This is a genomic window from Caulobacter sp. DMC95 (genome assembly GCF_056313785.1).
The window spans coordinates 166321-221780 of the sequence record NZ_JBQUZP010000006.1 but is presented as its reverse complement, the minus strand read 5'-3'; the positions used below and the strand labels follow the sequence as shown (position 1 = coordinate 221780).

The following is a 55460-nucleotide window of genomic DNA, read 5'->3' as shown; positions in this document are numbered from 1 at the left end:
GGGCATTTTGGAAGATTCAGCTCAAGCGTTACCGGGAATTAGCCGTGCTTGCTCATGCGAGTTTAATTCTAAGCGCGCAAAAGCCCCGCTCAATTCAGTGCGCTTGCTCCTCCCAAAAAACGGCCCTCCCCGGCCACTCCCTCGATCATTCAAAGGATGACCATGAAGACGTTCGCCGCTCTCGCCGCCCTCGCCATCGCCGCCGCCGTCGCCGCCCCGGCCAGCGCCAAGACCAACGAAGTCCGCGTTTCGATCGCTGGTAAGAACTCGGTTGAAATCCAGAACGAAATCAAGGCCGCCGCCGCCACCGTTTGCACCGCTAACGGCAAGCTGGTCGCCCAGGACTGCGTCGAAAGCGCCGTCACCAGCGCCAACCGCCAGCTGGCCATGATCGTCCGCGCCCGCGAAACCGGTAAGGCTCTGGCGACTGAAAGCGTCTCGGTCGTCCGCATCGCTCTGAAGGGCAAGAGCCGCGACCAGATCCACTCGGAAATCCGCGTGGCCGCCCAGACTGTCTGCAAGGCCCAGCCGCGCTTCAGCGTCTCGAGCTACCAGTCGTGCGTCGCCGACACCGTCCGCGCCGCCAAGGCGCAGCTGCAGGCCCGCGTCGGCGCGGCCGCCTAAAAGCCACCCTCGAAAACACCTTGCTCTTACGGAGCAAAAAAGGGGCTCCGCGACAGGATCGCGGAGCCCTTTCTTTTACAAAGCGACGAGGTCCGTCCCGGCTTTCTCGTCTTCTTCCCTGCGACGGCGCTCGATGAGCCAGACGCACCAGATCGAGATTTCGTAGAGCAGGCAGAGCGGGACCGCCAAGGTGATCTGGCTGATCGGATCCGGCGGCGTGACGATCGCCGCAACCACGAACACCGCGACGATCGCATAGCGCCGCCCCGTCCGCAGCATCTGAGAGGTCACCAGCCCGGCCAGACCGCCCAGCGACAGCACGACCGGCAGTTGGAAGCTGAGGCCGAACGCCAGCAGCAGCGTGGTCACCAGGGTCAGATACTCCGACACCCGGGTTTGTAGCACCACCTTCACGCCGTCTCCGACCATCTGCTGACTCAACGAGAACCAGAGAACAAACGGCAGCATGACGTAGTAGACCAGCGAGGCGCCCATCAGAAACAGCACGGGCGAGGCGATCAGGAACGGCAGGAACGCGTTGCGCTCCTTCCGGTAGAGGCCCGGCGCCACGAAGCGATAAAGCTGCCAGGCGATGATCGGGAAGGCTAGAATGATGCCCCCGAACGCCGCCAGCTTGATGTTGGTGAAGAACTGCTCCAGCGGCGCGGTGGCCTGCAGCGTGACGCTGGCCAGGGCGCCGGCCGCGACTTTCTTGACGCCGACCAGGGCCAGCAGCAGATCGAAGGCGCCGTGTTGGCCGCCGCCGTCCTGCATCGCCTTCAGCCCCTCAGCGACCGTGAACGGGCGGACCAGAAACAGGAAAATCGGCTTCACAAAGGCGAAGCAGACCCCAAAGGCGATGGCGATGGCCGCGACACAGATGATGAGCCGCGTGCGCAGCTCAATCAGGTGATCCAGAAGCGGCGCGCGGGAGGCCTCGATCTCCTCATCGGGGTCATGTCCGATAGCTGTACTCACGAGACGATGTCCGAAGCTGTGGAGCCCCCAGCCTTGCTCGCACGCTTTCGCGGCGTGCGGACGGCCGTAGGCGCTTCCACTGTGATGTCTTGCTTGGCCTTGGCGCGCTTGCGCGGCGCAGTGACGGGCTCCACCAGAGCAGGCTCGGCGACGACCTTCTTGCGCGACGCACGCTTGGGCTTGGCCTCGACGATCTCCGCCGACGGCTCGGCCTTGGGGAGGATCGAGTTGTGCGCCTCGCCCGCCGCATAGGGATGGGCTTGCATCGCGCCGCTGGACAGCGAAGCGTCAATGTCGGCGAAGACCTGATCGACCTGAACATCGCGCGCGGCGTCGGCGGCGTCCTTGATGGGATTGGTGAATTGACCCGAGCGCATGGCCTGAACCTCGCGCCGCAGCTCGTCGAGCTCCGACTGGCGGGCCATCTCATCGAAGCTGGCGCGGAACTCCGACGCCATGCCGCGCATGCGACCGACAAACTGGCCGAGCTTGCGCAACAGAAGGGGCAGATCCTTGGGACCCACCACAATCAGGGCGACGGCGGCGATGATGAGAAGTTCTGTGCCGCCGATATCAGGAAGCATGGACGCGCCTTAGAGCAGAGGAGCCGCAAAGCTCCCCGCGAGATTGGACCATCGCGCGAGGTGACGCCCCGCGCGCTCGATCTTACGACTTGCGAAGCTCTTCGGCTTCGGCCTCGGTGCGCGGCAGGGTGCCCTTGGCCTTGTTGTCGGCGACTTCGCTGCTGGTGTCGTCCTTGAGACCATCCTTGAACGCCCGGATGCCCTTGGCGGCGTCACCCATGACGCTGGAGAGCTTGCCGCGACCGCCAAACAACAGGGCGACGATCCCGATGACGATCACCCAGTGAATCCAACTCATGCTACCCATAGCGTCGGTGCTCCTTGCGACAGCGGCGCTTTAGACCGTGAGCCGCGTCGTTACAATCTCTGACTCTATATAGGCGCTCGCATGGCGCAGAGCCAAGCGGGACCAGACCTTAGAAGCGTCGGCGCCTCGCGGGTCAGGCTTTTTCGGGCTCGCCCAGGAAATCCTGCGCGAATTCAGGCGCGTCGCCATCGTCGAGATCGAGCGGATCTTCCTCCTCGCCGGGTCGCAGGCCCAGCGGATCGGGCACCATGAAGCCCGGCGGCAGGTTCATTTCCAGGAGGCCGGCAGCCTTCATCTCGGCGATTCCGGGCAGGTCCGCCAAGGTCGCCAGGCCGTAGTGCTCCAGGAAGGCGTCAGTCGTGCCAAAGGTCACAGGCCGCCCCGGCGTGCGTCGGCGGCCACGCATGCGGATCAAGCCTAGCTCCAGCAGCACGTCGATAGTGCCGCGGCTGGCCTGGACCCCGCGCACGGCCTCGATTTCGGCCCGCGTCACCGGCTGGTGATAGGCCACGATCGCCAGCGTTTCCTGCGCGGCTTTGGATAACCGGCGCGGCTCTTCACGTTCCTCGGTCATTAGGAACGACAGGTCGGCGGCCGTCTGGAATCGCCAGCGGCCAGCGACGCAAGCCAGCTCGATCCCTCGCCCTTCGTAGCGCGCTCGCAGGGCCGCAATTCCCGCAGCGATGTCCGCCCCTTCGGGTAGACGCTTGGCCAGATCGAGATCGCTCAGCGGCTCAGCGGCGGCGAACAGCAGAGCCTCGATGCAGCGCTCGACGAAGAGTGGGTCCAGTTCGGTGGTCATGGCGTCAGGTTTAGCGCGGTAAAACACCGTGTCATCCCGGAAGCCTCGCAGAGGCTATCCTGGACCCAGGGGGTGACCAAACGCCGTGCGCGCCGCCACTGGGCCCCGGCTCTACGCTGCGCTTCGGCCGGGATGGCACGGCGATTGGTGTGCATTCAGTCAACCACATCGAGCGGCTCAGCCCGCGTCCGCAAGTAGATGTCCTGGAAGTGCTCAAGCTGGCGCGCTTCCAGCACCCCTTCCTTCACCAGTTCCAGAGAAGCCGAAAGCGTCGACGCCAGATAGGACGCCGCCGAGGGACCGTCGCCCTCCTCGAGCGCCCGATCAATGGGCGCCACCGCAGTCAGCACAGTCCAGTCCTCCATCTTCGGTAGAAGTCCCCGCAGACGGTCACGAGCGTCTTCCAGCGGATAGGCTGTCGGCGGACGCGGCGCATAGTGACGGCTGTGCTCGCGCTTGCGCTGGGTGATGTAGGCGCTCATCAGGCCGTAGAGATCGCCCTCCAGCCGGGTCGACGAGACGATCTTTACCGCGTCCGGGTCGCCGCGCATGAAAACGTCGCGCTTGAGGATCGGACGCTCCTTCAAGGCCTCGACGGCCTTACGCATCACGTCGAGCTTAGCCAGGCGGAAGGCGAGTTGAGCGGCCATTTCCTCGGCGGGCGGCTCTTCGGCCTTGGCGCGCTCGGGCTTGGGCAGCAGCAGGCGCGACTTCAGGTAGGCTAGCCAGGCGGCCATGACCAGATAGTCCGCCGCCAGGGCGAAGCGCACGCGGCGGGCCTGCTGGACGAAGGCCAAGTATTGCTCGGCGAGGCGCGTAATCGACAGCTGGAGAAGGTCGACCTTCTGACTGCGCGCCAGGGCCAGCAGCACGTGAAGCGGGCCTTCGTAGCCGTCGATGTCGATGACGAGCGCCGCGCCGTCCTCGGCCGCCTCGTTGGCGGCCTCAAAGTCAAATGTGGGCTGAAAGCCCGTGCTCAAGCGTACTTTCCATTGAAGGCCGCATCGAAGCGCGCGCGCGCCTCGGCCACGTCGAACGGTTCGGGGACCTTGACCAGGCGGCCCATGACCGCCTGCGCGCGGCGACGGGCTTCCTTGCCCATGCGCCCGACGCCGGACATCACGGCCTTCATCTCGGCCATGTCGCCGTTGCAGTGCAGGACGACGTCGCAGCCGGCCGAAAGGCTATCCTTGGCGCGCTGCTTGAAGTCGCCCGACAGCGCCTTCATCGACAGGTCGTCGCTCATCAGAAGTCCGTCGAAGCCGATGGACTCGCGGATGATTTTCTTGATCGCCTTTTTCGAGGTCGTGGCCGGGTTCTTCCGGTCAATGGCGGTGTAGACCACGTGCGCGGTCATCGCCATCGGCATGTCCGACAGCACCCGGAACGGCGCGAAATCGCGCGCGTCCAGCTCGGCCAGCTTGGCGTTCACCACAGGCAGCTCGAGGTGGCTGTCGGTCATGGCGCGGCCGTGACCCGGGATATGCTTGATGATCGGCAGAACCCCGCCGGCCAGCAGGCCTTCAGCCGCCGCGCGGCCCAGGGTCGCGACCTGCTCGGGCGTGTCGCCATAGGCGCGGTCGCCGATGATCTCATGACCCTTGGGGTCGGGCACATCGAGCACCGGGACGCAGTCGACATTGATCCCCAGCGCGTGAAGGTCGTGGGCGATCAGACGCGCGCCAAGCCGCGTGATCTCGCGCGCGACCAGCGGATCGTTCGCGACCAGCTCGCCATAGGCGCGGCCCGGAGGATAGGTGCGCCAGTGCGGCGGTTGCAGGCGCGCGACACGGCCGCCCTCCTGGTCGATCAGGATCGGCGCATCGGCGCGACCGACCGTCTCGCGCAGGGCGGCCGTCAGCGCCCTGACCTGGTTAGGGTCGGCGATATTGCGCTTGAACAGGATGAAGCCCCAGGGCTTCACGTCCTTGAAGAAGGCGACCTCTTCGGCCGTCAAAGTCGTCCCGGCGCAGCCGAGAATAGCGGCGGAAGGCGCGCCCATCAGAAGGCTCACTTTACGAAGCAGGATTTGCCCGAGGCGGCGATCGCCTCGCAGAAGGCCTTGGCGGCCTCACGCGTCGCGAAACCGGTCACCGAGGTGCGATAGAGCGTCGTGCCGTTCTTATCGACCGTCTCGACCTTCTTGCCCTTGCCGGCCGCGAGGCCCGGCGCCAGGCGCACAGCCTCGGTCCAGGCCTTGTCGGCCAGCGCCGGCGATGACAGGGCGCCGATCTGCACTGAGGCCGGCCCGGTCGCCGTCGAAGCAGGCTTGGGCGCGCTGGCGGTCGTGACCGGCGCCGCCGAGACGGGCTTGGGCGAGGCCTGCGCCACCTGAACGGGCCGGGGCGCCGGCTTTTGAGTCGCCGCAGCTGTGGCCAGCGACTCGATGGTCGGAGCCGGCGCGGCCGGCTTGGCCGTCGGCAGGCTGGCGGTCTCGACAGGCGTCGTCGCGGTCGGCGCGACAGGACGGGCCTGAGGCGTTTCCGGCGGCGCGGCGAAGGTGGCCGACGGCTGCGGGTCCTCGTTGTGATAGATCTGGAGTCCCGAGGCCGGATCCTTGGGCTGGCTGCTCTCGGCCGGCGGCGTCTTCATCTGCGCCACTTCGGTCCCGACCGCCTGCGGCGCGTCGTTGGGGCCGCGAACGCCCCCGCGGTAGATCATCACCACCGCTACGACGAGGGTCACCAGCACCACCGCACTGATAATCAGCGTCATCGGCAGCGGACGCGCGCCCCGCACAGGCTGACGCGCGTCGAACGACAAAGGCGCGTCGGTAGGCGGCGTATAGGCCCCGCGGTGCGGATCGGACATCTCAGCTAGGCTCCAAAACTCGGCGCGCCGACAGGCGGCGCACGGAACGACGCATCGAATCAGACGCGCGCGACGCCAGGTTACCCAAGGCCGGCCCGTCCCAGAAGCGCCCGCCCCGTTCCGGTGGCGGACGAACAGCCGCTCGCCTCCCCGGTCCGGGTCCCGATCTTTTAAGAGATCAGTTCCAGACGTCGAGATGGAACAGCTTGCGATGTTCTTCTATCGCGAAGCGATCGGTCATGCCCGCGATATAGTCGCAGACCACACGGGCTCGGCCGGCTTCGTCGCGGTTCTGCGACTTGGCGAACCAGACGGTGGGCAACACCTCAGGCTCACGCAAGAAAAGCGAGAACATTTCGCCCAGAATACGGCGAGCCTGGCTACGGGTGCGATTGACGCGCCAATGACGGTACATGCGCTCGTATAGGAAGCCGCGCAGCCGTGCCAGATCCTCAGCCATGTCCGACGAGAACGCGACCAGGGCATGATCCAGGGCCCGGACCTCGTCAGCCGACTGGACGCCGCTGGCTGCGGCGCGATGCAGAGTCTCGCCCATCACGTCGTCGACCATGGCCCCGATCATGCGGCGCACCGCTTCGAGGTGGGTCAGGCGCGCGTCAAGGTCGGGTCGCTCGCTCTTCACCGCCGCCAGGATCGGGCCAATCAGCGGCACGTCCATCAGCTCATCCAGCGTGAAGATGCCCGCCGTCACGCCGTCGTCGACGTCATGGTTGTTGTAGGCGATGTCGTCCGCCAGGGCGGCGACCTGCGCCTCGGCCGACGCCCAGGTCCCCAGGCCCAGCTCGTACTCGTTGTCATACTTGGAGATCGCCTTCCAGGACGGCTTGCCCAGCTTGTTGGTCACCGGACCGTTGTGCTTGATCACGCCCTCAAGCGTTTCCCAGGTCAGGTTCAGACCGACGAAATCGGGATAGCGGTGCTCAAGCTCGGTCACGACCCGGAACGTCTGGACGTTGTGGTCGAAGCCGCCGTACTCGCGCATCTGGATCTCAAGCTCGTCCTCGCCGGCGTGGCCGAATGGCGGGTGACCCAGGTCGTGCGCCAAGGCGATGGTCTCGGCGAGGTCGGCGTCCAGGCCCAGAGCGGTCGCCAGCGAGCGCGCCACCTGCGCGACCTCCAGCGTGTGCGTCAGGCGCGTGCGGAAGTTGTCGCCCTCGTGGGCCACGAAGACCTGGGTCTTCTCCTTCAGGCGCCGAAAGGCCGAGGTGTGGATGATGCGATCGCGATCGCGCGCGAACGGGGTGCGCGTGCGGCTCTCGTCCTCCTTGAACCGACGCCCCTTCGACTTGGAGGGATCCTCGGCATAGGGCGCGCGGGGAACGAAGTACGGAGTCTGAGACATAGACCGCCTTTATCGCATTGGACGATTTGGCCCCTTCCGAAGAGGCCGCTACACCCTCATATAGGCCGAAGGTGATTTTTCCACAGCCATGACCCAGATCGACTTAACGCTTTCCGAAAACGCCGCCCGCCGGATCAAGGCCATCGCCGAGACCGAGGGCCGTCCGTTGATGCTGCGCGTCGCCGTCGACGGCGGCGGTTGCTCGGGCTTTCAGTACCGTTTCGATCTGGTCGATACCGTCGAGGACGACGACCTGAAGGTCGAGCGCGACGGCGCGGCGGCGCTGGTCGACGTGGTGTCGCTGGCCCTGCTGAAGGGCTCGGAGATCGACTTCGTCGACGAACTGGCCGGCGCGGAGTTTCGGGTGCGCAATCCCAACGCCAAGTCCAGCTGCGGCTGCGGCGTCAGCTTCTCGATCTGAGCCTTCAGACCGGCACGAACTGTAGCAGCGTCATCGTGGCCGCGCCCCACGCCAAGGGCGTCACCATGGCGGCCCACGCCAGCTGTGTCGCCCCTTTGCGCCAGAGGATCCATCCCGCCAGAGGACCCAGCAGACAGACCACCCAGAACAGGGCGGCGAACAGGAAGCTAAGCCACGCGATCGGATTGAGGACGTTGCCGGCGCGGTCAAAGACCAGCGGCGTAAAGATCGCCAGGATCGCGCCCACCACAGCCAGCAAGCCGCAAACGCCCGTCGCCAGCGTCATCAACGCCAGTTGCGTGCGATCGATGGACTTCTTCCCCGACTTGAGCGCGGCCTTCATGCGCCCTAGCCTCTCGCCGCACCTTGGAGCCGTCAATGCGTATCGCCACCTGGAACGTCAATTCGATCAACGCTCGCCTGGAAGGCGTGTTGGCGTGGTTCGAGCAAGAGGCGCCCGACGTGGCCGTGCTGCAGGAGATTAAGTGCGTCGACGAAAAGTTTCCGACCGAAGCCTTTGAACGACTTGGCTATAACGTCGCCGTCCACGGCCAGAAAACTTACAACGGGGTGGCGCTGCTTTCGAAGCATCCGATTGAAGATATTCGCAAGGGCTTGCCCTTCCTGTCGGAAGACGAGGTCGATGAGCAGGCCCGTTACATCGAGGCGGTGATCGCCGCGCCGACCCCGTTCCGGGTGGTGGGCATCTATCTGCCGAACGGCAACCCGATCGGGACCGAGAAATTCGCCTACAAGCTCTCCTGGATGCGCCGCCTGCACGCCCACGCCCAAGGCTTGCTGACGTTCGAAGAACCGCTGGTGATCGCCGGCGATTACAATGTCATCCCCGAGGCCGAAGACGTGGCCAACCCGCAGGCCTGGCTGGGCGACGCGCTGTTCCAGCCTGAGAGCCGCGCCGCCTTCCGCGCCCTGAAGAACCTGGGCTTCGCCGACGCCTACATGCAGGCCGACGGCGCGCCGGGCGGATACACGTTCTGGGACTATCAAGCCGGCGCTTGGCAGCGGAACCTCGGCATACGCATCGATCACCTGTTGCTTTCGCCGCAGGCGGCCGATCGCCTGACCGGCCTCGTCATTCACCGCGACGAGCGCGACAAGGAAAAGCCCTCCGACCACGTACCCGTGGTGGGTCATTTCCGAGACTAGGCGCTGATCGCGCCGCCCCTGTGACGGAATCGGGACTCTCGCTAGCTTGGCGGCACTATGAGCGAACTCGCGCGTCTTTTGCTGTTCGTGGCCATCGCCGGCTCGGCGGTGACGTTCCTGGGCAGCCTGGCCATCTGGTACGGCGATGAGGACCGGCGGATCCGCCGCGCCCTGCGCAATGTGCTGAAAAGCGAGCCGGAAGGCGTCGTGGTCGCGCGCGGGCGTGGACGCGGCGCGGGCTTTTCCTTCTCCACCAACCTGTTGGCGGTCGCCTGGGATCGCGGCGCGTGGTGCCTGATCTACCGCCTGGAGGAGCTGGTCGGCGCAGAGCTGCTGGTCGACGGCCAGGTCATGGGACGCGTGTTCAGAGGCGAAGGTCGGCGGGCGATCGACCATGTCGCGCCCCATGCCCAGACGGTGACCCTGCGCCTGATCTTCGATGACCCCCGAAATCCCGACTTTGCGCTGGATCTCTGGGCGCCGGGCGACGAGACCCGTCGCGAGAGCAAATCGCCCGCCGAGTTGATGCAGGAAGCTAATCGCTGGCTGGCCCGCTGCGAGGCGATTGTGCGCCGACCCCTGCCGCCGCGTCCTGTGGCGCCGGAAACGCCGGAGACCGTGGTCGCGACGCCCCCGCGCCAAGCCGCGCCACCCGTCGCCTTGGCCGCCGAACTGGACGAGGAAGAAGACGACGACTTCCACGCCCCGCCGCCGCCTCTGCCGGACACGCCCCCGCCACTGGCACGTCGCTCCTCGTTCGACGATGCGAGACGGTCCACCGCTTCGCGTCCGGGGTCACGACCTGCGCCACCACCCGCCCCGTCGCGCGAGCCGGATATGTTTGATGATCCGCCTTGGGACGATGATGAACCTGCCCCTCCGGCGAAACCTGCGCCGGTCTACCAACCGGTCTCCAAGGCGCGACGAGAAACCGCCAGCGACCAGGACGAGTTGCCGTTCGACCTCGACGACGACTAGCCGGCGTCAGCGGCCCGTTTCGACGGCGATCCAGGCGGCGGTGGCGGCCAACGCCAGGGCGAACAGGCGGCGGCTGACGGGACTGGAGCCCGTGGCGATCACGCGACGCGCCAAGCCATCCGATGACAGGACGATGGCGCCGTGGACCACGATGCTGACCGCGATATGGACCCCGCCGAGGATCAGAGCTTGCACGGTCGGCGACGCGTGACCGGTCTGGATGAAGCCCGGCAGAAGTGTCACGTAGAACAGCGCGGCCTTGGGATTGAGCAAGTTCGCCAGCAGCCCGCGGCGAAAATGAACCCAGGCCCGGCCGTCCTCGCCCCGCCAGTCGGTCGGCTTCTCGCCGCGCCAGGCGTCGAACGCCAGCCAGAGGATATAGACCACCCCCGCCCAGCGCAGCGCCTCATAGAGCGGACGATTCAGACGGAGAATCTCGGTGAGTCCGGCCACCGAAGCGAGCATGTAGGCGAGCAGGCCAGCGGTGATGCCGGCGATCGTCACCAGCCCGGCGCGACGCCCCTCGACCGCTGACAGGCCAGCCAGATAGCCCATGTTCGGGCCCGGCGTGAGTTCGATCAGCACGATCGCCGCCAGAAATGGGGCGATCGCGCCAGGATCGACAGGCCAAGCGGCGTGGGACAAAGAACTCTCCTCCAGAGTACCGGTCATCGAAACCAGCTATCGCTCACCGATCGTCCGGGCTCTGGCGAGGCGGCGGCGAATGGGCTTACCGTGAAGGTCCAACTGGGGATACACGACAAGATGGATAGACGGCAGTTTCTGTTCGGCGCGGCGGCCTCGGCTCCGCTGTGGAGCGCGGGTTCGGCCTTTGCGGCCCAGCCCGGCGCGCGCGACGCTGAACTCCGCGCCCTGCTCGACACCTTCTGGAACGCCGAACTCGACGCCGCGCCGGAAATGACCACGTCGCTCGGCCTTGATGTAGGGGTGCGGGCGGCCCAGCGGGGCAAGCTCAACGACGTCTCCCGCGCCGGCCGTAACGACTGGATCGCCTCGCGCAGGGCCCGGCTGTCGGATCTTTCGAAGATCCCCACGGATCAGCTTTCGCCCGCCGCCCGTATTGATCTGGAAGTGACGGCCTACACCTACCGCCGCTCGGTCGAGGGCGGCTTGAAGTACGACTTCGGCGAAGGCCGGGCGGGGTTCGGCTACGCTCCCTACTCGCCTTATGTGCTGAGCCAACTCACCGGCGCCTATCAAGCGACCCCCGACTTCCTGGATTCGCGACACCCGATCCGGACGCAGGACGACGCCGAGGCCTACCTCTCGCGCCTGCAGGCTTATGCGGTCTCTCTGGACGGCAACACCGAAGCTCTGGGGATGGACGTGGCCAAGGGCGTCCTTGCTCCGGACTTCGCGCTGGACGCCGGCCTGGCGCAGCTGCGGCGACAGCGGGCCGTCGCAGCGGCCGACGCCAGTGTCACGCGATCCCTCGCCACGCGCGCCACCAAGGCTGGCCTCGCAGGCGACTGGGCGGCCCGCGCGGCGGAGATCGTCAGCGCCAGCGTCAATCCAGCCCTTGATCGGCAGATCGCCGCCTTGGAAACAGCCCGCGCCAAGGCCACCGGCGACGCCGGCGCCTGGAAGCTGCCCGACGGCGACGCCTTCTACGCCGACGCTCTGGCCTTCCAGACCACCACGCGCCGTACGCCCGACGAGGTGCACCGGCTGGGCCTGCAACAGGTGGCTGAACTGGAAGCCCAGATCGATGCGCGCCTGCGTCGCCTGGGACTGACTGCAGGAACCGTCGCCCAGCGCCTTTCGGCGCTCTCGGCTCGCCCGGACCAGCAATACGCCAACACCGACGCGGGCCGCGCCCAACTCCTGGCGGACCTCAACGGCCAGACCGCAGCGATCCGCGCCCGCATGGGCACGGTGTTCAAGACCCTTCCGGCCGCGCCAGTCGAGATCGTTCGCGTGCCGTCCGAGATCCAGGATGGCGCGCCGAACGGTTACGCTCAGCCGCCAGCGCTGGATGGCTCGCGTCCGGGTCGCTTCTACATCAACCTCAAGGACACGGCCGAGTGGCCGAAGTATAATCTGCCGACCCTGACCTATCACGAGGCCCTGCCCGGGCACGTCTGGCATGGATCGATGCTGCTGGGCTCCCAGGAGATCCCAATGCTGCGCCGCGCCGGCATGGGGTTCTCAGCCTATGGCGAGGGCTGGGCGCTTTACGCCGAGCAGCTGGCGGCGGAGATGGGCGTCTACGACGGCGATCCGCTGGGCGAAATCGGCTACCTGCAGTCGCTGCAGTTCCGCGCGGTGCGCCTCGTGGTCGATACCGGCCTGCACTTCAAGCGCTGGAGTCGCGCCCAGGCCGTCGACTACATGGTCAATCAGACGGGCATGCCCCGCGCCCGCGTCCAGCGCGAGATCGACCGCTACTGCATCTGGCCGGGTCAGGCCTGCAGCTACAAGATCGGCCATGTCGAGTGGGTGCGACTGCGCGAAGACGCCAAGAAGCGCGCCGGCGCACGCTTCGATCTGAAGGCCTTCCATGACGTGCTGCTGCAGGGCCCCATGCCGCTGGTCGTCTTGGAACAGACCCTCGCGACGATGTTTCCAGCCTGATTTCGGGCGTGCGGTCGGGGGCGCTTAGCCTTCGACCGCCTGCTCGACCGCCAGCGCCAGATCGAGCGCGCGCGCGGCTTCCTCGCCGGTCACGACCGGTCGGGGAGCCTCGCCGCGAACGGCCGCCAGGAAGCCCGCCACCGAAAGGCCCAAGGGGTCCTTCCCGGCCGGGGTCTCGGTGAAGTTCTCGATCAGCGGATAGGGTGTGGTGTTGCGGAAGGTGCGCTGCAGGAAGTCGATCTCGACCTCGCCCGAAGGATAGACGACCTTCATGGTCCGCTCGCGAGCCTCGGCCACCCGTGAGCTGTCGAACACGGCCGTAAAGCCGTTGTCGAAGGTCGCCTCGGCCTTCACCCAGTCCAGCGAGGTCGAGCGCGTGATCGCCCCCTCGCCTTCCACCGCGATCGGCGCGCCGTCGCAAAGTGCGAGGGCCAGGTCTATGTCGTGGATCATCAGGTCCAGCACGACCGATACGTCGAGATTGCGATCCGACGGCGTGCCGCGCCGCACGGCTTCCAGCCGCAGGGGCTGTTCAGGGATATCCAGCAGGCCCATGGCCTGGAACACCACGCGCTCCTGATGCCCGCAGGCCAGCGGCACGCCGGCTTTCGCGGCGGCGGCGACCATCTTGTCGGCGTCGTCCGGCGACACCGCGATCGGCTTTTCCGAATAGACCGGCTTGCCTGCCTTCAGCGCGGCTAGGGCGGGCGCAGCATGATGGACGGCGGGCGCAGCGACCGTGACCACATCCACAGCGGCCAGGAAGGCGTCCATGTCGTCGAAGCCTTGCGCGCCCAGCGGCTCGGCCAGCGCCTTGGCGCGGGCCAGATCGATGTCGAACACGCCGACCAGCGTCACACCGTCAAGTTCCGCGTACTTCTTGGCGTGGTAGCCGCCGAACACACCAGCGCCGACGACGCCCGCTTTCAGAGTCTGGGTCATGGGCCGCTGTCTACCGCGCTTCGCGATCGCTTAGAAGCACTGGTGACTTGCGTAAGGGCGCGCTAAACAGTCGTTTAAATCTACAACCCTTGGCCATGACCAAGGCAGGGAGGACACCTATGACCACCTCGCGCGAGATCCGTCTGAAAGCTCGTCCCGTCGGGATGCCCAAGGCGTCGGACTTCGACCTGGCGACCGTCGAGCTGCCCACGCCGGGCGATGGCGAAATCCAGGTCAAGAACCTGTGGATGTCTGTTGACCCCTATATGCGAGGCCGCATGTACGACCGCCCCAGCTACGTCCCGCCGTTCCAGTTGGGCGAGGCCCTGCAGGGCGGCGCGATCGGCGAGGTGATCGCCTCCAACGACCCCGACTTCAAGCCGGGCGACATGGTCAGCTCGATGTTCGGCTGGCGCGAAGCTTACAACGCCCATCCCAAGTCGCTGGCCGCCGCCGGCATGGGCGCGATCACCAAGATCGAGACCCACGGCATCCCGCCGCAGGCCTTCCTGGGCGTGGTCGGCATGCCCGGCATGACCGCCTATGCCGGTCTCCTGCGCGTCGCAGCCCTCAAGGACGGCGATGTGGTGTTCGTCTCGGCCGCCGCCGGCGCGGTGGGTTCGATCGTCTGCCAGATCGCCAAGCTGAAAGGCCATACGGTGATCGGCTCGGCGGGCGGTCCCGAAAAGGTGGCGTTCTTGAAGTCGATCGGCGTCGACCATGTGATCGACTATAAAGCGACGCCCGACGTGGTCGCCGAACTGGCTAAGGTCGCCCCCAAGGGCATCGACGTCTATTTCGAGAACGTCGGCGGCGTGCACCTGGAAGCGGCTATCAACTCGGCCCGGCCGTTCGCCCGCTTCGCGCTTTGCGGCATGATCTCGCAGTACAACGAGACCGGAAAGCCGGAAGGCCCGCCGAACATCATCCTGGCCGTCGGCAAGAGCCTGCGCCTGGAGGGCTTCATCGTCTCAAACCACTTCGATCTCTACCCGCAGTTCGCCAAGGACATGTCCGAGTGGATCAAGGCCGGGAAGATCACCTGGAAGGAAACGGTCGAGGAAGGCGTCGAACGCGCCCCGGACGCGTTCCTAAAGCTCTTCACCGGCGAGAACCTCGGCAAAATGCTGGTGAAGCTGGCTTAGGCGAGATCAGCGGCCCCGAGCAAAGAGTCTCGAGGGGCGCGATATCGAGATGGCAGGCGGCTGGGAAACCAGCCGCCTGTCTGCGTTCAGGGCCGCGCGCGAAGCGAGGCGATCTCCAGGCCTTGCGGCGCCTTCTTGAAGGCGAAGCTGACACGCGCCCCCGGTGTGATCGGCGCTTCAGCAAGGACGTCAGCGTAGACCGTGAACTGATCGCGCCCCGGCTTCAGGCCCGCAGTGCTCGCGCCGTCGTGATCGAGCGTGAGAATTTGCCCCTCAAGACTGGCGATGACGCCCTGCGAGTCGTAGCTCGGCAGCCCCTCGGTGGACGCAACAGCCGCTACGAGGGGCTTCTCTTCACGCGGGGCAGGCGAATCCTTCCCGCACGCCGCGAGCACGAAAACACTGAGGGCGAGCACAATTGCGTTTAATTTCATAACCTTAAATCGCTCCCCGAAAGCGGCCGGTGCTCCCCAGCGCCCACCACGTCACGAATTCTTCTCGCAACTGCGAAATCGGCGTGATTTCTGGTAGCGAATTTGTGATCGAAGTTTTACTGTAGGGACACCGGCGGGTCTCCACGCCGGTGTCCTCCGCCGCGCAGCGCCCACGACGCCCCGCCCCGTTCCCTAGCGAACCCACGGGCAGGCGAAAAGAGCCTCCGACGGAAGAAGCGCGCGGAGAAAGCCCGGCACGCCGGAAAAGTCCGAGATCTGACGATATGAGCGATCGCTCCGCCCTATTCGACGTACGCTCCTCCACGAGCGTGAGCCTCGATCAGGTCGTTCGCCGTGACACGGTCGAAATCCCGGCCGAAGCGCCGCTGGCCATGCCCGTTCAGCCGCTGAGCTTCTGGCAGGGCGGCGCGCGGCGCGCCACGGCGCTGATCCAGAACATGACCCTGCGCCGCTGGATGCTGGGCTTGATGACGGTCGCCATGGGCGTTGCGGGCTGGAAGGCCTCGTTCGACACGATCGCCCTGGGCGGCGTAACGCGCCTGGAGGCCGTGGTGGTCACGCTTTTGGCGCCGCTGTTCCTGGCCCTGTCGCTTTGGTTCTGCACCGCCTTCATTGGCTTCCTGGTTCTGATGGGCAAGCCGAAGGACCCGCTGGGCATCGACGGCGAAACGCCTATGCCCAAGCTGCACACGCGCACCGCCATCTTGATGCCGGTCTACAACGAAGACGCGACCGCGGTGTTCGCGCGGCTGCGCGCCATGGACGCCTCGATCGCCGAAGCCGGCGCGGCCCGTAACTTCGACATCTTCGTGATCAGCGACACCCGCGACGCGCAGGTGGCGCTCGCCGAGCAGGCCTGCTTCGCCCGGTTCCGCCGCGAGGCCAGCTGCAACGTCTACTACCGCATCCGCAAGGAAAACACCGGGCGCAAGGCCGGCAACGTCGCTGACTGGGTCAGCCGCTGGGGCAGCGCCTACGAGCACATGCTGGTGCTGGACGCCGACAGCCTGATGACCGGCGAGGCCATGGTGCGCCTCGCCGATGCGATGGAGCGTCACCCCGGCGCGGGTCTGATCCAGACCATGCCGATGATCATCAACGGCCAGACCATCTTCGCCCGCACCCTGCAGTTCGCCACGCGCCTGTACGGCCGCGTCGCCTGGACGGGCCTGGCCTGGTGGTCGGGCTCGGAGAGCTCGTTCTGGGGTCACAACGCCATCGTGCGCACCCGCGCCTTCGCCGAGACCTGCGGCCTGCCGCACCTGCCGGGCCCCAAGCCCTTCGGCGGCGAAGTGATGAGCCACGACGCCCTCGAAAGCGCCCTGCTCCGCCGTGGCGGCTGGAGCGTGCACCTGGCTCCCTACCTGGACGGCTCCTACGAAGAGAGCCCCTCGAACCTGCTGGACTTCGCCACGCGCGACCGTCGTTGGTGCCGAGGCAACATTCAGCATGTGCCGCTGATCGCCCTGCCCGGTCTGCATTGGATGAGCCGGATGCACCTGGTGATCGGCGTGCTGAGCTACGCGCTGTCGCCGCTGTGGTTCTTCTGCCTGTCGGCCGGCCTGATCTCGCGCGCCCTGATGCCCGAGCTCAAGAAGGCCGCCTTCACCATGGCCGACCTGAAGGCCGCGGCGCACGCGCTGATCGACTGGCGCGAGATCCAGGCCACCGCTTGGGCGATGATCATCACCTTCGTCCTGCTGTTCGGCCCCAAGATCCTGGGCGCCATCCTGGTTCTGGCGCGCAAGGGCGAGGTGAAGGGCTTTGGCGGCAAGCGTCGCATGGCCGCCGGCCTGGCCGTCGAAATGCTGTTCTCGGCCCTGGTCGCGCCGATGCTGATGTTCACCCAGACGCGCGCCATCGTCGAAATCCTGGCCGGCAAGGTCGGCGGCTGGGCCGCTCAGCGCCGCGACGCCGACAAGGTCGACTTCAAGGAGGCCTGGGCCGCCATGGGCTGGATCAGCCTGTCGGGCCTGATCCTGGCCGGCTCGTTCTGGTTCACGCCGGACCTGCTGACCGCGACCGCGCCCATTCTGGCCGGCCTGGTCCTGGCCGTGCCGCTGACCATGCTGGGCGCTCACAAGGTGGCCGGCCTGAAGCTGAAGACCAACGGCCTGTTCATGACGCCGGAAGAGCGCCGCCCGCCGGCCATCGTCCGCGCCGCCGTGGGTAGCGCCTGCGAACCGCCCATCCGCTGGTTCGCGCGCCAAGGCCGCCCGATCGGTCCGACCACCAAGATTCGCGACGCCGCCTGAGCACCGGTAACGCCGAACCGGGCTGGCCCTGACGCCCCCGGAGCGGTAGAAGCGCGGCTTCGTTTCCTTCCAAGGAGCCGCGTACCGTGTCGCGTCTGTTCAGCGCCTATGTCATCGTCGATTGGAGCGCGGCCGCCAAGCCGACCACGGGCGCGGACTCCATCTGGATCGGCGTACTCAAGCGCGACGTGCGCTTCCGTCTGAGCTTTGAGAGCTACAACCCGGCGACGCGCGGCGAGGCCGAGACGAAGCTAGCCGCCATTCTCGATGACCTGAAGAAGCGCGGCGAGCGCGCCCTTGTGGGTTTCGACTTCCCGCTCGGCTTCCCGCGCGGCCTAGCGCAAGCCCTGGCCCTGCCCGGCGAAACGCCGTGGCGCGCGGTCTGGGACCAGCTGGCGAAGATGGTCAAGGACAAGGCCGACAACACCAACAACCGCTTCGGCGTGGGCTCGGAGATCAACCGCCGTCTGACCGGCGGGCCGTTCCCCTTCTGGGGCTGCCCGCCCAAGGACGCCCTGACCACGCTGCAGCCCAAGCGCCCGCGTGAACACGGTCCCGACGACCTGCCCGAGTTCCGCTACGCCGATCAGGCCGCCAAGGGCGCGCATTCGATCTGGAAGCTCTACTACAACGGCTCGGTCGGCGGTCAGGCGATCATGGGCATCCCGGCCGTGCGCCGCCTGAAGGACGCGCGCGGTGAGGCCGTTCGGGTCTGGCCGTTCGAGACGGGCTTCAAGGCCCTGACGGACGCCGATCTGGAAGGCGTCGAGGTGGTGGTGGCTGAGGTCTATCCCTCGCTGCTCAAGCCCACGCCGGCGCCGGGCGAGGTCAAGGACCTGGCTCAGGTCCGCAGTCTGGCCGAACACTTCGCCAAGCTGGACGAAGCCGGCAAGCTGGGCGCGTCGTTCGATGCGCCCAAGGGCTTGACCGAGGACGCGCTAGTCTCGGCTCAGACCGAGGAAGGCTGGATTATCGGGGCTTAGGTCGCCTCCAGCGCCGCCTTGCGGTCGCGCCAGTCCAGCATCCGGAACCGCATCAGCAGGAAGCCGGCGGCCAGGAAACTGGTGACGATGATTGAGACGAGCACGCCGTTCAGGCCCATGCCCTTGGGGATCGCCAGCCACCAGGCCAGCGGCCCCATGACCAGCGCATAGCTGATCAGGTGCGTGATCGTCGGGACCCAGACCTCGCCCCGCGCCCGCAGCGCCTGGGCCGCAACCACCTGCACCGCATCGGGCGCGAAGAAAAGGCACGCCAGCACCAGGGCCGGCAGGATCAGCGCTAGGGCCGCAGGGTCGGTCGTGTAGGCCAGGGCCACCCAGTGCTTGGTCGGATACAGCAACAGGCCAAACAGCACGCCGATCACCGCGATCACCGCAAAGGCGATCCAGCCGGCGCGGGTCATGCCCGCCGGATCGCGCGCGCCATAGGCTCGCCCCACCAGGACGGCGGTGGCCGAAGCCACGCCCAGCGGCACCATGAAGATGATCGCCGAGACGTTCAGCACCACTGTGTAGGCCGCCACGGCCAAGGCGCTGATCCAGCCGCAGATCAGGTTCATGCCGGCGAAGGCCGAAACTTCGAAGAAATTGGACGCGCCGGCGCCATAGCCGATGCGGCGTTGCTCGATCTCGGCGGGCCGATCGCGGGCGGGCTTGTCGAATACGCCGAGTTCGCGGGCGTCCTTCATGCGGATGACGAAGATCGCCAGGGCCAGCGCCAGCGCCGATCGCGCGATGAAGGTCGCCCAGGCGCCGCCCACCGCCCCAAGCGCGGGCAGACCCAGCACGCCCGGCACCAGCAAGAGGTTAGCCCCCAGGTTCACGACATTGGCCAACCACATCATCGCCGCGCCGGGTCCCGGCTTGGAGAGCCCCTCCAGCCAGAAGGTCAGAACCACCGAGATCGCATAGACCGGCAGGGACAGCGAAAAGACGATCAGCGGCAGGGTCGCCCCCTCGGCCAGACCGTCCTTCAGTCCCATGGCCTGCAGGAACATCGGCCCCAAGAGCGCCAGCAAAGCCATCGAGCCAAAGCCCAGCCAGATGGCGTAGACGAGACCGCGCCGCAGCACCGCGCCGGTCTCATGCGGATTGCCCGCCCCCATCGCCCGCGCGGTCATCACCTGAACGCCGACCAGAAGGCCGACCGTCGCCGTGACAAACACCGAGGACGGCGCCCAGGCCATGGCGTGATAGCCAAGCTGCTGCGCCGAGAAATGGCCGACCACGATCGCGTCGGTCAGCCCCATCACCATGATGCCAAGACGCGACAGCACGACCGGCCCCGCCAGGCGGAGCAGTTCGATCAGATCGGTCATGATGGGGCCGTGCGGCCGCTCGGGAGAGCGCGCCGTTCCGGCCGCGTCGCGCGGCATGGTCGTCACCACTGTCAAAGAAGGGGCGCAAGCTGGCCCATGCCCGTTTTTCGAGCACCCCGCATTTAGCGGCGCTTGGCGCAAGACGCCAGCCTTCTGCGAGCGCCGCTAGGACCGCGGCCTTGGGTGAGGATCCGCGACGCTACGTCCCTGTACCCAACGGCTAGTGCGGCCAGACCTCGCTCAGCACCTTGGCCTGACCGTCCTTGAAGCTGACCTCCATGGACGGATCCTTGGACTTACCGGCGGCGAACAGCTCGTAGATGACCATGCCGTCGTTCTGCCTGCTCTCGATAACCCGCACCGGCGTGATGGCTTTCCCCGACGCCGCAGCGGCGTCTCGCACAAGCTTGGGGGCGTCGGACCAGGCGATGTCGCGCTGGATTTCGACGATGGCCCAGACGCCGTCCTTTTCGAGCAGGTCGAACTCGATTTCCGAGCCGTCCGGCATCACGCCTTCCACGTCGAAGTAGCGGCGGTTCTCGCGCTCCTTGAGCTCCGCTTCCTTGATCGTCATCGCCGGAGCGGCGGCCTTGACGGCCGAGACCACGGCCGCCGGCAGGTCCTTTGCGGCCACGGGCGTGATCTTGGTCTCGACGGCGGGCGCGAGGACGAAAGCAAGAGCCGAGATCAGATGCGGGATCATGGGGGCCTCTTCTTGAAACAGAGGGCTAGACCATATCCGCCTTCCGGCCGAGAAACGATGCAAAGGCGGTATCGCAGACGCGTGCTATCAGTTCGCCGTCATCTGGAGTCGCAAGAATGGCCCGCCGCGTCGCCCTCGTTTCCCTGTTGGTCGCCGACTATGACGAGGCGATCGCCTTCTATGTCGGCAAACTTGGCTTCACGCTCGTCGAAGACACCGACATGGGCCATGGCAAGCGCTGGGTCGTCGTCTCGCCAGGGAGCGACGGGACGAACTTCCTTCTCGCCCGCGCCGTGGGCGAACAGGCCGAGGCGATCGGTCGTCAGGGCGGCGGCCGCGTCTGGCTGTTTCTGCATACGGACGACTTCTCTGGCGACTACGCGCGCATGAACGAGGCAGGCGTGCGGTTCCTTGAGGAACCCCGTCACGAAGCCTACGGTACGGTGGCGGTCTTCGAAGACCTGTCCGGCAATCGCTGGGACCTGATGCAGCCCAAGGCCTGAGAACGCCATGACCCGCCTTTTGACCCTGGTCGCGTTGGTGACCGCCCTCGCCTGCTCAGGCGCGCAGGCCGATCCGAAGATCCGCGTGCTCTATCTCGACCAGTCGGTTGGTTGGCTGCATGCGCCGGTCGCCCGCCCCAAGAACAGCAACGGTCCGACACTGTCCGAAGTGGCCCTCGCCGAGATCGGCGGTCAGAGCGGCGCGTTCAGCGTAGAGTCCACGCAGGACGCTCGCGAGATCACACCCGAGAAGCTCAAAACCATCGACGTCCTCGTCTTCTACACCACGGGCGAACTACCGATTTCCGCCGCCAACTGGCAGGCCATCCAGCGCTGGGTGGAGAGCGGCCAAGGCGGCTTCGTGGGCCTGCACAGCGCCACCGACACCCACTGGCCCTATTCCGGCCCCGGCCAGACCTACACCGCCTTCATCAACGGCAAGTTCGCCGGGCATCCCTGGACCCAGGGCACGCCGGTGACCATCCAGGCGCTTGGGGGCTCAAACCCGGTCAACAAGGCCTGGCCGCCGCGCTTCGCCTACGCCGAGGAGATCTATCAGTATTCGGACTATGACCCCGCCAAGGTCCGGGTGCTGCAGGCCCTGGACTTCACCGAGACGCCTCTGAAACGCCCCTGGTTCGTGCCCGTCACCTGGACGCGCCAGATCGGCAAAGGCCGCCTGTTCCAGACCAATCTTGGTCACACGCCGAGCACCTGGGCTGATCCGCGCTATCGGGCCCAGTTGCTGGACGCGATCCGCTGGACCGCGCACCGCCTGCCCGGCTCGGCGACGCCCAATCCCGAAGAGCAGGCGCTGTGGGCCTTGCGGTCTCTGCTGGCCTACTCGGGCGTCCCAAAGGCGGACGTCGAGGCGCGAGTCGCCCGGCTGGCCAAGGCGGACAAGGTCTGGCTGCTGGACGCCGCTGTTCGAACGGCCGCACTGCGCCCCCTGTGGCCGGCGAAGGCCGGGGACGACAAGACTGCGTTCGACAAAGCCTATCAGGCCGTTCTCAGCGACGTGCTGGCCCGCTCCGCGCGCTAAGCGCCCTCTTCTGCGCCGAAGGCTTCGGCGGCGTAGGTTCTGAGCTGGGCGGCGATGTCGCTGGGCCAAGCCTCGATCAGCGCCTCGAACCCTGCGTCATCGCCGGCGAACAGGCAGCGCATGGCTTCCTCAAACCCCGCGAGGTCTCCGGCCATAGCCGAAGCGAACCGATAGGCCGCATCCCGCGAGGACCGGATCCGGTCAGGTCCTTCCGCCGCGCGCCGGGCGGTCTCGACCAGCTTGCGCAGCGCCACCGAAGCGCCGCCGGGTTGAGCGGCCAGCCAGTCCCAGTGACGCGGCAGCAGGGTCACCTCGCGCGCCACGACGCCCAGCTTGGGTCGTCCCCGGCCTCGGGGCGCAGCCGCCTCAGGCTGCAGCCGGGCCCGGACCACATCGGGGCCGCCGCTGAGGTCGAAATCGACTGACCGCCCCTGCGGATCGAAGATCAACACCCCGGCTTCACGCGACAGGGCCTCCGCCGCCAGCGCCGCCTCGAGCCTAGAACCCGCAGCGACCCGCCGCTGACCGTGGAACACCGCAAAGCGCTCATCCATCAGTTCAGCCCCCGGGCGCCTGCCGCGCCGATCCAGTGGTCCCGGCGATCCCGTAAACGCGAGGCGCGACAAAAGGCGTCCAGTCCCTCGACATCGATCGTCTCGACCGCCTCGAAGGCGAAGGTGTCCGCGCCGTGAGCGTTCCAGGCCGCCTGCAGGCTCGGCTCTCGGTGCGAGCCGAGGCGTAGCGAGAACCAGATTCCGCTCTGTCGGGTGGAGAGGTCGGGCGTCGCGCCGATCCAGACCTCACCACTCGCCGCACAGCGAACAGCGTACACGCCGGCCTCGACCTTGCGTTCCTTGTATGCGCGCAAAAGCGCCTTGCGTCCGGACATGGCGAACCTCCTGGAGCGCCTTTTACCCGGATGAAATTTTAAGTCAATATTGCCCGGGTAATTATCCCGCGATCGGCCTGTACGCGATGTAGCCTCGCTCCACCATCCGGCGGGTGGCTTCGTAGACGGCGGTCAGCTCTTCGTAGGTCAGACGCAGGTGCGCGAGCCGGGCCAGCTGACCTTCAGAAAGCGTCGACCCGCCTTCGGCCATCATCGCCGCTTCGCTGACCCACTTGGCCCGCGCAGTCGCCGCCGCCACGGCCAGCCGCTGGAACTGGGCGCCCTCCACCTTCGGAAAGGTCGCGCCCAACACCGCCTTGTTGGAGGCGTAGGCGGTGTAGTCGATCTGTTCGAGATAGCCGCGCAACCGTCGCTGGACCTGTGGGTCCACGTCCGTGGGTTCGAAATGGTCGCCGGTGCGGCGCGTGTTGGAAGTCATGGTCGCCATGACGGCCTCCGATCCAGCCGAAAACCGGCCGCTCAGAACTCCAGTCTGCGCCTCAGTACTTAAGGACGGGTTGAGAGCGCGCAGGCGCTCCCGCCCGGCTGGATCCCCTAAAGCTGCTTGCGGAAGCCAATTCGAACAGTGCGGCCCAGCGGGTCCAAATAGTCGCGCTGGTAGGCCTGCGGGGTGGCGCCGTTCTGATCTCGCACCGTCTGCTTGGCGTCGAACACGTTCTCGATGTTCAGCGAGACCTGAGCGCCCTTCAGGATCGGATACTTGTCGACCAAAGGTTTGCGCGCGGGTGCGTTGAAACTGGCGAAGAGACTGACGCCCAGGGTGGCGAGATCCGAGAAATACAGCGTCTGGCCGCCGGTGGCGCCGCCGTTCACCCAGGTTGAGTCCTTCCAGGTTCCGTTGAAGCGTACGCCAAGGCCGTCCTTGAAGTAGCCGCCCTGCACCTGAACCTCGTGACGCGCCTGACCGGTGCGCGAGCTGATCGCCGCGCCGTCCAGCTGGTCCAGCACGGGCAGGCCCTTGCGGGTGGTCAGCTCGTCCGTCAGTCGCCAGGTGTGGTAGATGGACATCTGCAGCATGCCCTGGCCGGGCCGCATCATGCCGCCTGGACCGCCAGGGCCCATGCCGCCGCCGCCGGGACCACCGAAGCGCATCATGCCGCCCATGCCGCCGCCCGGACCACCACCAAAGCGTCCCCCGCCCATGCCGCCGGGCGCGCCGGGGCCTGCCGCGGCGCCGGGCGTCGGCTTCCCGACCGGCTTGAACAGGTTGAAGCCCCAGCGGATGTCTTCCCGCTCGGCGCTGGCGAAGTTCACCGGACGAGCGTCGATGGCCAGCAGGCGGCCGGTGGCGTCCCGCGTGAACCTTTCCGGGAACGCCCGCTCCAGGTCCGGGGTGATCGCTGGGAAGCTTGAGATCACATTGCTGGTCTCGGCGCGGGTGTAGGTGGCGTTGAAGGTCAGCTCGACCTTCTCCAGCGGCTTGTAGTTGACCTGGAGCTTCGAGACCTTGCGGTTGTCGTTGCGCAGGTTCGGATTGCCGCCGTCGGTGCGGGTGACCAGCACCGTCTGGCCCGTCGTGAAGTCGAACACCGAGACGTTCGGCGTCACCACCAGCGGATCATTGACCTGGTTGGTCGAGGGCGCTCCCTCCTCGTCGGTGAAACTGGCGATCAGGCTGAGCGGCTTGATCGGCGTCCAATTCACGCCCGCGCCCAGGGTCGTCAGGCCGCCGAGATCCGAAAGGTTCTCGTAGCCCGCGTTGAAGTTGGCCGAGAGGTCGCCGACCTTCGCCAGCACATCGTTCCGCGTGCTGGTCAGCGGCAGGGTGAAGCTGGTCTGCAGGTTCTCGCGGTCGCGCGTAACCTTGCGCTGGGTACTCACACCCGAACGCACGGTCTTGGCGTCGAGGCCCCGCGTGTCCGCGCCGATCTTGAAGGTGGTCTGGACGCCGCCCGCCGGCAGCTGGAACAGGTTGCCGTTCAGCACGAGCTCCGCACTGGCCGAGGTCGACACCGAGTGCGCCGTGTCAGGCGCCACGGCCGTGTAGAGGTTGGATGCGATCGTTCCGAACGGATTGACGCTGGGATCTCCCGCCGCCACCGCCGCCTGGAAGGCCGAGGCGTCCAGACCACGACCGGTCGTGGTGTCGGTGGCGGTGCGGTCGAAGTCGCCGGTCAGGGTCCAGCGCCAGTCCTTCACCCGGCCGTTGGCGGCCATGCTGACCTGGGTGCGCAGGACGTCTGTGTCGCGCGCCAGGGCTCCCGGCGCATCAATGAAGCGATAGCCCGTGACGGGGTTGGAGAACGGCGAGAAGGGGCTGCCCGTCGGCAGGGTGAAGGTCACGCCGGGCAGGCCTAGCAGGGCCTGGCTGCTGGTGTCTTCCAGGTTGCCGCTGATTGTCAGTTGTGTGGTCTTGTTCAGGTCGCGACTGATCGATCCGCGCAGCGTCGCGCGTTCGGACTTGGAGATCAGCGACCGGCTGGCGGTCAGGTCATCAGTGTTATAGCGCCCCGCCAGCGGTGAGAAGGCCGAAAGCCCGACCCTGCCCGCTTGGGCTGCGTCTGGAACACCGGCGATGGTCACAAGGCCGCCGGCCGCAGCGGACAGGGCCGGATCGATCTCACCGCCGTTCACACCGCTCACATTGCCGACCAGGTCGAAGGGTTGGCCGTTCGGCGCGCGGACGATGTCGCGGTCCGTTTCCAGGAGATAGGGATCGCGTTGCAGCTGGAGATCCAGGTTCCAGCGCTTGTCGCCGTCGATCTTCACCCGGTTGCCGCCGCCGTTCAGCGTCGTACGGCCGCCATCCGTGGCGACCGTGCCCGCCGCCTGGATCGTGGTGGCGGTGTAGTTCTTCTTGAGGATGATGTTCACGACCCGCTGATCGGCCTTGTAGCCGTAGCTCAGCGCCACCTCTTCGGGGAGAACCTGAAAGCGTTCGATCGCCTCAGGGGGCACGCCCTGGATTTCCTGGAAGCCCGAGATCCGCCGACCGTTGATCAGCAACACCGGCCCGCCGCCACCACCGTCGCGGCCGCGCGTGCTGGCGGTCTGGGGAGTCAGAAGGGTGAGAAGCTCACCAATGCTATTGGCCCCGAAACTCTTGATCTCTTCTTCGTTGAGCTCGATCTCGGGTTGGATGGCGCCCTCGACCTTGCCACGCGGGTCAGCCTGGATGACGAGCCCCTCGACCTCGTTGGGTCCCTCATCCTTCGCCCGCTGCGACGCCTGGATGTCCTCGGCGACCACGGCGGCCGTCGTGGCGGGAGCCGCCGCGGCAACAGGGTCGAGCGAGACGGCGGCCAGCCCGTAGAGCAGCACGGTCGAAAGGGTCATTCAGGCCCACAAAAGCATGAGTTGCGAGGAACGCCGACGCGATCGGCGCCAACGCTGGGTTGCCGCTCCTTACGGCTGGGCGGAGACCACCGCAACAACCATCCGGAACAAGCTCAGCTATTGCAGCAGAATGCACACAGTGGTGTGTCCCAATCCGCGTCAAATGCGGCCTAGGCTTTGAAAAATAGACATATTTGACGCATGCGAATGAGCAACACGACATGATGTTTCAGCGAGGAAACAAAATCGGCAGCGCCCCCGTGTTCGCAGCGACGAATCTCCACCGACCGGGCGAGACTTCGATCCGCGCGCGCCTTGCAACAATCTATGCGCGCATGGATTCGGTAAAGGTCTCGAACCCGCCCAGGATCATGCGCTGGGTGTTGAATGGCGGCCCCGCCATCTCGTTCTGGAACCGCGGATCGGCCATCACCTTGGCCATCACAGCGTCACGAGCCGCTCGATCCTGGTAGGTGATCCAGGACAGCACGACCACCTCGTCGTCTTCCAACTGGACCGCCCTGGGAAAAGAGGTCCGTTCCCCGTACGGCGCGTCCTCAGCGAGGCACTCGACATAGGAGAGCGCCCCATGCTCCAGCCATATCGCGGCGGCCTTTCGGGCTAGTGCGCGGTACGCCTCGAACTCGGCCTTGCGGACCGGAACCACAAATCCGTCGACATAGGTCATGATGCGGCGCCTTGCAGGTTGCTGACCCCGCAAGGACGTTCAGCGCACGGCCTTCCCGACAGCGCCCTCGCGAATTTTCGCGATGAGGTCCGAGATAACTCCGGCGTGCCCGCCAGAGAGGTCCGCAGCCGGGAAGACGTCCAGCGGGATCTCGGGGGCCAGGCCGCGACCTTCCAGGTCCTGGCCGTCCGCCGAGCGGTAAAGTTCGGCGGGTAGAGCCAGAGTCCAGCCGTTCGGCAGCGGCTTGGGCAGTTGATCGGAAAAGGCGCCGCGCGTCATTGCGCCGACCTGGGTGACGTTCGGCAGCGCCTTCATCATCAGGGTGAAGGTCTCGCCTGCGCTGACCGTGATATCGCTCGTGACCAGATAGACCGGCCCGGTAAAACCGACCGCGCCGGAGGGTTCGACCTTGATGGTCTGCGGCGGCGCTTTCGCGCCGACCGGAACCTTGGCGTAGGCGATGCGGGGCTGGGCCGTGAAGCGCGCGGCGATGCGCCGGCTTATGGTGTCGTAGCCGCCTCGGTTGTTGCTGACGTCGACCACCACCGCCTTGGCGCCGGCGAAGGCGGCGAAGGCTTCGTCCAGAACGGCGTCCAGCGGGCGCGGATCATCCGGCGCGGCGTTGCGCGCGAAGGCGCCCATGGTCAAGATGTTGAGGTAGCCCACATCGTCGACCCGCCCCCAGAAGATGCGATTGTTGGCGGCCTGACGCCCCTTGCCTTGCAGCAGGCCCGTCAGAATCCCTTCGCGATAGGCTTGTAGCCAGGCCTTTTCCTCGCCGGCGGGGTCGGTCGCACGCACGCGCAGAAGGGTCGGCGCCTCGCCAGGTTCGAGATCGCGCCGCGCGCCCTGCGCCATCCCGTGCAGCTCGACGTGGGGATCATCCAGTCCGGCCAGGAGGTCGGCCAGCGCCAACCAGAGCTGATCTTCAGAGGCCGAAGGCCCCAACTGCGCCAACGCCTTGGCCTTGCGCGCGGGCCAATCCAGTTTGCGTTCAGCGGAGCGCGGATAGAGCTCGGCGAAGGTGTCGGCGGCGAAGGCGACGATCCGATCCGGGGTCCAGCCTTCGGCCGAGATGCAATCCGTCGGCAAGTTCGGAAGGCGATCGAACGTGTAGCGCGTGCCCTCAGGATCGCCCGTCAGGCTGACAACGCCCGGTCCTTCGGCGCGCCAAAGGGTCAAGACCCCGTCGGGATCCGGCTCGCGGCGCGGATCGGGATAGCAGGCGCCGCCCGCTGTGTGGAACAGCTGAGCGCCGTCGGGCCCGAACTGGACGATCCAGCCATAGCCCCGCGACTTCCAGGCGCCGCGCAGCTCTGCGGCCACCGGGCCATTCTTAGGCTGCACCGGCCAGAACGGGCTTTCGGCCCAAGCGGGTGCGGCCAGGGACAACGCGGCGGCGACGGCGAGAAGACTCAGGCGTTTCATGGCGCGACGGTGGAGGCGTCTCCGCCGTCGCGCCAGTGAAAACGGCGTCACTCGGTCTTCAGATAGATCTCCGAGCCCTGCTCGCGGAATTTCTCGCTCATCTGCGCCATGCCCAGTTCGGCGTCGTTCGGGGCCTTGGCGGCCGCGAAGTCGCGGACCTCCTGGCTGATCTTCATCGAGCAGAACTTGGGACCGCACATCGAGCAGAAGTGGGCGGTCTTGTGCGCCTCCTTCGGCAGGGTCTCATCGTGGAACTTGCGGGCGGTTTCCGGATCAAGGCCCAGGTTGAACTGGTCCTCCCAACGGAACTCGAACCGCGCGCGGCTGATCGCGTCGTCCCACATGGCCGCGCCAGGGTGACCCTTAGCGAGGTCGGCGGCGTGGGCGGCCAGCTTGTAGGTGATGACGCCGGTCTTCACGTCATCGCGATCCGGCAGGCCCAGGTGCTCCTTGGGCGTGACGTAGCAGAGCATCGCCGTGCCGAACCAGCCGATCATCGCCGCGCCGATCGCCGAGGTGATGTGGTCGTAGCCAGGCGCGATATCCGTGGTCAACGGGCCGAGGGTGTAGAACGGGGCCTCGTGGCAGTGCTTCAGCTGCTCGTCCATATTGGCCTTGATCTTGTGCATGGCCACGTGGCCCGGCCCTTCGATCATCACCTGGACGCCGTGGTTCCAGGCCACCTTGGTCAGCTCGCCCAGGGTGCGCAGCTCCGAGAACTGGGCCTCATCGTTGGCGTCGGCGGTCGAGCCAGGGCGCAAACCATCGCCCAGCGAGAACGACACGTCATAGGCGCGCATGATCTCGCAGATCTCGTCGAAGCGCTCGTAGAGGAAGTTCTCCTTGTGGTGCGCCAGGCACCACTTGGCCATGATCGAGCCGCCGCGCGACACGATGCCGGTGACCCGCTTGGCCGTCATCGGGATGAACGGTAGGCGCACGCCCGCATGGATGGTGAAGTAGTCGACGCCCTGCTCGCACTGCTCGATCAGGGTGTCGCGGAAGACCTCCCAGTTCAGGTCCTCGGCCACGCCGTTGACCTTCTCAAGCGCCTGGTAGATCGGCACCGTGCCGATCGGAACGCTCGAGTTGCGGATGATCCAGTCGCGGATGTTGTGGATGTTGCGGCCGGTCGACAGGTCCATGACCGTATCGGCGCCCCAGCGCGTGGCCCAGACCAGCTTGTCGACCTCGTCGGCGACGGTGGAGAGCACGGCCGAGTTGCCGATGTTGGCGTTGATCTTGACCAGGAAGTTGCGGCCGATCGCCATCGGCTCCAGTTCGCCGTGGTTGATGTTGGCCGGGATGATGGCGCGGCCCCGGGCGACTTCCTGGCGCACGAATTCAGGCGTGACGAAGTCCGGGATGCTGGCGCCAAAATCCTCGCCGTCGCGGACGCACGGGCGCGTCTGTTCGCGACGCAAATTCTCGCGGATCGCCACATATTCCATCTCGGCCGTGATGATCCCGGCGCGGGCGTATTCCAGCTGGGTGACCAGCTTGCCCGGCTTGGCGCGATAGATCTTGCGGCCGGTGTCCGGGAATTCTGGGGCCAGATGCTTGCCCTGGGCGAAGCCGTTGTCTTCCGGCTTCACCTGGCGAGGGTCGGTGACCTCTTCGACATCGTCGCGCGCCACAACGAAGGCCTCGCGGGTGCGCGGCAGGCCCTTTTCGATGTCGATCTGGATGGTCGGATCGCTGTAGGGGCCCGAGGGGTCGTAGATGGTGACCGGCGGCTCGTTGGCCGACGGGTGGACCGCCACCTCGCGGAACGGCACGCGCAGCTCGGGGAACAGCTCGCCCGCCTGATAGACCTTGCGCGAGCCGGGGATCGGACCGGTCGAGATCGTCTCGGCCACGGCCTTGATGGTGCTCTGGATATTCATTTCGGGCGCTCCTCAAGCTTCCAAGGAGACCCGGACGTGCGTGCTTGAGTCGGTCTTACGGACGAGACTAACGCTCCCGCCCGCGTTCCCTCCCTTCGCCGGCATGACCCGGATCAGGTTCTACGGGTCAGGGCCAAGGCCCAATCTCAGCCGCGCAAGCGGCCCCCCGGTGAACAGAGGGCGGAGACTAGGCCTGCTGACGCGCAGGTCAAGGCGCAATGCCCGCGCCGCGTTACGGTAAATTCACTTGCTGATCCTGATCCGTAAAGACGATCACAGATCAACGTTCTGCGGGAGCTTCGCCGTGATCCATCGTTGCCTGGCGCCGGTCCTCTGCGCCCTCATCGCCACGTCGACCTTGGCGCAGACGACCTATCCCAAGTCGATCCCCGCGCCCGGCGGCGAGGTGATCATCCCATCCGAACCGCATCAAAGATCCTACGACGAGATCAAGTACGCGCCCGCCCGGCGCGTGGGGGACACCCTGTATGTTTCCGGGGTGATCGTCGGTCGGGGCAAGGATGAGGGAACCGACCCGGAGTCGTTCAAGCGCCAGGTCAGGCGAGCGTTCGTCAGCCTGGACCAGATCCTAAAGGCCTCGGGGAGCGACTTTGAGCACGTGGTGATGATCAATAGCTTCCACGTCTGGGAAGGACCTGATCAACCGGCGCCGCGCTGGGAGCAGATCAACCTGATCAACGCGGTGAAGAGCGAGTTCATCAAGGGCGCCAACCCGGCCTGGACGGCGGTCGGCACAACGGGCCTGCTGGCGCCGGGCGGGATCCTCGAGATTCAGGTGATCGCCCACGTTCCCCGGCGCTGAAGGTCGGCGGCGCGGCGTTATCCGCAGCCGAGACTCTACGGCTTCGGCTCGCTGGCGGCGCGTATTGCGCGCATACGCGCGTTACTGAGCGCCAAGGCCTCTTGGGTGAGCCGCTCGAGGCGCGCCATGGAGGCGCTGAAATCAGCGTCCGATCGTGGAGGCTCGTCGACAGGGACGGGCGCCGCCGACTCCCTAAGGACAACAGGCCCTGTCACGAGGCCGGCGTTCAAATCGCGCAGGATAACCTGAGTGCGCGCGCGTTCCTGGGCGTTGGAGGAGTCGATCTGGCTCTGCAGGATGTCGCGACGCGCGTCTTCAAGCGCGTGCGCGGCCGCGTTGCGCGCCTGGATATCCCTCAAGTCTTGCGCCTGCGCCGCCCCGCAAAAGGCCAGCAAGCTCGCAACCGCCCCCGTCACAGACCTCAGCCACGCCATGGAATAGCTCCGTTCGCAGCGCGCCAGATCATCCAGGCGTTAGGGCCGCTTGACCGTAAAACGCGTGAGCTCAGTCTTCGGCGCCGCCCAATCCGGCTTCAAGGCCGCCGCGCGCGAATAGTCGCGATAGGCGGCGTTCAGATCGCCCAGGCCTTCGTTGGCCAGCCCGCGATTGAACCAGGCGCGCTCGGGGTCCTTGACCCCCAGGGCCAAGCCCCTGTCGATCTGATCGACCCCCTCACGATAGCGCTTCTCGCCCACATAGGCCGCGCCCCGATTGACCCAGGCCTCTCCCAGGTTCGGATCAAGCTTCGACGCGGTGTCGAAGTCGGCCCGAGCGCGGGTGAAATCCCGCTGCCGCATCTGCAGAACGCCCCGATTGACGAAGGTCCGTGCGCGGTCTCGGAAGTTGAGGTTCTCGGTCTCCAGGGCGGTCGTGCAGGTCAGCACCGAAGCCTTGTCCGAACGGCCGTCGAGCGCGGCCTCGGAACATTCCTTGGCCAGACCGCCACCGATGACAAGGGTCGAGGCGTTGGCGCTCGAAGATGCGGCCCATAGCGTCGCCGCAAGCACCGCCACGCCCAGAAGGCCACGCTGGCTCATGACTTCCTCCCATGTTCGCGGTCCGCCCGGAGCGCTTTGAGACCCGGGGCGGCCGACTTCTTGTGACGATGCAAGACTAGCACGGTTCGGGCCCTCCAAGAACCGAGCGCGCCGCCGAAAGCATCAGCAAGGCGCTCACCTTCGAACAAGCCGCGCGAACAACCGGCTGGGCGAGCTCGAAAAACTCAGCCATAGATGACCGCTCACCCGCAGGTTGCCGCTATGCTTGTCTTCGCACTGTTTCTTGCTCTCTCGGGCCAGGCCACCCAGGACAGCGCTGTGGATGCGGTGACGGTGGAGGCCTCGCGCAAGGTGATCCAGAGGACCCTGCCGGATCAGCAGATCATCGAACAGCTGAACGCGCTCCATAAGGCCGAGCCTGACCGTGTGGTCTGTGTGAAAAAGACCATGGGCGGCACGATCATCCCAAAGACGGTCTGCAGCACGCTTCGCCAGTGGTACGATCAGGAGAAGGCCAGGGACACGGCGAATGTCCTTGCTGAGATCAAGCAAGAGCCATTCCGGTCCCCACCGACCACTGATCCGCCCTACGAACTGGTTCAGATGATCAAGAAACAGCTCAAGGACCCCGAGGCGCGCGCGCTGGCGGCTGAGCGCGCCCGGCGCCGCATTGAAGCCAAGGCTGCGGCGCAACAACCCTGAAGTCGTGCGGCGACCACCGCATCGGACGTGATAACAAGGGCGCGACTCGATCAGGAACCGCGCCCATGCACCTCGCTCGCTTTCCTCGCGCCCGCTTCGCGCACCTGCCCACGCCTCTGGAGCCCCTCCCCCGCCTCGGCGCCGAATTGGGCGTGGACCTTTGGGTCAAGCGCGACGACTGCACGGGCCTGGCCGGCGGCGGCAACAAGACCCGCAAGCTGGAGTTCCTGCTTGGTGAGGCCCTGGCTCAGGGAGCCGACACCCTGGTCACCCAAGGCGCGGTCCAGTCCAACCACGTCCGCCAGACCATCGCAGCTGGGGCGCGCTTTGGCCTGAAGACCGAAGTGATCCTGGAGGAGCGCACCGGCTCCAAGGCCAGCGACTACATGGGCAACGGCAATGTCCTGCTCGACAAGCTGATGGGCGCATCGCTGCGCTATGTGCCGGGCGGGACGGACATGGTCGCCGAGCTTGAGGTCACCGCCCAGAGCGTGCGCCAGCGCGGTGGAAAGCCCTATGTGATCCCCGGCGGCGGCTCGAACACGGTCGGAGCGCTCGGCTATGTCGACTGCGCGCGTGAGCTGGTGGTTCAGGCCGATCAAATGGATCTCAAGATCGACCGCCTCGTCACGGCGACAGGCAGCGCCGGCACCCATGCAGGCCTTGTGGCCGGCTTCGCCGCGCTGTCGGTCGACATCCCGATCCTGGGCTTTGGCGTGCGCGCGCCCAAGGCCAAGCAGGAAGAGAATGTCTACAACCTCGCCGTCGCCACGGCGGAGACCATCGGCGCAGCGGGCCGGGTTCGGCGCGAGGCCGTTGTCGCCGACTGCGACTATGTAGGCGAAGGCTACGGCCTCGTGGACCAGGGCGTGATCGACGCCCTGGCGCTGGCCGCTCGCACGGAGGGTCTGCTGCTGGATCCGGTCTACTCGGGCAAGGCGATGAAGGGGCTTATCGATCAGGCGCGCAAGAGCGCCTTCAAGGGCGAGCGCATCGTGTTCCTGCATACCGGCGGCGCACAGGGGCTGTTCGGCTATCAGACCGTGCTCGAACCCGCCCTCGGCTAGGAGCGCCTGCGATGAGCAAGGTTCTGGGCGTTCTGGGCGGCATGGGTCCGGCCGCCACGCTCGACTTCCTGGCCAAGCTGCAGGCCGCGACGCCCGTCAGCCGCGAGCAGGACCATCTTCGGGTTCTGGTTGACATCAATCCGAAGGTTCCCGACCGCAACGTGGAGGGCTCGGATCCCGGTCCGGTGCTGGCGGCGATGGCGGCGGGCCTGCGCGGCTCCGGCGCGCAAGTTCTGGCGATCGCGTGCAACACAGCCCACGCCTACGCGGCAGAGGTCCGCGCCTCGGGCTTGCCGTTGATCGACATGCTGGAAACCGCCGGCCTCGCCGCCCGGAGCCAAGGCGCGACCGTCGTCGGCGTTCTGGGCACCAGCCTCGCGCTTGGCCTCTATCGCGACCGCTTCTCGCAGCTCGACCTGGAAGTCGTGACGCTGGACGACCATGAACAGGTCGAGTTCATGGCTCTGCTCTACCGGATCAAGCGAGGCGATGTGGGGCAAGAGTCGCGGGACGCTATGGCCGCCCTCGCCCACCGCCTGATCGGCAAGGGCGCGCAGGCTGTGGTCGCGGGCTGCACCGAAGTGCCCCTGGTGCTGGCCCAGACAGATCTTTCGGCGCCGTTTCTGGACGCCACCCAAACCCTGGCGGTTCGCTGTGTCGAGGTCTGCCTGGCGGAGTGAGGCCCTAGCTGCGGACGATCGGCAGCGCTTCGTCGTAGCTGGCCTCAAACAGACCCACCAGCGCAGCCGCGCCGCGCGAGGCTTGCGCCATACGCAGCAGAGCCGCACGGGCGTGCGCGTTGTCGGCGATCTCGGCTTGTCGCTCGAGCCGCTCGGCTTCGGTCAGGTGGTCGTGTCGCGTCCCCATGGCCGAAAGGTTTACAAGATATGAACGCAGATCCGCCATGCGACCGCTGGACGCAGAGTGATCATCGTTCTCTAGCCGGGCTCGCGCTAGCTTTGACATGAAAACGCCCCCGGACCTTTTCGGTCCGGGGGCGTTGTCCTGTTCCCCAACAGGACGGCGTCGGCCGTGCTGCTCCGAGCGCGGCGGCGTCGCCTCAAAAGGCCACTAAATTTCGCCGAACGCGCCGTGACACGCAACGCGGCCGCCTGTCGCAGGAGCGACCTGTGGCCCCGCAGCCCCATGAGGCAACGGCCGACATCGCCCCGTGAAAAGTGGGTAGCCAAACCTATGACACCGGTAGCATAATGTCGGCAACGTCGCTTCAAAGATGACGGAGCCGTCGCTGGCCAGGGAGGTTTGCTCGCCTATCCTTCGATGTAAGCTTCGCGCTGACCGGAGTTCATCCATGCCTCTGAGCCCGCTTTCCCGCCGTCGCCTTCTGGCCACCTCGGCGGCGGCCTTCGCCGCTGCGGGCGCTCTCGCGCCGCTCCGCGCAGTCGCCGCGCCCGGCCGAGACACGGCGCTGAAAACGATGAAGACGGCCACGCGCTTCATGGTCGAAAAGGTCGCCTATAAGGGCGGCTACGTCTGGAGCTATCTGCCGGACTTCTCGCGCCGCTGGGGCGAGATGGAAGCCTTTCCGACCATGATCTGGGTGCAGCCGCCGGGCACGGCGACGATGGGGCACCTGTTCCTCGACGCCTATCATGCGACGGGCGACGACTATTACTACAAAGCCGCCTGCAAGGCCGCCAAGGCCCTGATCGCGATCCAGCATCCGGCTGGCGGCTGGAACTATCTGGGCGATCTCGCCGGCGAGGCCTCGATCCGCAAATGGTACGACACGATCGGCAAAAACGGCTGGCGGCTCGAGGAATTCCAGCACTACTACGGCAACGCCACGTTCGATGACGCGGGCACCGCCGAGACCTCGCAGTTCCTGCTGCGCCTCTACGTCGAAAAGAAGGACAAGCGCTTCAAGCCGGCTCTGGACAAGGCGCTGCAGTTTGTTCTGGACAGCCAGTATCCCAACGGCGGCTGGCCCCAGCGCTTCCCCCTGAAGACCGATTTCCAGAACCACGGCCATGCCGACTACACCGGCTACATCACCTTCAACGACGATGTGGCCGGCGAGAACATCAAGTTCCTGATCATGGTCTGGCAGGCTCTCGGCGATCCGCGCGCGCTGCCGGCCATCCGGAAGGCGATGGACTGCTTCGTGATCTGCCAACAACCGCAGCCGCAGCCGGCCTGGGGTCTGCAACACTACGTCGACACGCTCAAACCCGCCGGCGCGCGCAGCTATGAGCCCGAGGCCTTCGCCTCCCACACCACGGGGGCCAACATCGCCTCGTGCATGGACTTCTACGAACTGACCGGTGACCCGAAGTACCTGGCCCGCCTCGGCGAAGCGCTGGACTGGCTGGACAGCATCAAGCTGCCGCAGGAAATCCAGAAGGGCCGCCCCTACCCCACCTTCATTCAGGTCGGGACAGGCAAGCCGCTCTACATTCATCGGCGGGGCAGCAATGTCGTCAACGGCGAGTACTACGCCGACGAGAACCCGCAGGGCACGGTCATCCACTACTCGTCGTTCCGCGCGGTGAACGTCGCGGGCCTGCGCCAGCGGCTGGCCAAGCTGCAAGCCACCCCACCCGAAATCGCCAGCAAGGATTCGCCGCTCAAGGGCGGCCGCAAGGCGCTGCCCAAGTACTTCACTACCGGCGACATCTCGGTGTCGGACCTGAACGTGGACACGCTGAAAGCTGACACTGGCCAAATCTCGCCGGACAAGGTCGCCGGCCTGATCGCCGCGCTCAACGCCGAAGGCTGGTGGCCGACAGAGCTCCGGGCGACCAGCAACCCGTACATCGGCGACGGCTCGCCGACGCCGGCGCCCGGCGACTTCAGCCAGACCCGCGTCGGCGATGCGACAGACACCTCGCCCTACATCACCGACACGCCGAAGATCGGCATCTCGACCGGAACCTACATCGAGAACATGGCGGCGCTGATCAAGTACGTGACGGCGGGCTAGGACGCCGGCTCACTCGCAAAGACGCTTGAGGTTCATCAGGACCTTGGGCGTGTCCTTGCGCAGCGCTTCGCGGATCAGCGCCTTGGGAACCGGCCAGTCCACGGCCAGGCGGTTGTCGTAGAAGACGCGGGTCCGCCGGCCGCCGTCCAGCGGCTGGAGTTTCCATTCGCCCTGTTCGACCTTCAGGTCACCGCTGACCAGTCGGAACTTGATCCGGCTGTAGGGCTCATAGTCGGAGCGGAAGACAATGCGCATGCCGGGGAACACCAGGTTGCGACGCGTCACGTGCTCGCGGATGTCCCAGCCTCGGGCCATGTCGCCCTCCACGATGCGGCAGACGGCGAGCGTGGTGATCATCACCTTGGCCGCCGCGCAGTCGGTCATGATGCGCCAGACCTTCTCAGGCGACGCGTTGACGTCGACCACCGCGCGCACGTGACCGGAAATTCCATCGGGATCGGGCGTCACCTCGGCGTAGGCTTCGCCCTTGGCCAACGCAGCGCGCGCCTTTGGCGAAAGCTCGAAAGACCAGGCTTGGCCGGCGACCAGAAACGCAGAGGCGAGGGCGGCCAAGACGGCGGTATATCGGACGCGCATGTACACGGTGCTCCTGGTCACGAGGAGCGGTACGGTCCCGGATACCCGGCGGACGCATCGCCCGGCCGCGCGTCAGTCTAGGACTTTGTCGTCTTCAGGAAGGCTGCGGTCGCCTCTATGGCCTCTACCAGACTGACCCGTTCCAGCGTTACGCCCTCGGGCAGGCTCGAAAACAGCCGGGTCGGCGCTGCGGCGTCCAGCATCACGAACACGCCGCGATCGTCGGCACGTCGGATCAGACGCCCGAACGCCTGGCTGATCCGCGCCCGCGCCACGGCGTCGTCATAGCCTTTGCCGCCAAAACGCAGCCGGCGCGCCTTGTGCAGCACGTCCGGACGGGGCCAGGGCACGCGATCAAACACCAGGAGCCGAAGCGAGCGCCCAGGGACGTCGACGCCGTCGCGAATGGCGTCGGTGCCCAGCAGGCAGGCGTCCTCCTCTGCCCGGAAGATGTCGACCAGGGCCCCGACCTCGAGCGGATCCACGTGTTGGGCGTAGAGCGCCATGCCCTGGTCGGCCAGCGGCGCAGCGATGCGCTCGTGCACAGCCTTCAGACGACGAATGGCGGTGAAGAGGCCAAGCCCCCCACCCCCCGCCGCAAGGAACAGCTCGCGCATCGCCGCAGAGACCTGGCGCGGGTCCTCCTTGTTCACGTCGGTGACGACGAAGGCCTTGGCGTTGTTCTCATAGTCGAAGGGCGAGACCAGTCGCAGCACCTTGGGCGCGGACGGCAGGCGCGCTGCGCCCGTGCGCATCTCGGCCAGGGCGAATGGATCCTCCAGCGCAGGGTCGACGAGGGTGGCGCTGGTGACCAGCACGCCGTGCGCGGGGGACAACACGGCGGCGCGCAGCGGCTCGGTCGGATCCACCCAATGACGACGGCAGGCTGCGTCCACCACCCGCCCATACAGGAACGTGGCCTCGAACCAGTCGACGAAGTCCGGGTCGCTTTCGGTCGGTTCGACGTCGTCCTCTTCGAGGGCCTTCAGGATCGAACGCCAGGCCGGCAAGGTCATCCGCGCCCGTCGGTCCAGGCCGCGCAATGCGCCTTCGATCCGGGCGCGTTCGGAGGCGCCCAGATGCTCGGCGTCCTCGTCGAGCACGTCCTCCAGCGCTCGCGCCAAGGCCAATAGCGGCGCTTCGATGGCCGCCAGCGCCTTGGCCGCCTCGGGCGCGCGCTCGCGGACCAGATCGATGGGCGGGCGCGCATCGCATTGCAGACCAAGGTCGGCGCCGCCCCGGTCGCCGCTGCGGGCGCGTAGTTGTTCGATCACCGCGACCAGGAAGTTCTCGATCGGGCCAATGGGATTGATTTGGCCGTCGGGCGGCGCGACACGACCCGACCAGCCCTCGCCCGGCAGGGCCGCTGCGGCCTGGATGGCGTGGCTCATCGCCCCTCGCGCGCCTTCCCGGTCGCCCAGGATGTCCAGCAAGCGCGCCTCCAGGCCGCGCCCGCGACGACCTCGGCCCTCAGGACCCCGGATCCAGCGCCGCAGCTCGGCGGCCTCCGCGCCGGACAGAGCGGCCGAGAAGGCGCTGTCGGCGGCCTCGAACAGGTGGTGTCCCTCGTCGAAGACGATGCGCTTGAGGCTGGTGGTCTCGTTGTCGCCCTTGAGACCCCGCGCTGTGCGCGCGCCGTCGAAGGCCGCCTGCGTCAGGACCAGCGCATGGTTGGCGATCACCAGGTCCGCGCGCTTGGACGCGCGTACGGCCTTCTCGATAAAGCAGATGCGATAGTGCTGGCAGCCGGCGTGGATGCACTCGCCACGTCGGTCGACCAGATTGGCCGGGCTGGCCTGCATCGAAGGGGGCACGGCCGTCAGGGTGGGTAGCCAGGCGGGAAAGTCGCCGCCGGTCATGTCCCCATCCCGCGTGGCGCGCGCCCAGCGGGCTGTCAGGGCCAGACCGACCAGATCGCTGTTACCCAATTGAGCGCCGTTGACCTGCTCCTGAAAGTTCAACAGGCACAGATAGTTCTCACGACCTTTTCGCACGACGGCCTTGCGGGCGCGTTCTTTCGGGTCGGGATAGATCGACCGGCTCTCGCGCTCGATCTGTCGCTGCAGGGCCCGCGTATAGGTGCTGACCCACACCGACGGGCCGTTGGCCTCGGCCCACAGGGACGCCGGCGCCAGATAGCCCAGCGTCTTGCCAACACCCGTGCCGGCCTCAGCCAGCATCATGCGCGGCTCGCCCTCCCGCTCGCGCGGCTGGAAGGCGAAGGCGGCCTCCTTGGCGAAGGTCGCCTGAGCTTCGCGCACCTCTTCAAGGCCCGAGCGTTGCAGCAGTTCGGCCAGCCGCTCGCCCGCGCGTTCGGGATCAATAGGACGCGAGCCCGCTTCGCCGGGCGGCGCCTGATCCTCCCACTCGACCAGCCGCGCCCAGACATCGAGGCCCGAGCCGCGAAACTGGTTGCCGACTGGGACGGAGCGCAGGGCTCCGATCACCGCCGGTCCCCAGGACCAGCCAGCCTTGGCCAGCGTTTCGGCGATCGCCAGAGCCTCTTCGCGCGAAGGAACCGGCGTCAACGCCAGCTCCCGCAAAAGCGCGTCAGCGGCCTCGCGAAGGGTCTGGGCCTGCTCGGCTGCGCCGTGCGGCTCGCGAAGGCCAAGCGCTGTCGCCAGTCCTACCGCCGAGGGCGCGCAAAACGCCGCTGGCCGCGCAAACGCATGGAGTTCGAGCACATCGAACAGGCGCGGCGAGCGCGGCGGCGGCGACAGGTTCAGACGACGGGCGGTCATGGCCGCGTGCGCCACCAGGATAGGACCGTGCTCAAAGAGATCGCGAGCGTCCGGCGCGCGCAGCATCCTGGCCTCGCCGCCGTCCGCCAAGCCGGCGCGCGGACCAGGCAGGACGACGAGAGCGGGAGCCAGATCCAGAGTGGGCGGCGAAGCAGTCACCTCCGTCCGTTAGCAGAACCCGGCTCGAAACAGAATGGAAACGGGGCCGCGCAGCGCCCTAACCAACCGGCGTCTCATCATCGTCGGCCAGGCCGAGCAGCCGATCGATCGCCCGCTGGGCCTTTCCGCGCAGGGCCGGCTCGTCGCTCTCCACGGCCCGGCGATACATCTGGAGAGCCAACTCGCGATCAGCGCGAACGCCGCGGCCGATCTCGCACATCAGTCCCAGCGCGAACCAGGCGTCGTGGTCGCCCCGGTCCGCAGCCCGCTGGAACCAGCGCATCGCCTCGACATAGTTCTTGTCGGTCAGCTGACCGTTGTAGTGCGCCGCGCCTAGCCGATACATCGCATCCGGCAGGTCGTTCCGGGCGGCGGCGCGATAGAAGTAGAGGGCCTTGGCCGGATCGGACGTTACGCCCGAACCCTCCGCATGAAGACGGCCCAGCTCGTTCATCGCTTCAGCCGAACCCATCTCGATCGCGCGGCGCAACCACAGCAAGCCCCGCCTTTCATCGACACGACCGCCATAGCCCTCCAGCAGGACGACGCCCGCGCTGAAGGCGCCCGGCGCTGAACCTGCTTCGCCGGCGCGAAGATACCAAGCGCGCGCCAGCCTGGGGTTTTCGGGCGGCCCATGCCCGCCCCGATGCATGACCGCAAGGTTGTACATGCCGTTCGGGTCGCCCAGTCGCGCCGCGCGGGCGTAGAGCTTCAGCGCGGCGTCTGGATCAGACTCCAGACCCTCCGCGCCAAAGAGATACAGGTTTCCCAGTTCGACCATGGCGTCGGTGTCGTCCAAGGCCAGCGCCTTGCGCAGCCAGACCAGTCCCTCGGCCTCATTCGGCTCGCGCCCGTCGCCGCGAATATGGCAGACGGCCAGATCGACATAGAAGGCGGCGTCGCCAGCCTCCGCAGCCCGCTGGATGGCCTCGCAATCGGTCTGCGTCCGCCGCTCCTCAGCGAACGCCGCGCCGGCGGTCCAAGGGACCATGAGCACCAACGCCATCAGCCAGCCCAAACGCATCAAACCCCCACCTTGGCCGGAAGCGTCACGTGGCGCTGCAAGCGTTGCTCCAGACAATCGCAAGCCTCAGCGGAAGCAACCAGACTCGCGCTACGCGCGCGCAAAAGTCGGGTGAAACAGAAAGGGAACATGCTATATCGCGGTCAATGTCCGTGGCGAACGCCCTTCCTCCCCAGTTCCAGGCCTGGTTCGCCAAGCGCGGGTGGACGCCGCGCGCGCATCAGTTGGCGATGCTGGAGAAGGCGCGGGCCGGTCGCGGGGCCCTGCTGATCGCGCCGACGGGCGGCGGCAAGACGCTGGCGGGCTTCCTGCCCAGCCTGATCGAACTGGCCGAGCGCCCGCCGCGCAATACGCCAGCCGGCGTTCACACGCTCTATATCTCGCCGCTGAAGGCGCTGGCGGTCGATGTCGAGCGCAACCTGCTGACGCCCATCCGCGAAATGGGCCTGCCGATCGTCGCCGAGAGCCGGACGGGCGACACCGGCGAGAGCCGCAAGGCCCGCCAGCGGATCCGGCCGCCCGATATCCTGCTGACCACGCCTGAGCAACTGGCCCTGTTCTGCGCCTGGGAGGGCGCGCGGGAGTATTTCGCCGACCTCTCCTGCGTGATCATCGACGAGGCCCGCGCGATCTGGCCCAGCAAGCGCGGCGACCTCCTGGCGCTGGGCCTGGCCCGCCTGCAGCAGTTCGCGCCAAGGATGCGGCGGGTCGGGCTATCGGCGACGGTCGATGACCCGGACCTGGTGCGGAAGTGGCTGGGCGTGAACCGAGCCGAAGATCCTCCTCCGCCTGCGGGGGAGGTGTCGGCGGAGCCGACGGAGGGGGCCAGCAAGGTCGACCTCCAGCTCACCCCCTCCGGCCCTCCGGGCCACCTCCCCCGCCAGCGGGGGAGGATCTCGGAGCCCGACATCGACCTCGTCCTCGGCTCGGGCGGCGCCCAGCCGGTCGTGGAGGTCCTAGTCTCCGGCGGCCGCGTGCCGTGGGCCGGCCACACGGCCGAGCACGCCATGGCCGAGGTTTACGACATCATCAAAGCGGCCAAGACGGCGCTCGTCTTCGTCAACACCCGCTTCCAGGCCGAGTTCGCGTTCCAGCGCCTCTGGGAGCTGAATGACGAGGGCCTGCCGATCGCCCTGCACCATGGCAGCCTGTCGGCCGAGCAGCGGCGCAAGGTCGAGGCGGCGATGGCGCGGGGAGAGTTGCGCGCGGTGGTCTGCACTTCGACGCTGGACATGGGCATCGACTGGGGCGACGTCGATCTCGTCATCCAGCTGGCGGCGCCCAAGGGGGCGTCTCGGATGGTGCAGCGGATCGGCCGCGCCAATCACCGGCTGGACGAGCCCAGCCGCGCCCTGTTCGTCCCCGCCAGCCGCTTTGAGATGCTAGAATGCCGCGCCGCCGCCGACGCCATCCTGGAGAACCACCTGGATGGGGAACCAGCCCGCATCGGCGGGCTCGACGTGCTGGCCCAGCACATCATGGGGTGCGCCTGCTCGGAGCCGTTCAAGCTGACCGACCTCTATGACGAGGTGCGCTCGGCCGGCCCCTATGCTGACCTGAGTTGGGAAGACTTCGAAGCCGTCGTCGACTTCGTCTCGACCGGCGGCTACGCGCTGCGCACCTACGACAAATTTCGACGGATCGTGCAGACCGTCGACGGCCTTTGGACGGCGCGCAACGCCCAGGCTCGCCAACAGCACCGGATGAACGTAGGCGCGATCATCTCGCCGGCGACGATCAACATCCGCGTCGGCGGCGGGAAGCGGCCGATGGGCGGTCGCAAGATCGGCGAAGCCGAGGAAGGCTATTTCGAACAGCTGACGCCCGGCGACACCTTCGTCTTCGCCGGACAGGTCTGGCGCTACAACAGTCTGGTCGGCGCCGACGCCTTTGTCTCGCCGGCGCCGAACGACGATCCCAAGATGCCCAGTTGGGGCGGCTCGAAGTTCCCGCTATCGACCTATCTGGCCGGCCGCGTGCGCCAGATGATGCATGACGAGCGCGAATGGAGCGCCCTGCCCGGCGATGTGCAGGAATGGCTGTCCTGGCAAAAGACCCGCTCGGCGATCCCGCAGGAAGGCGAGATGCTGCTGGAGACCTTCCCGCGCGGGAAGCGGTTTCACATGGTCTGCTACCCTTTTGACGGACGCCTGGCCCACACCACCCTGGCCATGCTGCTGACGCGACGCCTGGATCGCCTGGGCGTCGGCCCGTTGGGCTTTGTCTGCAACGACTACGCGCTGAACCTCTGGTCGCTGCGCCCCATGGACGATCTGGACCTGGATGAGCTGTTCGCCCAGGACATGTTGGGCGACGACCTGGAGGCTTGGCTGGACGAAAGCTTCATGATGAAGCGTTCATTCAAGCACTGCGCCCTGATCGCTGGCCTGATCGAGCGCCGTCACCCCGGCGCAGAGAAGTCCGGACGGCAGGTGACCTTTTCGACGGACCTGATCTACGACGTGCTGCGCAAACACCAACCCGACCATCTGATGCTCCGCTGCGCGCGGCTGGACGCCGCCACCGGTCTCTTGGACATCGCGCGCCTCGGCGACATGCTGACCCGGGTCCAGGGCCATATCCGCCACGTTCCGCTCGATCGCGTCTCGCCGTTCGCCGTGCCGATGATGCTGGAAATCGGCCGCGAGCGCGCCCCGGGCGACGCCGCCGGCGAGATGATCCTGGCCGAGGCTGAAGCCGACCTGATCGCCGAGGCGCGCCCATGACCCGCTTCGAGCCTTCGGCCTGCGGCGGCCTTCGTGTCGCCCTGGCCAATGTCGAGGTGATGCTGCGGTGGTCGGGCGCGCTGTGGCTGGAGCGCGAGCGCACGCTGATCGTGGCCGATCTCCATTTCGAAAAAGGCAGCAGCTACGCCGCCCGTTTCGGCCAGATGCTGCCGCCTTATGACACCCGCGAGACCCTGGATCGCCTCGACCGCGAGATCGCGCAGCTCGCGCCCGAGCGGCTGGTCTTCCTGGGCGACAGCTTCCACGACGGCGCCGGCGAGACCCGCCTGGCGATGGACGACTACCGGCGACTGGAGGGCTTGGCTCTTGGCCGCGAACTGGTCTGGGCCGTGGGCAACCACGACGCCGACGGCCCCAAGGCGTTGCCCGGCGACGTGATCGATGAAGCCAACATCGCGGGGCTGACCCTTCGGCATGAACCGCTTCCCGGCGCGCAGCCGGGTGAGGTGGCGGGTCACCTGCATCCGGCGGCCAAGGTGTCGAGCGGGCGCGCGATAGTCCGTCGCCGCTGCTTCGTCACCGATGGCGCACGCCTCGTTCTGCCCGCGTTCGGGGCCTTTACGGGCGGACTGAACATTCTGGATGAAGCCTTCTCAAGCCTGTTTGATGGCCCGCTTCTAGCCGGCGCCTTGGGGCCGCGAAGGGTGCATGCGGTCGGCCAGAAGTCGTTGAGACCCGACTGACGTCGGCTTCACATCTGGAGGGCCTGCTCCAGCGAGAACGCCAGGGAGATCGCCGCGCCGGCGGTCATCAGCGTGCGCATCCGGGGCCGCCAGCTTGGGCCTTCATGATCCGTGACGTCCCAAACCCACTGCAGCAGGAACACCAGCAGGAAGCCTGACAACTGCCAGGCGGGCTCGAACTTGAGCTCGCCGAGCAGCAGGCCAAAGCCGGCCAACGGGAAAAGCAGAGAAATGCCCAGAACCGACCAACGCGGGCTCGGGTTCTCGATCTCAAGGCCGGTGCGGACGCCGCCGAAGTAGGACACCATCGCGGCGGAGTACGCCAGCAGCCCCAGCAGCGCGGACTTCTGGATGGCCGCCGGGCCATAGCAGAACAGGCCCGAAGCCACAAAGAAGGGGATCAAGGTCGACAGACCAAAGACCCATGCCGCCGGTGGTACCGGCGTCCGCCCGCCCGCGGACTCGTTCATGCCACAACTCCTTCGGAAGGCGACCTTGGTCGCCCACCCTGCCCCGCCTCAGACTATTACCGACCGGACGCGATAGGTCCACGGACGATCTTCAGCGCGCGAACCCCTGTTTCAGGACCTGAATTGGCCCAGGAAGGTGTTTGATTGCAATGGACTTTGTCCCCACCCGCACGCAGAGGGGGGCGGAAATCGGCTTCGAGCGCAGCATCGCTGCGACGCACGAAACACGGCTTGGCGGAGTTAGCGCGCGTAGACAGACAGGCGGTTGAGCGTCTCGCCATCCATAGATCCAGTGGCCGGAAGGCCCTGATCACGCTGATAGGCGGCGATCGCCATGCGCAGGGCCGGCGAGGAAACGCCGTCGCGAGGTCCCTGATAATAGCCCAACTGCGACAAGACACGCTGAGCCAAGCCCAGGTTGGCGTTCGCCGCAGCCGGCGCGGCCGATGACAGACTGGCCGTCTGGACCTGGGTCTGCGGACGGAAGGCCAGGGCCGACCGATCAGCAGTCTGTTGCGCCTCGGCGGTCAGTTGCGAGCGGAGCGCCGTGGCGCGGCCCCGCGCGGTCGAGTCGCCCGCACGGCCAGCGATCACGTACCACTTGTAGGCCTCGGCAGGATTCTGGCTGACGCCCAGGCCGCTTTCGTAGAGCTGGGCGAGATTGAACTGGCTGTCGACCAGGCCCATGTCGGCGGCCTTACGGAACCAGCTGGCGGCCGTCGTTGAATTGCGCGGACCGCCCTCGCCCTTGAAGTAGTAGAGCGCCAGGTTGTGCATGGCGCGCGGATCACCGCCATTGGCGGCGCGCTCGCTCCAGCGGCGCGCTTCGGCCATATCGACCTTCACCCCGTTCTTGCCGCCCTCGTACATCTTCGAGAGGTAGAACTGGGCGGCCGGATAGCCGCCGTTCGCAGCGCGCTTCAGGGTTTCGACGCCCGAGCGGTCCCCGGACTCGATCTTGCGGACCGCGTCCTCGAACAGGGTCTTGGCTTCGTTGGTCGGCGGCGCGGCCGGCGCCTCGACCTCGGCGGGCACGACCTTGCCCGTCGTCAGGGCGACGGCGGCGCGCGGCGCGCCAGGCGTCGTGTCGGCTTCGGGACCATTGATTTCGACATCGGCCTTGCGGCCCGCAATCGCCTGGGCCACGCGGCTGGGCGAAGTGTTGACGTCGTCGCTGTTGAGCAACAGCAGCCCGCCCACGCCCGCGCCGAGCGCGCCGGCGGCGGCGAACACGACAACAGCCGTCGTCACGGTCGCGCCCAGACGGCCCTTGGATTTCTTGGTCGAGAAGCCGCCAAAGCCGCTGAACAGCGAGCCGCTCGACTTGGCGGCCTTGTCCTTCTTCGCCGCCTTGGCCTTGCCGCCGCCCTTGCCCTCGGCGGCCGCTGCGGCGCGCGCGGCGGCGCGGGCCTGCTCGATGATGTCACGCGTCGACATCGGCCGGGTGGGCTGGGCTGGTGCGAAGTCGGAGACCTCGGGTTCGACCTCGTAGCGCGGCGCTTCCGGCTCGAAGCCGTCGGCGATCGCATAGTCGTCGTGCGCGAAAGCAGGCTCCTCGGGCTCGGCGGCCGGGAACTCGGCCACGTCGAAACCCCGGGTCGGAGCCGGCGGCGCGTCGAACGCGTCGTCCTCCTCCTCGACCGTGCTGAACGAAGCGGCCTGGCTGAAATAGCTGTCGTCAAAAGGCGAGACCGACGGCGGTGACGGACGCGCCGGCGTCGGCGCGGGGGCTGCCGCCGGCGCCGGGGGCGTCGGCGCGGCTTCCAGCTTCCGCTGCGCCTCCGAGAGACGGCTGTCGATCTTCTCGCGCGCTTCCTCCAGCATGCGGAGCGTGCGCTCTTCGCTCTGGCGGATTCGGTCGACCAGCTCCTGGCTGGAGCGTTCGTGGCGCTGGTTCAGGCGCTCGGTGACGCGAGCGACCTGTTCGCCGACATCGTCGATCGCCAAGGCGTTGCGGCGTTCGGCGCTGCCGATCCGTTCGGCCAGCTTCTCGGTGATGCGCGCGATCTCGCCGCCCAGCTTTTCGAGCGCTTGTGCCTGCACGCTGTCGGCGCGGTTGAGCTTGTGCTCGACGCTGGCGGCGATGCGAGCGACCTCGCCGCCGACCTGTTCAATGGCGCTGGCGTTACGACTCTCGGCGGCATGGACACGGCGATTGAAAGCGTCGGCCACGCCGACGATCTCACGCCCCATGCGTTCAATGGCCTGAGCCGAGCGCTGCTCGGCCGCCTGCACGTGCGCCGCCATCTCGCCGAGCTTGCGCTCCATGCGGTCAAAGCGACCGTCGGCGCTTTCACGAAGCTTGGCCGCCATCTCCAGGCGCGCGGCTTCCATCTTCTGCGTGAGGGTGGCGGCGAGACTGTCCAGACGCTCCTGGACGCCTGTCGCGGGATTGGCGCTCTCGACCGCGCCCAGACGCTGATCCAGAGCCTGGAAAGACGCGCCCAGTTCGCGCAGCGCCTCGCTGGTGCGCGTTTCGGCGGCTTCGAGGCGCTCGCCAAGTCGCGCGACCACGGCGTCAACCAGGGCGCTGGGATCGTTTGTGACCTGCTGGTTCAGCCGCGCTTCCAAGGTCGCGATCGCCTCGCGGGTGCGCGCTTCGCCCTCGTAGAGATGACCGGCGACCTTGCCCAAGGCGCCTTCAAGCGCCCGCAGCGCCTCGGCCGAGCGCGGGCCGGCGGCTTCGGACTCTATCCGACGCAGGCGTTCGGCCGCCCGCACCTGCTCCGTCTTCAGTTCGTCCACAGCGCCCTCGAAACGGGCGGCGACGGCGATCTGCTCGCGTTCGGACTGGCCCAAGCGCGCCAGGGCGTCGCGGACGGAATGGTCGATACCGGTGATCGCGGCGGCGTTGCGCCCTTCGGCGGCCTCGATGCGCTGGGTCAGGCGATCCAGCGCAAGCGCCACGCGGCCGACCTCGTCGGCGGGATGTTCGGCGATCTCAATGCGCGGCGGCGCGTCTTCTTTGACGATCTCGAGATAGGCGCGGTTCGGGGTCTCGTCCCCCGCCAGACGCGGATCGGCGGCCTGACCATCGCCTTCGATGATCATGCGGTTCAGCCATTCACCGAGAGTCATGCCGGAGCGACGCGCAAGGTCCTTCGCGACCTCCCGTGCCTTGGGGTCAATCCCCTTAACGCTCCATGGCGACGCCGCCGTCATGCGAATCGATCTCCCCGCATCTGGGGAAAACGCTAGTCACCGATTCCTAGGGTGTAAACGCGACGAAAACGCCAGATGTTGTGGCTGCGCGATTCACTGTGGAGGAATCAGGACAGAGTCCCAACACTCTGTAGCGCGGTTCAAAAGCAAGAGGGTTAACACAGGTTAACCATTTGCCAGGCGGATTGTCGCAGGCCTAGAAGCACGCATGGACCTGCCCGTCACCGCCGCCGCCGCGATCCTGTTCCTGATCCTCGCCGTACTCTTCGGTTGGCTTGGCGCGCGTCCGATCAATGTTCTCAAGGGTCCACGGATGGTTCCGTGGCGTCCGCTGATGATGATCTGCGTGGTGGGACTGATGCTGATGATGGTGCATCTGGTGAACCTGCTGGGCGTCCAGACGGGCAATCAGACGCGCTACTAGGTCGCGGCCCTCTCAGGCGGCTTCTTGGGTCGTTTCGCGAGGCCCGAGACGCCGCCAGACGACAGCAGACCGATGTCGGCGAGCAGGAAGGGGATGGCCCACTTCTGAGGCGCGGCAATGTAGCGCGGCTGCCAGACGGGGTCGTACTTGTCCTTGTAGCGACGCACGCCCTGGAAGTTATAGATCTCCTCGCCGCGCTCGTAGAGCAGCCGGCCGACCCGCGACATGATCGGCGCCAACGGGCGATCCTGCAAGCCAGCCAGCGGGGCGACGCCGAACTCGAAGGCGCTGTAGCCCTCGTCCTTGCCCCATTGCAGGAGCTCGACGAACAGATAGTCCATGACGTTTTTCGGGGCTTCGTCCGAGTAACGCATCAGGTCCATGGAGAACGCCGTCTTGCTGGCCGTCGTCCAGAGCGTGGCGAAGGCGACGATCTTGCCCTCGCTGCGAACGATCGCGACCGGGAACTCGGCCACGTAGCGCGGATCGAAGCCGCCCATCGAGAAGCGCTTCTCGCCGCCCGCGTGGTGGGAAAGCCAGGAGTCCGAGATCGCCTTCAGCTCGTCCATGATGGCCGGAGCCGCGCCGACCGGCAGCACCTCGAAGGCCGCGCCGCCCTCCCCGGCCTTGCGCCAGTTTCGGCGAAGAACCTCCCGGCGACGGCCAACAAGGCTGAAGGCCTCCAGCGGCACCGCGGCGCTTTCGCCGGTCTTCTGGATCGCCAGACCCAGGTCGACCGTATCAGGGAGATCATCGGGTCCAAGGCCGTAGAAGCCCGCGCGCGCGGCATGGGCGTCGGCCAGTTCGCGGAAGCGCCAGAACAGCTCCATACGCTCTTCGCGCTTGCCGACCGGAGCCCCCAGCGCGATCCACGAGCGCCCCCGAACGCCGAACATCAGGAAGGTCTCGCCGGAGGCCGAGAACAAGAAGCGCTTGTCGCCCAGGAGCGCGAGGTTGGCGCTGGGCTCGGCGCCTTCGGCCTTGGCCAGAATGGCGCGCACGCGGTCGAACTCGGGGTCGGTGTCATCGACTACGGGCGGTGTCGCCGCCGTCGCGATCAGCCGCCAGACCCCAACGGCCAGCAACACGATGGCGGCGGCGACCGACGAGCGAATGGCCCGCGCGGCCTCGTCATGGTCCTGCAGGATCTTGATCCAGGACTTGTCGGCGAACTCGGTGTGGTTGAACGACCACCAACCCAGAACCGAAGCGCCGACGATGGCCGCCGCGGCCGACAGCAGCCACCCGGGGGTGATCTCCATCTTGGTCAAGGCGGCTTTCCGCGGAAAGGCGTCGTGGAACGGCAGGATCAGGAAGAGACAGAACAGCAACATGGCTGTCTCCTCCCAGTTCAAGCCCTTGAACATCGCCAGGACCGCCGAGGCGCCGAGCACGATCAGCGCCGCCCACCAGGCCGCGCCGAGCCGCGCGCGCAGACCAAAGGCCAGCAAGAGAAGCACCAGCCCCAGGATCGAGGAGAAGAAGTGGCTGATCTCGATCAGCAAGTCGGGCGCGAAGGCCAACAGCAGCAGGAAGCGGGTCGGTTCGGACGGCGTGGCCCCAGAAGCCAACAGCATAACGCCCGCCGACGCAGCCAGGATCGCCGCCACGGTGGGGGCGATCGCATGGGCCGCGGGCCTGAAAACTGTCGAGGACATCCAGATCCCGAAATCGCGAATCCCCAAGGGATCCAGGAGCAGGCGTTTCTATACCGCGTATTGCCCGACGTGGTCCCGCGCCAAGATGCGAACGATTGTTTGAATCAGCTTGCCGCCGCCGTCTCTAGGCGTAGTGTGTCGACCAAACACCGGTCCGCTTAGGGAGATTGAGACCATGGCCGATTTCGGGGGAACCGATCTCGACGCCTTCCGCGCCGACACCCGCGCCTGGCTCGAAGCCAACTATCCAAAGTCCCTGAACGCGCCCATGGGCGAGGACGAAGCCCCGTGGGGCGGCCGCAAGATGGTCTGGAAGAACCCGGACGCCAAGCTGTGGCTCGACCGCATGGCCGAGCGCGGCTGGACCGCGCCGATGTGGCCCAAGGAGTACGGCGGCGGCGGCCTGTCCAAGGCCCAGAACAAGGTGCTTGAGCAGGAGCTGCGCCGCATCAAGGCGCGGCCCGCTCTGATGAGCTTTGGCGTCTGGATGCTGGGCCCGGTGCTGCTGGAGTACGCCACCGAGGAACAAAAGCGTCGCTTCCTGCCCGAGATCGTGCGCGGCGAAACCCGCTGGTGCCAGGGCTACAGCGAACCCGGCGCCGGCTCCGACCTCGCCTCTCTGCAGACCAAGTGCGAGGACAAGGGCGATCACTACCTGATCAACGGCCAGAAGGTCTGGACCAGCTACGCCGACCAAGCCGACTGGATCTTCTGCCTGGTGCGCACCGACACCTCGAAGAAGCACGAGGGCATCTCGTTCGTGCTGTTCGACATGACTTCGCCCGGCGTCGAGGCCCGTCCGATCAAGCTGATCAGCGGCTCCTCACCCTTCTGCGAGACCTTCTTCGACAACGTGAAGGTCCCCAAAGAGCAACTGGTCGGCAAGCTGAACGGCGGCTGGGACATCGCCAAGCGCCTGCTCCAGTACGAGCGCCAGAACATCAGCGCCTCGGGCTTTGGCGGCGGCGGCGGCCTTTCGGTCGTCGAGGCGGCCAAGAAGGAGATCGGCGTCGACAGCGAAGGCCGCATCGCCGATGGCGACTTCCGCGCGCGCCTCGCGGCCCATTCCATGGACGCCCACGCCTTCATGCTGACCGTGCGCCGCGCCGAGGCGGAGTCCAAGCAGGGCTCGGGCCCCAGCGCCGCTGTCTCGATCATCAAGTACGCCGCCGCCAAGATGAACCAGGAGCGCACCGAGCTGCTGGTCGAAGCTTTGGGCCTGCAGGGCCTGGGCTGGGAGGGCGAAGGCTTCAGCGCCGAGGAACTGGCCGCGCCGCGCGCCATGCTGCGCGCCAAGGGCAACTCCATCGAGGGCGGCACCAGCGAGGTGAACCTCAACGTCGTCGCCAAGCGGGTCTTGGGCCTCCTGGATCACCAGTAGCCCCTCTCCCGCTCGCAAGCCGCGCGCGCCATCGGAACGGCGCGCCAAGACCAAGACCATTCTAGGAGCCTGAACATGGCCGTCCTGACCGAAGAACAAACGATGCTGCGCGACGCCGCCAAGGGCTGGGCCAGCGAAAGCGCCCCCGTCGGCGCTCTGCGCAAACTGCGCGACAGCACGAGCAAGCAGACGTTCGATACCGCCGCCTGGGCCGAGATGGGCCAGATGGGCTGGGCCGGCGTGATCGTGCCCGAAGCCTATGACGGCTCGGCCTTTGGCTATCTGGGCCTAGGCCTGATCCTTGAGGAGACCGGCCGCACCCTCGCCGCCTCCCCGCTTCTCTCCACCGCGATGATCGCCGCTTCGGCGCTGCAATTGGGCGGCTCGGACGCTCAGAAGCAAGCTTGGCTGTCCAAGATCGCCACCGGCGAGGCCGTCGCCACCCTGGCGATCGACGAAGGCGCCCACCACGCGCCGGCGCGCACCGCCCTTTCGGCGACCAAGAGCGGCGCCGGCTATGTGCTGAACGGCACCAAGACCCTGGTGCTGGACGGCGAAGCCGCCGACCTGCTGATCGTCGCGGCCCGCACCAGCGGCCAGCCGAGCGATACGGCGGGCCTGACTGTGTTCCTGGTCTCCGGCGACGCCGCCGGCGTGAGCCGCTCGCACCTGTCGCTGATCGACTCGCGCGGGGCAGCCAAGATCGCCTTCGACGGCGTCGAGGTCGGCGCGGACGCCGTGCTCGGCGAGGTCGACAAGGGCTGGGCCGTCTTGGAGCCGACCCTGGATCGCGCCTATGCGGGCCTCGCCGCCGAGATGCTGGGCAGCGCCAGCGCGGCCTTCGACATTACCCTGGATTACCTGAAGACCCGTACCCAGTTCGGTCAGGTCATCGGCACTTTCCAGGCCCTGCAGCACCGGGCGGCCAAGTGGTTCACCGACCTGGAGACGACCCGCTCCTGCGTCGAAGCCGCGCTCGAGGCCCTGGACGCCGGCGCCGACAGCCGCGCCTTGGCCTCGCTGGCCAAGGCCAAGGCCAGCGAGCTGGTCCATCTGGCGTCGAACGAGATGGTTCAGATGCACGGCGGCATCGGCATGACCGACGCTCACGACGCGGGTCTCTACATGAAACGCGCCCGCGTCACCGAGGCTCTGTTCGGCGGCGCCAGCTTCCACCGCGACCGCTACGCCCGTTTGATGGGCTTCTGACACCCCCCGTTCAGGGGATAGGCCCCCGCGCCGGCCGCCGGATACCGTCGTTCACATTATGACGGACCGGCCGCCCGCGGTGGGCTTAGACGGTCGCCGGCTTCCGTCATTCGGGAGCTGAACATGACCAAGACTCTGGCCACTTTCGCCGCGCTGGGCCTCGCCCTGAGCGCGACGACAGCCTACGCCCAGGCGCCGCTGCAACTGAGCTATCCCACGGACGCGTCGATGAGCTGTGAGCAGATCAGCGCGGAGATGGTGCGGATGGACCAACTGATGGGCCTGTCGACCTCCGCCATCGCCAGCGCCGAAGGCGCCGCGCGCGGTGCGGAGACCGCCGCGAGCCTCGGGGTCAACGCCGCGCTCTACAGCGGCGCTCTGGGCCGTGTTCCGGGTCTTGGCGCGTTCGCCAACGCTGCGGCGGCCCAGGCCAAGGCCGCAGCGGCCGCCAAGGCGCAGCGCGAGGCCCAGAACATCCAGATCGCCCAGCAGCGGCGCGCGGTGATGGGCGGTCTCCACCAAGGCAAGTGCGCCAATGCGCCGACCGCGACACCCGTGTCCGCCAACGTCCCGGCGACGATGGCCATGACGGCCGCGCCCAATCTCCTGGCGACCACTCAGGACGTCTCCCTTCGCGGCGCGGCGTCCCCCACGGCCACCATCGTCGGAACGGTCAAGGCCGGGGCTACGATCTATCCCACCGGCCAGCGCAATGGCGTCTGGATGGAAGTTGACGACGAGAACGGCGCACGCGGCTGGATGTCCTCCGCCTTCGCCAAACCGAAATAGACAGTTCGGCGGGATCGCGCGGCGGTGCGATCCCAAGGCCGCAGCGCCCAGGGACGCCGCGAGGGTAGTCGGCGAACCTTGTGCGTGGGAACAGGTCAGGCGCTTGGTCCCGATCCCAGGAACGAGCCGCAGACCTGAGGCGTAGGAACCGCCGCCCGCGCCATTGGTTCTTCCTTGCGATTCCCCGATCGCAAGGAAGACCTCCCATGCAAGACGCCATCCACGACAGAGCCGACGCCGAACGCCGGCTCTGGAAAGAAATCGACGACGTAAGGTTCGGCATGCTCGGCGTGCCCGCGCGCGGCGACCATTTTCAGCCCATGACCGCCTTCGCCGAGCCAGAAGACCATGCGCTTTGGTTCTTCACCAACGAAGACAACGGCTTGATCCAGGCGCTGGGCGACGGCCACGACATGGCTATGTTCATCATCCAGGCCAAAGATCAGGACTATCAGGCCTGCATCGGCGGCCGCCTGACCGAGGACAAGGATCGCGCTCGCATTGAGCGCTACTGGAATCCCATGGTCGCCGCCTGGTTTCCGCGCGGCAAGGATGACCCAAGCCTGACACTCCTGAGGTTCGATCTGACCGACGCCGAAACCTGGGCCTCCAAGGGCGGCCTTCGCTTCGCCTGGGAGATCGCCAAGGCCAATCTGACTGGCGACACACCGGATGTTGGCCGCCAGCAGCACATCAATCTGGCGTAGCGCCTCTTAGAGCCGCCTTCCGGGGCGGCTCTTTTTATCAAGTCAGAGAAGGTAGAAAGCGCGCCCCGCCCGCAGACGTACCTAGGTCGGAATCCCGACAAAGCGGGCCGAGGCTCAATGAAGGCGAAAAATAGTCAGTTCTGTGGACTCTTCTGCATTTAGGCCATTCCTCATTGGCTTGTGTCGGCTACGCGACGGCGCCTGCTCTTAAGTCCACCTATAGCTTGCAACCCTTGCCGGCAGACGGCGTTCGACTCCACATGACTGGGCCGTTGCCGACCTCTATGAACCGCCTGCTGTTCGCCCTTCCGCCGGAAGACAACGCTCTCCTGACGCCTCACCTCTCGCACGTCGAGCTTGATAAGGGCCGACTGCTGTATGAGCCCGGCGATCTGATCGATCAGATCTACTTTCCGACCGATTGCGTCCTCTCGCTCATGACCTTGATGGACAATGGCGCAGCAATCGAGTCTGCGACCATCGGGCGGGAAGGCGCGTTGGGGCTGATGGCCGCCGTGGCGCCGCGCCAGTCACTCGGGCGGGCGATTGTCCAAGCGCCGGGCTCGGCTCTACGGATCGCAGCCGCTCCGCTGCATGAAGCTTGGCAGCGAAGCGCGGCGCTGCGCGAGGTCGTGGATCACCACAACGAGGCGCTCTTCGGTCACGCCATCCAGTCGGTCGCCTGCAACGCTCTGCATGCTGTCGAGGCGCGCTTCTGCCGTTGGCTCCTCTCGTGCCACGACCGTATCGACAGCAACACCGTCTGTCTGACCCAAGAGTTTCTGGCCGACATGCTTGGGGTGCAGAGAACAACCGTCACGGCCGTGGCCGGCTCTCTGCAGACCAAGGGCGTGATCCGATATCGCCGGGGCGTCGTCGACATTCTCGACCGCGCTGGCCTCGAGGCCATGGCTTGCGAGTGCTATGGCGCGGTCAGGCGCGGCTATCAGCGACTTTTGCCGGCCTCATTCAGCTAGCGTCGTCGAACCGGC

Annotated in this window: 54 protein-coding genes and 1 riboswitch (1 of these 55 running past the window's edge); of the genes, 23 read left to right on the top strand and 31 right to left on the bottom strand. The window is 66.8% G+C overall.

The window, feature by feature from the left end; all coding sequences use genetic code 11:
* Positions 1-156 precede the first annotated feature (156 nt).
* Entirely contained in the window at positions 157-624 is a 468-nt protein-coding gene (locus tag ACT53N_RS15465) for a hypothetical protein (protein ID WP_476064731.1), read from the top strand.
* A gap of 75 nt (positions 625-699) precedes the next feature.
* Here ACT53N_RS15465 and tatC read toward each other — a convergent pair whose 3' ends face one another.
* From tatC to ACT53N_RS15425, 8 genes are all read right to left on the bottom strand, one after another.
* Positions 700-1602, bottom strand: coding sequence for a twin-arginine translocase subunit TatC (gene tatC, locus ACT53N_RS15460; RefSeq protein WP_476064730.1), 903 nt, complete (start codon positions 1600-1602; stop codon positions 700-702).
* The gene (gene tatB / locus ACT53N_RS15455) at positions 1599-2186 is read right to left on the bottom strand and encodes a Sec-independent protein translocase protein TatB (RefSeq protein WP_476064729.1); all 588 of its coding nucleotides are present in this window, start codon (positions 2184-2186) and stop codon (positions 1599-1601) included. Before tatB ends, tatC begins: the two co-directional genes overlap by 4 nt.
* Before the next feature lie 82 nt (positions 2187-2268).
* The gene (gene tatA, locus ACT53N_RS15450) at positions 2269-2493 is read right to left on the bottom strand and encodes a twin-arginine translocase TatA/TatE family subunit (protein ID WP_476064728.1); all 225 of its coding nucleotides are present in this window, start codon (positions 2491-2493) and stop codon (positions 2269-2271) included.
* Positions 2494-2626: 133 nt separating this feature from the next.
* Positions 2627-3295: an SMC-Scp complex subunit ScpB gene (gene scpB, locus ACT53N_RS15445; protein WP_476064727.1), complete on the bottom strand. Its 669-nt coding sequence runs from the start codon at positions 3293-3295 to the stop codon at positions 2627-2629.
* 155 nt (positions 3296-3450) lie between these two features.
* On the bottom strand, positions 3451-4275 hold the full coding sequence (locus ACT53N_RS15440) for a segregation and condensation protein A (RefSeq protein ID WP_476064726.1): 825 nt from the start codon (positions 4273-4275) through the stop codon (positions 3451-3453).
* The gene (nagZ, locus tag ACT53N_RS15435) at positions 4272-5309 is read right to left on the bottom strand and encodes a beta-N-acetylhexosaminidase (protein ID WP_476064725.1); all 1038 of its coding nucleotides are present in this window, start codon (positions 5307-5309) and stop codon (positions 4272-4274) included. Before nagZ ends, ACT53N_RS15440 begins: the two co-directional genes overlap by 4 nt.
* Positions 5306-6106: a cell division protein FtsN gene (gene ftsN, locus ACT53N_RS15430; protein WP_476064724.1), complete on the bottom strand. Its 801-nt coding sequence runs from the start codon at positions 6104-6106 to the stop codon at positions 5306-5308. Before ftsN ends, nagZ begins: the two co-directional genes overlap by 4 nt.
* 178 nt (positions 6107-6284) lie before the next feature.
* Positions 6285-7469 (bottom strand): deoxyguanosinetriphosphate triphosphohydrolase, encoded by a 1185-nt coding sequence (locus ACT53N_RS15425; RefSeq protein ID WP_476064723.1) that lies wholly within the window; start codon positions 7467-7469, stop codon positions 6285-6287.
* A gap of 88 nt (positions 7470-7557) precedes the next feature.
* On the opposite strand from ACT53N_RS15425, the gene erpA reads away from it, so the two are divergent.
* The gene (erpA, locus tag ACT53N_RS15420) at positions 7558-7890 is read left to right on the top strand and encodes an iron-sulfur cluster insertion protein ErpA (protein ID WP_476064722.1); all 333 of its coding nucleotides are present in this window, start codon (positions 7558-7560) and stop codon (positions 7888-7890) included.
* A gap of 4 nt (positions 7891-7894) precedes the next feature.
* Here the strand turns inward: erpA and ACT53N_RS15415 are convergent, their stop codons facing one another.
* Entirely contained in the window at positions 7895-8269 is a 375-nt protein-coding gene (locus tag ACT53N_RS15415; protein ID WP_476064721.1) for a hypothetical protein, read from the bottom strand.
* Here ACT53N_RS15415 and xth point away from each other — a divergent pair.
* Together xth and ACT53N_RS15405 are read left to right on the top strand one after the other, a co-directional pair.
* On the top strand, positions 8269-9057 hold the full coding sequence (gene xth / locus ACT53N_RS15410) for an exodeoxyribonuclease III (protein WP_476064720.1): 789 nt from the start codon (positions 8269-8271) through the stop codon (positions 9055-9057). The genes ACT53N_RS15415 and xth overlap by 1 nt on opposite strands.
* Before the next feature lie 57 nt (positions 9058-9114).
* Positions 9115-10035 carry a hypothetical protein gene (locus ACT53N_RS15405; protein WP_476064719.1) on the top strand — a complete coding sequence of 307 codons (921 nt, stop codon included), beginning with the start codon at positions 9115-9117 and terminating at the stop codon, positions 10033-10035.
* Positions 10036-10041: 6 nt separating this feature from the next.
* On the opposite strand, the gene ACT53N_RS15400 is transcribed toward ACT53N_RS15405, so the two are convergent.
* Positions 10042-10680, bottom strand: a complete 639-nt coding sequence (locus tag ACT53N_RS15400) for a LysE family translocator (RefSeq protein WP_476064718.1) — start codon at positions 10678-10680, stop codon at positions 10042-10044.
* A 102-nt stretch (positions 10681-10782) separates the two neighbouring features.
* On the opposite strand from ACT53N_RS15400, the gene ACT53N_RS15395 reads away from it, so the two are divergent.
* Positions 10783-12630, top strand: coding sequence for a DUF885 domain-containing protein (locus tag ACT53N_RS15395; RefSeq protein WP_476064779.1), 1848 nt, complete (start codon positions 10783-10785; stop codon positions 12628-12630).
* A 24-nt stretch (positions 12631-12654) separates the two neighbouring features.
* On the opposite strand, the gene ACT53N_RS15390 is transcribed toward ACT53N_RS15395, so the two are convergent.
* On the bottom strand, positions 12655-13572 hold the full coding sequence (locus ACT53N_RS15390) for a Gfo/Idh/MocA family protein (protein WP_476064717.1): 918 nt from the start codon (positions 13570-13572) through the stop codon (positions 12655-12657).
* A gap of 119 nt (positions 13573-13691) precedes the next feature.
* On the opposite strand from ACT53N_RS15390, the gene ACT53N_RS15385 reads away from it, so the two are divergent.
* Positions 13692-14717: an NADP-dependent oxidoreductase gene (locus ACT53N_RS15385; RefSeq protein WP_476064716.1), complete on the top strand. Its 1026-nt coding sequence runs from the start codon at positions 13692-13694 to the stop codon at positions 14715-14717.
* Positions 14718-14803: 86 nt separating this feature from the next.
* Here the strand turns inward: ACT53N_RS15385 and ACT53N_RS15380 are convergent, their stop codons facing one another.
* A complete protein-coding gene (locus ACT53N_RS15380; protein ID WP_476064715.1) occupies positions 14804-15151 on the bottom strand; it encodes a copper-binding protein in 348 nt (115 codons plus the stop codon).
* Positions 15152-15435: 284 nt separating this feature from the next.
* Here ACT53N_RS15380 and mdoH point away from each other — a divergent pair, with 284 nt between their 5' ends.
* The gene (gene mdoH / locus ACT53N_RS15375) at positions 15436-17427 is read left to right on the top strand and encodes a glucans biosynthesis glucosyltransferase MdoH (RefSeq protein WP_476064714.1); all 1992 of its coding nucleotides are present in this window, start codon (positions 15436-15438) and stop codon (positions 17425-17427) included.
* A gap of 86 nt (positions 17428-17513) precedes the next feature.
* Positions 17514-18410 carry a cobalamin biosynthesis protein CbiG gene (locus ACT53N_RS15370; protein WP_476064713.1) on the top strand — a complete coding sequence of 299 codons (897 nt, stop codon included), beginning with the start codon at positions 17514-17516 and terminating at the stop codon, positions 18408-18410.
* Here ACT53N_RS15370 and ACT53N_RS15365 read toward each other — a convergent pair.
* Together ACT53N_RS15365 and ACT53N_RS15360 are read right to left on the bottom strand one after the other, a co-directional pair.
* Positions 18407-19822, bottom strand: a complete 1416-nt coding sequence (locus ACT53N_RS15365; protein WP_476064712.1) for an MATE family efflux transporter — start codon at positions 19820-19822, stop codon at positions 18407-18409. The genes ACT53N_RS15370 and ACT53N_RS15365 overlap by 4 nt on opposite strands.
* 145 nt (positions 19823-19967) lie before the next feature.
* Entirely contained in the window at positions 19968-20450 is a 483-nt protein-coding gene (locus ACT53N_RS15360; protein ID WP_476064711.1) for a PepSY-like domain-containing protein, read from the bottom strand.
* Positions 20451-20566: 116 nt separating this feature from the next.
* Here ACT53N_RS15360 and ACT53N_RS15355 point away from each other — a divergent pair, with 116 nt between their 5' ends.
* A complete protein-coding gene (locus ACT53N_RS15355) occupies positions 20567-20953 on the top strand; it encodes a VOC family protein (RefSeq protein ID WP_476064710.1) in 387 nt (128 codons plus the stop codon).
* Between the two features lie 7 nt (positions 20954-20960).
* Entirely contained in the window at positions 20961-21995 is a 1035-nt protein-coding gene (locus ACT53N_RS15350; protein ID WP_476064709.1) for a ThuA domain-containing protein, read from the top strand.
* Here the strand turns inward: ACT53N_RS15350 and ACT53N_RS15345 are convergent.
* The 7 genes from ACT53N_RS15345 to thiC all read right to left on the bottom strand — a co-directional run bounded on the left by ACT53N_RS15345 (position 21992) and on the right by thiC (position 30183).
* A complete protein-coding gene (locus ACT53N_RS15345) occupies positions 21992-22549 on the bottom strand; it encodes a DUF2239 family protein (protein ID WP_476064708.1) in 558 nt (185 codons plus the stop codon). The two genes, ACT53N_RS15350 and ACT53N_RS15345, sit on opposite strands and share 4 nt — an antisense overlap.
* Positions 22549-22884, bottom strand: coding sequence for a GIY-YIG nuclease family protein (locus ACT53N_RS15340; RefSeq protein WP_476064707.1), 336 nt, complete (start codon positions 22882-22884; stop codon positions 22549-22551). Before ACT53N_RS15340 ends, ACT53N_RS15345 begins: the two co-directional genes overlap by 1 nt.
* 61 nt (positions 22885-22945) lie before the next feature.
* Positions 22946-23332 carry a hypothetical protein gene (locus ACT53N_RS15335; RefSeq protein ID WP_476064706.1) on the bottom strand — a complete coding sequence of 129 codons (387 nt, stop codon included), beginning with the start codon at positions 23330-23332 and terminating at the stop codon, positions 22946-22948.
* A gap of 107 nt (positions 23333-23439) precedes the next feature.
* Positions 23440-26181 carry a TonB-dependent receptor gene (locus ACT53N_RS15330; RefSeq protein WP_476064705.1) on the bottom strand — a complete coding sequence of 914 codons (2742 nt, stop codon included), beginning with the start codon at positions 26179-26181 and terminating at the stop codon, positions 23440-23442.
* A gap of 325 nt (positions 26182-26506) precedes the next feature.
* Positions 26507-26869, bottom strand: a complete 363-nt coding sequence (locus ACT53N_RS15325) for a DUF1428 domain-containing protein (RefSeq protein ID WP_476064704.1) — start codon at positions 26867-26869, stop codon at positions 26507-26509.
* A 39-nt stretch (positions 26870-26908) separates the two neighbouring features.
* Positions 26909-28297 (bottom strand): S41 family peptidase, encoded by a 1389-nt coding sequence (locus tag ACT53N_RS15320; RefSeq protein WP_476064703.1) that lies wholly within the window; start codon positions 28295-28297, stop codon positions 26909-26911.
* A gap of 47 nt (positions 28298-28344) precedes the next feature.
* A complete protein-coding gene (gene thiC, locus ACT53N_RS15315; RefSeq protein ID WP_476064702.1) occupies positions 28345-30183 on the bottom strand; it encodes a phosphomethylpyrimidine synthase ThiC in 1839 nt (612 codons plus the stop codon).
* Between the two features lie 73 nt (positions 30184-30256).
* Positions 30257-30362: riboswitch (TPP riboswitch) on the bottom strand.
* Positions 30363-30487: 125 nt separating this feature from the next.
* Here thiC and ACT53N_RS15310 point away from each other — a divergent pair.
* Positions 30488-31006, top strand: a complete 519-nt coding sequence (locus tag ACT53N_RS15310; RefSeq protein WP_476064701.1) for a RidA family protein — start codon at positions 30488-30490, stop codon at positions 31004-31006.
* Positions 31007-31041: 35 nt separating this feature from the next.
* Here ACT53N_RS15310 and ACT53N_RS15305 read toward each other — a convergent pair whose 3' ends face one another.
* Together ACT53N_RS15305 and ACT53N_RS15300 are read right to left on the bottom strand one after the other, a co-directional pair.
* A complete protein-coding gene (locus tag ACT53N_RS15305) occupies positions 31042-31440 on the bottom strand; it encodes a hypothetical protein (protein ID WP_476064700.1) in 399 nt (132 codons plus the stop codon).
* 39 nt (positions 31441-31479) lie between these two features.
* Positions 31480-32043, bottom strand: coding sequence for a tetratricopeptide repeat protein (locus ACT53N_RS15300; RefSeq protein WP_476064699.1), 564 nt, complete (start codon positions 32041-32043; stop codon positions 31480-31482).
* Positions 32044-32238: 195 nt separating this feature from the next.
* Here ACT53N_RS15300 and ACT53N_RS15295 point away from each other — a divergent pair, with 195 nt between their 5' ends.
* The 3 genes from ACT53N_RS15295 to cuyB all read left to right on the top strand — a co-directional run bounded on the left by ACT53N_RS15295 (position 32239) and on the right by cuyB (position 34453).
* Positions 32239-32706, top strand: a complete 468-nt coding sequence (locus ACT53N_RS15295; RefSeq protein ID WP_476064698.1) for a hypothetical protein — start codon at positions 32239-32241, stop codon at positions 32704-32706.
* Positions 32707-32771: 65 nt separating this feature from the next.
* Positions 32772-33773 carry a D-cysteate sulfo-lyase gene (cuyA, locus tag ACT53N_RS15290; protein WP_476064697.1) on the top strand — a complete coding sequence of 334 codons (1002 nt, stop codon included), beginning with the start codon at positions 32772-32774 and terminating at the stop codon, positions 33771-33773.
* A gap of 11 nt (positions 33774-33784) precedes the next feature.
* A complete protein-coding gene (gene cuyB, locus ACT53N_RS15285) occupies positions 33785-34453 on the top strand; it encodes a cysteate racemase (protein WP_476064696.1) in 669 nt (222 codons plus the stop codon).
* Positions 34454-34457: 4 nt separating this feature from the next.
* Here the strand turns inward: cuyB and ACT53N_RS15280 are convergent, their stop codons facing one another.
* Complete coding sequence (locus tag ACT53N_RS15280; protein WP_476064695.1) at positions 34458-34640, bottom strand: hypothetical protein; 183 nt, start codon at positions 34638-34640, stop codon at positions 34458-34460.
* Positions 34641-35085: 445 nt separating this feature from the next.
* On the opposite strand from ACT53N_RS15280, the gene ACT53N_RS15275 reads away from it, so the two are divergent.
* Positions 35086-36717, top strand: a complete 1632-nt coding sequence (locus ACT53N_RS15275; RefSeq protein ID WP_476064694.1) for a pectate lyase — start codon at positions 35086-35088, stop codon at positions 36715-36717.
* Between the two features lie 9 nt (positions 36718-36726).
* Here ACT53N_RS15275 and ACT53N_RS15270 read toward each other — a convergent pair whose 3' ends face one another.
* From ACT53N_RS15270 to ACT53N_RS15260, 3 genes are all read right to left on the bottom strand, one after another.
* Complete coding sequence (locus ACT53N_RS15270) at positions 36727-37314, bottom strand: SRPBCC family protein (RefSeq protein WP_476064693.1); 588 nt, start codon at positions 37312-37314, stop codon at positions 36727-36729.
* A gap of 77 nt (positions 37315-37391) precedes the next feature.
* Positions 37392-40214 carry an ATP-dependent DNA helicase gene (locus ACT53N_RS15265; RefSeq protein ID WP_476064692.1) on the bottom strand — a complete coding sequence of 941 codons (2823 nt, stop codon included), beginning with the start codon at positions 40212-40214 and terminating at the stop codon, positions 37392-37394.
* Positions 40215-40272: 58 nt separating this feature from the next.
* The gene (locus ACT53N_RS15260; protein WP_476064691.1) at positions 40273-41241 is read right to left on the bottom strand and encodes an SEL1-like repeat protein; all 969 of its coding nucleotides are present in this window, start codon (positions 41239-41241) and stop codon (positions 40273-40275) included.
* 143 nt (positions 41242-41384) lie between these two features.
* On the opposite strand from ACT53N_RS15260, the gene ACT53N_RS15255 reads away from it, so the two are divergent.
* Together ACT53N_RS15255 and pdeM are read left to right on the top strand one after the other, a co-directional pair.
* Entirely contained in the window at positions 41385-43964 is a 2580-nt protein-coding gene (locus ACT53N_RS15255; protein ID WP_476064690.1) for a ligase-associated DNA damage response DEXH box helicase, read from the top strand.
* The gene (pdeM, locus tag ACT53N_RS15250; RefSeq protein WP_476064689.1) at positions 43961-44668 is read left to right on the top strand and encodes a ligase-associated DNA damage response endonuclease PdeM; all 708 of its coding nucleotides are present in this window, start codon (positions 43961-43963) and stop codon (positions 44666-44668) included. Before ACT53N_RS15255 ends, pdeM begins: the two co-directional genes overlap by 4 nt.
* A gap of 8 nt (positions 44669-44676) precedes the next feature.
* Here pdeM and ACT53N_RS15245 read toward each other — a convergent pair whose 3' ends face one another.
* Together ACT53N_RS15245 and ACT53N_RS15240 are read right to left on the bottom strand one after the other, a co-directional pair.
* Positions 44677-45138: a DUF3429 domain-containing protein gene (locus ACT53N_RS15245; RefSeq protein WP_476064688.1), complete on the bottom strand. Its 462-nt coding sequence runs from the start codon at positions 45136-45138 to the stop codon at positions 44677-44679.
* Between the two features lie 240 nt (positions 45139-45378).
* Positions 45379-48300: a peptidoglycan-binding protein gene (locus tag ACT53N_RS15240; RefSeq protein WP_476064687.1), complete on the bottom strand. Its 2922-nt coding sequence runs from the start codon at positions 48298-48300 to the stop codon at positions 45379-45381.
* 208 nt (positions 48301-48508) lie between these two features.
* Here ACT53N_RS15240 and ACT53N_RS15235 point away from each other — a divergent pair, with 208 nt between their 5' ends.
* Entirely contained in the window at positions 48509-48724 is a 216-nt protein-coding gene (locus ACT53N_RS15235) for a hypothetical protein (RefSeq protein ID WP_476064686.1), read from the top strand.
* On the opposite strand, the gene ACT53N_RS15230 is transcribed toward ACT53N_RS15235, so the two are convergent.
* On the bottom strand, positions 48721-50382 hold the full coding sequence (locus tag ACT53N_RS15230; protein ID WP_476064685.1) for a phosphatidylglycerol lysyltransferase domain-containing protein: 1662 nt from the start codon (positions 50380-50382) through the stop codon (positions 48721-48723). The genes ACT53N_RS15235 and ACT53N_RS15230 overlap by 4 nt on opposite strands.
* A gap of 175 nt (positions 50383-50557) precedes the next feature.
* Between ACT53N_RS15230 and ACT53N_RS15225 the strand changes: the two genes are divergently transcribed.
* From ACT53N_RS15225 to ACT53N_RS15205, 5 genes are all read left to right on the top strand, one after another.
* A complete protein-coding gene (locus tag ACT53N_RS15225; protein ID WP_476064684.1) occupies positions 50558-51763 on the top strand; it encodes an acyl-CoA dehydrogenase family protein in 1206 nt (401 codons plus the stop codon).
* Between the two features lie 75 nt (positions 51764-51838).
* Positions 51839-52972: an acyl-CoA dehydrogenase family protein gene (locus ACT53N_RS15220; RefSeq protein ID WP_476064683.1), complete on the top strand. Its 1134-nt coding sequence runs from the start codon at positions 51839-51841 to the stop codon at positions 52970-52972.
* Between the two features lie 123 nt (positions 52973-53095).
* Positions 53096-53761: an SH3 domain-containing protein gene (locus ACT53N_RS15215; protein ID WP_476064682.1), complete on the top strand. Its 666-nt coding sequence runs from the start codon at positions 53096-53098 to the stop codon at positions 53759-53761.
* 206 nt (positions 53762-53967) lie between these two features.
* Positions 53968-54468, top strand: a complete 501-nt coding sequence (locus ACT53N_RS15210; RefSeq protein WP_476064681.1) for a pyridoxamine 5'-phosphate oxidase family protein — start codon at positions 53968-53970, stop codon at positions 54466-54468.
* A gap of 260 nt (positions 54469-54728) precedes the next feature.
* Positions 54729-55445, top strand: a complete 717-nt coding sequence (locus ACT53N_RS15205) for a Crp/Fnr family transcriptional regulator (protein WP_476064680.1) — start codon at positions 54729-54731, stop codon at positions 55443-55445.
* On the opposite strand, the gene pyk is transcribed toward ACT53N_RS15205, so the two are convergent.
* Positions 55442-55460 carry the 3' portion of a pyruvate kinase gene (pyk, locus tag ACT53N_RS15200; protein ID WP_476064679.1) on the bottom strand. 1412 nt of this gene lie beyond the right edge of the window, so only the last 19 of its 1431 coding nucleotides appear in the window; its start codon lies off the right edge, out of view — the gene reads right to left on this strand; its stop codon occupies positions 55442-55444. The genes ACT53N_RS15205 and pyk overlap by 4 nt on opposite strands.

What these genes read in the sequence shown, in the direction of transcription:
- ACT53N_RS15465 (WP_476064731.1), top strand. Translation starts at nt 157, where the DNA reads ATGACCATGAAGACGTTCGCCGCTCTCGCCGCCCTCGCCATCGCCGCC.
- tatB (WP_476064729.1), bottom strand. Translation starts at nt 2,186, where the DNA reads ATGCTTCCTGATATCGGCGGCACAGAACTTCTCATCATCGCCGCCGTC.
- tatA (WP_476064728.1), bottom strand. Translation starts at nt 2,493, where the DNA reads ATGGGTAGCATGAGTTGGATTCACTGGGTGATCGTCATCGGGATCGTC.
- scpB (WP_476064727.1), bottom strand. Translation starts at nt 3,295, where the DNA reads ATGACCACCGAACTGGACCCACTCTTCGTCGAGCGCTGCATCGAGGCT.
- ftsN (WP_476064724.1), bottom strand. Translation starts at nt 6,106, where the DNA reads ATGTCCGATCCGCACCGCGGGGCCTATACGCCGCCTACCGACGCGCCT.
- ACT53N_RS15425 (WP_476064723.1), bottom strand. Translation starts at nt 7,469, where the DNA reads ATGTCTCAGACTCCGTACTTCGTTCCCCGCGCGCCCTATGCCGAGGAT.
- erpA (WP_476064722.1), top strand. Translation starts at nt 7,558, where the DNA reads ATGACCCAGATCGACTTAACGCTTTCCGAAAACGCCGCCCGCCGGATC.
- xth (WP_476064720.1), top strand. Translation starts at nt 8,269, where the DNA reads ATGCGTATCGCCACCTGGAACGTCAATTCGATCAACGCTCGCCTGGAA.
- ACT53N_RS15405 (WP_476064719.1), top strand. Translation starts at nt 9,115, where the DNA reads ATGAGCGAACTCGCGCGTCTTTTGCTGTTCGTGGCCATCGCCGGCTCG.
- ACT53N_RS15390 (WP_476064717.1), bottom strand. Translation starts at nt 13,572, where the DNA reads ATGACCCAGACTCTGAAAGCGGGCGTCGTCGGCGCTGGTGTGTTCGGC.
- ACT53N_RS15385 (WP_476064716.1), top strand. Translation starts at nt 13,692, where the DNA reads ATGACCACCTCGCGCGAGATCCGTCTGAAAGCTCGTCCCGTCGGGATG.
- ACT53N_RS15380 (WP_476064715.1), bottom strand. Translation starts at nt 15,151, where the DNA reads ATGAAATTAAACGCAATTGTGCTCGCCCTCAGTGTTTTCGTGCTCGCG.
- mdoH (WP_476064714.1), top strand. Translation starts at nt 15,436, where the DNA reads ATGAGCGATCGCTCCGCCCTATTCGACGTACGCTCCTCCACGAGCGTG.
- ACT53N_RS15360 (WP_476064711.1), bottom strand. Translation starts at nt 20,450, where the DNA reads ATGATCCCGCATCTGATCTCGGCTCTTGCTTTCGTCCTCGCGCCCGCC.
- ACT53N_RS15355 (WP_476064710.1), top strand. Translation starts at nt 20,567, where the DNA reads ATGGCCCGCCGCGTCGCCCTCGTTTCCCTGTTGGTCGCCGACTATGAC.
- ACT53N_RS15350 (WP_476064709.1), top strand. Translation starts at nt 20,961, where the DNA reads ATGACCCGCCTTTTGACCCTGGTCGCGTTGGTGACCGCCCTCGCCTGC.
- ACT53N_RS15345 (WP_476064708.1), bottom strand. Translation starts at nt 22,549, where the DNA reads ATGGATGAGCGCTTTGCGGTGTTCCACGGTCAGCGGCGGGTCGCTGCG.
- ACT53N_RS15340 (WP_476064707.1), bottom strand. Translation starts at nt 22,884, where the DNA reads ATGTCCGGACGCAAGGCGCTTTTGCGCGCATACAAGGAACGCAAGGTC.
- ACT53N_RS15335 (WP_476064706.1), bottom strand. Translation starts at nt 23,332, where the DNA reads ATGGCGACCATGACTTCCAACACGCGCCGCACCGGCGACCATTTCGAA.
- ACT53N_RS15330 (WP_476064705.1), bottom strand. Translation starts at nt 26,181, where the DNA reads ATGACCCTTTCGACCGTGCTGCTCTACGGGCTGGCCGCCGTCTCGCTC.
- ACT53N_RS15325 (WP_476064704.1), bottom strand. Translation starts at nt 26,869, where the DNA reads ATGACCTATGTCGACGGATTTGTGGTTCCGGTCCGCAAGGCCGAGTTC.
- ACT53N_RS15320 (WP_476064703.1), bottom strand. Translation starts at nt 28,297, where the DNA reads ATGAAACGCCTGAGTCTTCTCGCCGTCGCCGCCGCGTTGTCCCTGGCC.
- thiC (WP_476064702.1), bottom strand. Translation starts at nt 30,183, where the DNA reads ATGAATATCCAGAGCACCATCAAGGCCGTGGCCGAGACGATCTCGACC.
- ACT53N_RS15305 (WP_476064700.1), bottom strand. Translation starts at nt 31,440, where the DNA reads ATGGCGTGGCTGAGGTCTGTGACGGGGGCGGTTGCGAGCTTGCTGGCC.
- ACT53N_RS15300 (WP_476064699.1), bottom strand. Translation starts at nt 32,043, where the DNA reads ATGAGCCAGCGTGGCCTTCTGGGCGTGGCGGTGCTTGCGGCGACGCTA.
- ACT53N_RS15295 (WP_476064698.1), top strand. Translation starts at nt 32,239, where the DNA reads ATGACCGCTCACCCGCAGGTTGCCGCTATGCTTGTCTTCGCACTGTTT.
- cuyA (WP_476064697.1), top strand. Translation starts at nt 32,772, where the DNA reads ATGCACCTCGCTCGCTTTCCTCGCGCCCGCTTCGCGCACCTGCCCACG.
- cuyB (WP_476064696.1), top strand. Translation starts at nt 33,785, where the DNA reads ATGAGCAAGGTTCTGGGCGTTCTGGGCGGCATGGGTCCGGCCGCCACG.
- ACT53N_RS15280 (WP_476064695.1), bottom strand. Translation starts at nt 34,640, where the DNA reads ATGGGGACGCGACACGACCACCTGACCGAAGCCGAGCGGCTCGAGCGA.
- ACT53N_RS15275 (WP_476064694.1), top strand. Translation starts at nt 35,086, where the DNA reads ATGCCTCTGAGCCCGCTTTCCCGCCGTCGCCTTCTGGCCACCTCGGCG.
- ACT53N_RS15270 (WP_476064693.1), bottom strand. Translation starts at nt 37,314, where the DNA reads ATGCGCGTCCGATATACCGCCGTCTTGGCCGCCCTCGCCTCTGCGTTT.
- ACT53N_RS15255 (WP_476064690.1), top strand. Translation starts at nt 41,385, where the DNA reads ATGTCCGTGGCGAACGCCCTTCCTCCCCAGTTCCAGGCCTGGTTCGCC.
- pdeM (WP_476064689.1), top strand. Translation starts at nt 43,961, where the DNA reads ATGACCCGCTTCGAGCCTTCGGCCTGCGGCGGCCTTCGTGTCGCCCTG.
- ACT53N_RS15245 (WP_476064688.1), bottom strand. Translation starts at nt 45,138, where the DNA reads ATGAACGAGTCCGCGGGCGGGCGGACGCCGGTACCACCGGCGGCATGG.
- ACT53N_RS15240 (WP_476064687.1), bottom strand. Translation starts at nt 48,300, where the DNA reads ATGACGGCGGCGTCGCCATGGAGCGTTAAGGGGATTGACCCCAAGGCA.
- ACT53N_RS15235 (WP_476064686.1), top strand. Translation starts at nt 48,509, where the DNA reads ATGGACCTGCCCGTCACCGCCGCCGCCGCGATCCTGTTCCTGATCCTC.
- ACT53N_RS15230 (WP_476064685.1), bottom strand. Translation starts at nt 50,382, where the DNA reads ATGTCCTCGACAGTTTTCAGGCCCGCGGCCCATGCGATCGCCCCCACC.
- ACT53N_RS15225 (WP_476064684.1), top strand. Translation starts at nt 50,558, where the DNA reads ATGGCCGATTTCGGGGGAACCGATCTCGACGCCTTCCGCGCCGACACC.
- ACT53N_RS15220 (WP_476064683.1), top strand. Translation starts at nt 51,839, where the DNA reads ATGGCCGTCCTGACCGAAGAACAAACGATGCTGCGCGACGCCGCCAAG.
- ACT53N_RS15215 (WP_476064682.1), top strand. Translation starts at nt 53,096, where the DNA reads ATGACCAAGACTCTGGCCACTTTCGCCGCGCTGGGCCTCGCCCTGAGC.
- ACT53N_RS15210 (WP_476064681.1), top strand. Translation starts at nt 53,968, where the DNA reads ATGCAAGACGCCATCCACGACAGAGCCGACGCCGAACGCCGGCTCTGG.
- ACT53N_RS15205 (WP_476064680.1), top strand. Translation starts at nt 54,729, where the DNA reads ATGACTGGGCCGTTGCCGACCTCTATGAACCGCCTGCTGTTCGCCCTT.